This is a genomic window from Clostridium chromiireducens, assembly GCF_002029255.1.
GTDB classification, from domain to species: Bacteria; Bacillota; Clostridia; order Clostridiales; family Clostridiaceae; genus Clostridium; species Clostridium chromiireducens.
The window spans coordinates 1-43,818 of the sequence record NZ_MZGT01000046.1 but is presented as its reverse complement, the minus strand read 5'-3'; the positions used below and the strand labels follow the sequence as shown (position 1 = coordinate 43,818).

Below are 43,818 nucleotides of genomic sequence, written 5' to 3'. Positions count from 1 at the left end.
GAGATGAGATATTGCAATATAAATATTAAATTATGTTTTTAGCTACGTCCCTAAGTTTATAAGTTATTATCTAATTTCATACAAAATTTTTTTGAAAGTTAGAGGTGTAAAGATAATGAAAAGAAAATTTAAAATTTGCTCTATGATGACCTTAATGCTCACTCTATTAAATTGTTCATTAGCATATGGAAAAACTGTAACTCCTGCTGTCCCTAACTATGAGGTAAAAATATATATGAATCCTTCCGTAGTATTAGATTCTGATAATAAATTAAAGCAAGAGGTACTGGACACCTTCAATATGCCAAGTACTGTTACAAAGATGTCAGTAGAATATTTAGATTCTAGCAATTTAGATTTTAATGATATTGGTTGGGATGTAAGACTTCGAAAAATGGAAGGTGATGCTGACTTTGAATTAACCTATAAAAAGAGATATTCTATAGCAAACGGAAACATAGATTCAGCACTTCAAACAGCTGCTTTAGATGGTTTTGATAAGAGTGAAGATGATTATGATGCTCAAGTTGATTGGGGTTATAATAAACAAACCCTTAGCTTTTCCAATGACAAAGATGTTAGCATATCAGGCTATTCTGGCATGGATTTACCTTCTAGTAAAGATTCTATAAAAGCTGCCGTAAAAAAAATCCCTGGCAAATTAAATAATAGTATATCTAATAATTATGGAACTACTATTTTACAAAATTCTCATATATATGGTCCTGTAGACGCCAAAAGATCTATAGGTAGTTGGAATGGAGAGAAATTTTATATTGAAGTTTGGAAGATTAAAGCAACTTCAGGAAGTGGTTACGACTATGTAGTAGAAGCTTCCTTTAAAACTGACGATAGAAGTTCTGCACAAGAAGGCCATGATCAATTGATAGAATTGTTTAATGAAAAAGGCTGGCTATTACCAGAAGATCAATTAAAAACCCAAATGATATTAGATAGATATTAAAATACTTATAAATATTTACTAATCTCCACATTGAAAGCAGATATATAATGTATGATAGAAAAAAGACAAAAGTAACAAGTTTATTCATCCTTGTTGCTTTTGTCTTTTTTTATAATTAATATACACCATTCCTTGTGGCGGTTCCTTCATGCCATTTTGAATCCATTTTCGAATTAAAGTCATATCAGCTGGAGCAATATAAAGACATTCTTCACCTGTCCACATATATGTTATATCATTTACCATTTTTTCATTCTTACATTATGACATCATTTTGATTTAGCAATTTTAATAAATCGTTATTTAGTTGTACAGTTTCGTTGTTTGCACTACTTGCATAATCCGGCAGCATCATATCCTTTACCATTTTAGTTCGTAGCCACATCATAAAGAAAAAATCCAGAATGAAATTTGGACATTTAAGCACAATTTTAAATGCAGATGGATTAATAGCAACTCCAGCTTTTTGTATTGCACTTAAATATGCTTTTAAAGTGATTGTTATTTTGTGTGCCGTTTTTCTGATTCTAGCTGTTTCCTCATCAATTATCTTATTTTCAAAATATAAACTACCCAACAGTGCAATATCCGATACTGAATGTGTTATTAGAAATGATTTCATATCCTTATTAATTGTATAAGGAAGTTTTGCTGTTTTAAATAGTTTTGTGAGTTTTTTTACACGTTCTGTCTCTAAACCATTAATTTCTCCAAACATAGTAGCAAATAAAACCTTTGGTGGAATTCGAGCATACAATATTCCATCTTTAATCTGTCCGCCAGCGCCGGGAAAACCTGGTAAAAGTCTATCTCCAACTATATCTAACCATGAAGAAAATCCAATTGAATTATTAGTCATTGTAACAATATTTTTACTTTGATTGTCTTTTAGTGCTAACAACGCTGATTCGGCTTGATCGTAACGAACTGTAACGAAAATAAAATCATATACATCATCATTTTCAAGGGTATCAATTACATTTACTTTTATAGATTTAACCACACCTTTATCATTATATTTTAGGCCATTTTCTTTCAATGTTTTAAATCTATTAGAACGTGCAAACATAGTAACGTCAATCCCTGCTTCAATGAATTTGATTGCGTATATGCTCCCTATGACGCCTGCACCAAAAATTAAAATTCTATTTTGTTTTACTGACATAAAAATCACTCCTATTTATTGTGATACTATTTTCTCTTGACTATGCAACAACGCGTTGTATAATAGAATTGTAAATGGTTATTACAGCTTTATCAACCATCAGATTTTTATTATTTGTTGGTTGATATTTTTGTTTACAAAAGGAGGATCAAATGAAAAAGCAACCCGAAATTACAGAAAAAACAAGGCAGGCGTTTATAGATGCTTTTTGTGAGTTATATAATCAAAAGCCCATTGAAAAAATCTCGGTTCAAGATATTGCCAATAAAGCAGGCTATAACCGTAGCACATTTTATCAACACTTCGCTGATATTTACGAATTATTAGACTCTGTTGAAAGTGATTTATTGAGCTACATAAAAGAGGAATTGACAAATATGAAAACATCTACGGCTTCCATTCAAAGTGCACTTAATTGTATAGAAAATAGCAAGCTTATATCAGTTCTCAAGGCTCTCTTGGGTGACTATGGAAGTGTTCATTTTTTAGAGCGTTTGAAAAGAGAAATTCCCTTTGATGGATTGGAGTTGAACTTTCAAGAATATGATTTCTTAAAGCCATACTTGATTGAGTTTTATATATCAACATCCCTTTCCTTATTTCGCCTTTGGATCAAGCAAGAAAAGGATTTATCCTCAGAAGAATTTTTCAAGTTAGTAGATACCCTATATAAAAATGGGATAACGCCTTATTCTAAAAAATAATGGGCATATTCCTGCAAGCTACCAAAACGCACAAATTTTACTGCTCATATGTTTCCGCTAACTACTGAACTAAAAAATCAGCAACACTTCTTACCAGTGGATATGTCTACATAAAAAAACGGCAAGGTCAGTTTTTTAACCAACCTTGCCGCTTTACTATATTCTTAGAAATATAGTAAGCCTTTCAATTAGTACTCCTTTGTTCATAAATCAGTTCATGAATATGCTATACTCTTCTATTTTTCAGACATTTAATAATTAATTGCTCAGCATTTGATATTATATTAGAGTTACGCATTACTTGTACAAAAAATACCGCAAATTCATCTGAATAATACGGTATTTCAATAAAGACTAAATTATGTTAATGCTCCCTTTTTAACAATAGTCCCATGCTTATCTTCACTGTGTTTATATATCCAAGCAAACGCCCTTTTGTTCTTTCGTTATTGTACAATTTATCGGTTATCATAATGAAAGGGAGTATCAATAAAAATCTTTCGATACTGCTTCTGTTGCTTTATTAATAAAAGCAGCAATTTTACTTGGACTTTCCTTCATACCACTATTGACCCACTTTTCTATTACGGCTATAGTGCCATATGCGGTAAATGTGTACCAATTATCAAATAGTTTTTGATCAATATATTTTTCTTCCTTCTTCCATTTCTCAATATTTAGTTCGTGGCTGATATAAATAATACGTTTCAATAATTCTTTATCCCCGTTCTCTGAAAATAATACTCCACATATATTGCTATTTGCTTTTATATACTTGCAAATTTCATATGATAGTTTTTCATAAGTTTCAAGGTTCAAAGTACGTTCCGCAACCTGTCTGATTTCTTCATATAACTCACCTTCAATATTTGAAAGAAGTTCAAACTGATTCCCATAATGTGAATAAAAAGTATTGCGATTGATATCTGCTTTTTTGCATATATCTGTCACTGTAACTTTGCTGATAGGACGCTCTTTCATAAGTTCCAGTAAACTGTTTTTTATAATCATTTTTGTATATTTCACCCGGCGGTCTGCTTTTTCGTATGCCATAATACCGTTGCCAAAACCTTATAAAACTTTATAAAGCTTGTTTAATTCCCTGTTCAATGTGTCCGATTTTGTAATTCTAAAAGAATATACTACTTTCATTGAAGTAATCTAATCTGCTTTTCAAGTTTTATACTGTTGCTAGTTTTGACAACTTTCCTCCCTTCTTTATTTAACTCATATTTTCTTGATAGTTTACGCTGCAACCTACGTAATCCTTTTTCTAATTTCTTAACTAATCGTGTTTTATTTATATTTTTAAAAGTCATTCCATTATAGCATATAGCTAGTTCTTTAATTCCGACATCTATGCCTATTGATTCAGTGGTTAATTCCATTACTAGTGGTTCTTTTTCTACACCTACAGATGCATACCAATACCTTACCATCAAAACTCACTCTTGGATTCGTATAGAATGCCTATAATTCTTAATCTTCTTCATTTTAAGTATTAACTATAATCTCAGTAATAATTCCACATTTACTACATGGATTTTCTATAATTTCAAATCCCAAAAATATTTTTTTGCCTTAATCTTAAATGATGATTGAGTTGTTCCTATTTTCCCGCCATAAATAATTCAGTTAACGAACAACACTAATCTGATTTGTAATATATCGAACATAATGTTAGCGAACTGCCTGTTGATTAAGTAGCACTGTGTACTTATAATATATTTAACATACAACATATTTGAACGTTCAAATAAATTATAATTTTAAATGGAGGTAACACAATGGGAAATATAACTATAGTACCTGTATGGATTATTCAAGATATTTTAGTTTTAATCATCGCCGCATTAATGGTCTTCTATATAATTGAAAACGAAGAACGTCCAAAGATTGTATTAATGCAATTCCTATGTTTTGTCTTTTTCTACGCCGCAGTCTTTGAAAATGTTGCGGTATCTATGGGACTTATGGGAAATGAAGGTTTTTACGCCTATGGGCACAGTATCCTAATGATATTCAATATACCATTAACTGTTCCTATTATCGAGTTTCTTATCGTTTATTCAACTTTACGTGTTTTGAAGACGATCAATATACCGGCATGGACTAAACCCTTCATTACTGGACTTAGTGCTATGATTTTTGACTTTTCACTGGATCCAGTCGCAGTAAAACAGATTTTTCAAACTTCGGAAGGAATCATTGGCCGGTGGAGTTATTTCCCGATCCCTGGTGAACCTGTCATATATGGGGAACCTGTCATGAATTTTACAGGATGGATCTATATAGCCGGATACTGGACCGCATTTATTTTAATCGGTGAATGGTGGCATAAAAAGAAAGGCTATAGTAAACTAATTGGCTACATATATCCGTTTTTGGCTTCCATTCTTTCTGTAGTTTGTTTGGTTTCACCTTTATCCAATTTCTTTAATTATATGGCACCATTTTTCCCAAGAACTTCTAATATGCAATGGGTAATGTTGATTGCACTTACTATAATTTCAGTGGGAATTTTAGTGTTAACCTTAACCAAGTTCTGGGATCGTAAGGTCATTAGTTCTATGGATTACAAAAACGATTTTCTTATCATGTTTACATTCCTGGGTTTTCCACTGGTTAATACCATATTTTGCATTATAGGTGGATACACGCAGGTACTATGGCTTGTTGTTCTGGCACAGGTGTTATTATTGCTATGCTGGAGTGGAATTCATATTTTGAGTAAAAAAGCTATTCTCAAGAAATGAAGTACCCTAGCAGGTTAGATAAATATTTGCACAATAGAGTTTTATATTGTCTTATTCTATTGAGCCATTAATTAGCAACCAATGAAAATCTCGGATGTCATCTATAAACAGGGCAAAAAAATCGGGCTGAAAAACGCATTTTTCAGTCCCGATTTTTTCTCATTTCATGTTCCGTGTATTATAATCCGAAAACGAACCCTGTCATAGCCATAAAGCCTAGATTGCATACCTTCTGTAATTTCATTGTTATCTAATGCCACCATAGGGCTCCCATGTCCGGCAAAAACGACCGACATAATTTTATCGTTCATCTTTAACATCTCGTATTAATGTCATATAAATGCAAATCTCATATAAAACAAGAATTTACAGATATTTTTTTCCTTCGACCCATGCATTTCCGGCTTTCTCACCTAATGAAAAATAGCTGTTGCTGAACGAATCAAAAAATAACATTCCTGTTTTCTTGGCATCAATTCTGCCGGTTTTATCTAACACTGACTCATCTGCCGCTACATTGACAATCCTGGCAAGTACAGTAGTGAAATTATTTGTTCTTACAACCTCTATGAGTTCACATTCTATGACTAGTGGACTGCCTTCGATGATAGGGGCATTGACGCGTTCACTCTTTACAGCCTTCAATCCTGTTTTTTCAAATTTATCAGGAACTCTATGGCCGCTTACAATTCCAAAGTAATCCACTTCCTTTATCAAATTCTTATTAACCAGTGCAACAGTAAATGCGCGTCTCTTTTTAATGTTTTCATGCGTCTTACTACGTGGACCAATACATAATGCAAGATCACCTGCATTCGTCCTTGTACACTCATGCAAATTCATCACGTTGACTGTTCCATCATCATTATAAGTGCCAACCATTAAAACCGGCGCTGGATAACCATATGAAAAAACGTTTGGACCTAAATTTTTCATCATAATAAACAGCCTCCTCTTAGTTCTTCTCTTTCAACTGAAGTCCGTCGCGGTAAGCATCACCAATCTTCTCACCAACCGACAGATATGCCTTATTCATCCAATCGAAAGTGATCGGATGGAATTTTTCAAATGATACCTTGCCATCTTCTCCAAGAATCCGTTCATCCAGACTTACATTGACGATTTCGCCTACCAGTCTCCAAGTTTCCTCATCATAGCTCTTCACTCTGCACTCAACGGCAAAAGGAAGCTCATCGATAATCGGTGCATCTACGAATTCGGACTTTGTTGTATGGAATCCGGACTTCTCAAACTTATCTTCCACTTTATTTCCTGTTGTTATACCAAGGTAATCACAGGCAACTTCATTTTCCACATCCGCCATACTTACAACAAAGGAACCTCTGGCAAAAATTCCCTTTAACGTGTTTCTCTGGGATGCTACGGTAATAGTAATTTCTGTCTCATTCGTGATTCCGCCCCATACTGCTAACATGGCGGTCGGCTTTTCAGCCTCATCATAAGAAGAAATCATCAAAACCGGCATCGGTGTGATGTATGGCTTTGCTCCGATATTTTTTCTAGACATATTTATCCTCCTTAAATTATTTAATAAATCACAGTTATTCCATGCATTATGCTCTTAACGATATGATTTCTTATAGATTTCAAGATAATCTTCATCCGTAAGCGGTAACGGGGCTGCGGTAATGTCGCCGCCGAGCACCTCGTGTATTCTCTTCGGATACTTTGTGAGCTCTTCTTCCTTAATTCCTGCATCACTCATGCGGAGATCTTTACATCCGACTGCTTCGATCAGTTCATCCAATGCTCTGATAAAATCTTTTCCGGATGTCACGATCAGTGCTTTCTTTCCTGGAAGCACTTCTGTATGCAGTTCCTGAAGTTTTCCCGCTCCAAATAATACTTTTGTCGGCATATAAAAGTCAAAATTATACATATGTTCTATTCCTTTCAATTTTAACTTTCTTGCTACTACTCCATCATATAGATTTTCACCTTCCAAATCAGCGCTAAATATTAACTTGAATTATGGCGTATTTTAACCTACAATTAGATATAAGAATGTCTGATTTACCAAAAACGTTGCAATGCTTGAAAGAATTGCTCAGAAATCTGAAGAAAGGAACGTTGTTATGCCTTGGAATTGCGATACCGAAATCGATCACGCATTAGAAAAACTCGGTCAGGACTTTCCGCACCTGAATTGGGACTTTAGCCCGGATCCGTCCTCAGGAAATAACGAACTAATTTCGCATTGGTTGGGAGAGAAATCCGAGGAAGTTATGGTGTGTGCATTTAAAGGGAAAAAAATTGAGGAGCGTTTTCACCGCCAAGACTTTTTTTTCATTCATTTTGCTTACCACGGAGATTATGATGCATTAAGCGCCAACTATAACAATCGGATCACGGTAAAAGAAGGAGACTGCTATATCGGTCAGCCCTATAGCGGCTATGCTGTTAAGCGTGATTCTGATCACGAATGTATTATTCTCGGAATACTGATTCGTAAAGAAACCTTTTTCCGGGAATACCTTAGTGCGCTCTCAGCGGATAGCTCCATGCTTAATTTTTTTCTGGAACCACAGAAAAACAAATATGCAGAAGAGTTCGTTCATCTGGAAATTCCAGCTTCTTCGCCAATCTGGCAGCTGCTGAATGTCATGATTCTTGAATATGCTCATAAAACAGAGGACTCACAGAAAATTTTAAAACCTATGGTCATGTCCCTTGCAATGTATCTTTCCTATGAGTACAAGCGTCAGCATCTACCTACTGGCACGACATTAATTGACCGGATTATGGAATATATCGAATCACACTCCGATTCTGTAACATTGAATGACATTGCATCCCATTTCGGATATCACCCCGTTTATATTTCCCGTCTTTTGCCGGAAAAGACAGGGAAGACCTTTTCTGCTCTGCTAGCTGAATCACGTATGCGAAGAGCAAAGCTATTATTGGATCATACGGATCTTTCCATTGAAAAAATTGCTGATATGCTCGGATACAGCAATAGCAGCAATTTCTATAAGGCCTTTAAACAGTATTATGGTACTTCCCCTCGTCAGCTTTAATGGTCAATGTTACGGCTTCAACGTGAAATGCATCAATAACGTTATTAAACCCTTTTTCAGCCTTAACACTGATTAGTTCATTAGCAAATTCGCTTCGCTCATAAAAGCCCCCGGGGGTTTTTGTGAAGGAAGAATGACTGAACTTGATATTGAACGAATATAGCACTAAATAAAATATATTAATATTTTATTATTTTATAAAAGTAAATATAAATTTCTTATCTTAAAAAGGCTCCATATATGCACTCTTAATCAACGAAAGCTTATAAGATCTTGTTGATTAAGAGTAATATCTTTTAATTATACTAACATACCGCCAGATGCTTCAATACGTTGGCCGGTAACCCATCCCATTTCATCTGTACATAGACTAGCCACAACACCTCCAATATCAGAAGCTTCTCCAATTCTTCCTAATGCAGCATAAGAACCAATTGTATCTTTCAACTCTGGATTTTTAATATAAGTATCTCCACTAAATTCAGTGTTAACAGGTCCAGGGGCTATAGTATTTGCTCTTATACCTCTAGCTCCTAATTCTTTAGCCAAATATCTAGTAAAGACTTCTACTGCACCTTTTGCAGCAGCATAAAGTCCAGAACCTGGGAATGTAAAACGGGTCAATCCTGTTGAAGTATTTACAATTGCACCCTTGTCAGCAATAAGAGGAATTAGTTTCTGTGTTAAAAAGAAAACTCCTTTAAAATGTACATTAACTATTTTATCAAACTCTTCTTCTGTAACTTCTAAAATACGAGTATGGTTTGAAATTCCAGCATTATTAATTAAAAAATCAAAGTGCTCTCTATTCCATTTATCCTTTAAAACATCTGATAACTTAGATGCAAAGGAATCAAATGTAGATACCTCGCTCACATCAAGCTGAATAGCTGCAGCTTTAGCACCATTAGCTTCAATTTCTTTTACAACCTCATCTGCCTTTTCTTTTTGATTATTGTAAGTGATAATTACATCTATTCCCTTTTTAGATAATGATATTGCAGAATTTCTACCAATTCCACGACTTCCACCTGTAACTAATGCAATTTTGCTATTTTTATTCATAAAAATTTCTCCTTTAAATATTTATTAACCATTTCGAAATTAATATCTCATTATTTATACTGCTACTTATATTTCAAAGCTAGTATTAACTTAGTCATCAATTTTAATGTTAATCCAAGAATATATAAGTTACTTGAAAATTAATTTCTTATGATTTATACTCATGTTAATACCTAGGGGTATCTCTAGGTCAAGCTTTTTTTAAAACAAATTTCCTAAAATGAAACAAATTTAAATAAATTTTAAAGGGGATTTTAAAATTGACTTATACTATAAAAGATATATCAAAGATGTTTGGCGTTTCTATATATACAATTCGTTTCTATGACAAAGAGGGGCTTCTACCATTTGTTTTGAGAAATAAATCAGGAAACAGAGTTTTTACTGAATCAGACGTAAGTCTGTTTGGAACAATTTGTTGTTTAAAAAATACTGGCATGCAACTTAAAGATATTAAAAAATATATTGATTTCTGCATGTTAGGTGCTAGTACTATAGATGAGCGAAAAAATTACTTTTGGCACATCAAGAAGTAATTTTAAACCAAATAAATGAACTTAATGAAAATATGAACCTCATTCGTTCAAAAATAGAAAAGTATACATCTCCTGACGCAGTTCAAATTATTAACGAAGAAAGAAAAAAAATTCATGAGGAAAAATGTGAAAATAATTTGTTATAATTAATTGTTATATATTAATTTCATTACTTATGATGCGGTATTTTCACCTATGAAAGCAGCCTTAGGCAAGTCATATATATAAATGCATAAGGCTGTAAATCTCATTTATTTATTATACGGTTCGCCGTAGCGGGCATAAAACTGCAATCGCTTTAAATAATCTTCTCTCCACCAATCCAAACTTGTTTAATATTTTTTATGTCATTAATATTTACAGTCGGATCACCTTCTATTAAAAGAAGATCTGCTCTATAGCCTGCCTTAATAATTCCTCTATCATTCATGCCAAAGTATTTTGCAGGAATACTTGTTGCACTTTGTAATGCTTGAATAGGAGTAAAACCAGCATCAACCATTAGTTCAAGTTCATTAATAAGTGAAACCCCATAAGGTGCAGAATATGGAGTTGTTGGATCGTCAGTATTAGAATCACTTCCAGCTATAATTGTCACATCAGCTTTATAAAGTTTTGCAACTGCTTCCTTAACATAATCATAATTCAATGGCGCGTTAGGATTAAACTTTTTAATTGATTCAACAATTCCTTTCATTGTTACCATAGTAGGAACTGACACAGTGCCGTTTTTTTTCATCAACTGAATAACCTCTTCTGTTAAAGGTTCAGCAAAGGGAATATGTGTTACCACATCCACTCCCCCTTCTATTGCAGCTTTAAAAGCATTAGAAGAAGTTACATGTGCAATGATTTTTTTATCATAAGTGTGAGCCTTGGCGACAATAGCAGCAAGAATCTCCGGTGGAAATAGCGTATCTTTAACACCTACACCTTGGCCCTCTATCATAACTTTAATGTAATCTGCACCATATGATATCTGTTCCTTCACAAAGCGCTCTGCATCATCTGCACTTGTTACAAGGGCAGAATCAGGATAATCCATTTTAGCTGGAACTTGGCTTCCTGGAGCGAAACCTGGACTATAACTGCTTCGTATATCAGGTAAACCAGGTAAATTTTTTAGACTATGAACTACTTCCGGTGAACGTGTCCCCATATCCATCATAGTTGTAACACCATATCTTGAAGCTTCCTCTAGGTTCTTAATTTGATATAAATGAATGTGGGCATCTATGAGCCCTGGAAGCAAAGTGCATCCATTTCCATCAATTTCAATATCTCCTTCTGTCTTATCAGTAATATATCCGTTTTCGATTGCTACTTTATCCTCATCTATACACTCAATACCATTAAAAATTTTTATGTTTTTTAATAAAATAGTAGACATTTTTATTACCTCCTATGAAATAGCAATATTTTTAAGGCTAAAGACTATCAATTTTAACGATTTTATTAATACTGGATAATCACCTGCAGTATAGTATTTTTCATTAACGTATTATACTCAAGCACAATACGCTTCAAATAGCTGCCTTGCCTTACATTTCTGATTATAATATAATGTAAGAACCCATACAATGTACTCAAATTCGAATTTCATTTCATATTAAAGCTAAAAATTGTACTAAAGCACAACTGAAATATTAGGAGGTTTCCATGAAAAAAAACTTCGATATAAATGATCTAAATGAAATAGATATAAAGCTTGCACTTTACATGCAGGATCTTTTTGATGGATTTTGTTCTAACAGAGGACTTCAATATCTGATAGATAAGGCAAGGGAAAAGTTTGCAAGACCATTGATATTAATCGATACAAGCGGAAAGCTCTTGGCAGCTTCTTATGATGCGGAAAATGTTTTTCAATTTGTTCAAAGTGAAAATAAAAATCTTTACCTAACAGAAGACACTTTATCACAAATATGTTCAGATAAAACAAATGATAATATTGAAAAAGAGAACAATTCAAAACGAAACCTAATATCCTCTATAAAAATTGACACCATAGAGATTGGGAAATTTGTTGTTTACGAAAACAGCATCCCCTTTCAAGATATTGATTTTATGCTAATAGACAAGGTTAGCCCACTCATATGTGCTCAATTACAAAAGAACATCTTTTTAAATTTGGATAACAACAATCTCCCTAATTACTTATTAGCTGACCTTATAGAAGGCAAGCAGATTGATGAGTCTATTATAAAAAATAAACAACACTATTTAAAATGGGCTAGGACAGAATATCTTTACATTATGGTTATTGGAAGTAACAGACAAGAAGCTTTTGATAGTAAGATTCCTTCCATTTTTAGAATTTTGAAATCTTACATTCCTGTTGGACAGTGTATTATTTATGCTCCTGGAATTGTAGCTTTCCTTGATCAATTGCTATTTGATAAACTTTTTAATTCCCCCAATAGCGAATTTAATGACTTCTTGAGCAAAAATAATCTATATGCAGGAATCAGCCAAAAGTACACTCTTTTGAATGATTCAAAAAAACACTATTTGAATGCTGTTACAGCAATGGAGATAGGATTAAAAAGAAACATGCATTGCTCCTTTTTTGAGGATTGTACCTTGCATATTATCTATGAATTGATTTCAAATAAATATGATCAGATGGATTTTTGCCATCCAGCTGTCGCAATGCTTATGGTTTATGACAAAGAGAACGGAACAAATTTCCTTGAAACATTGAAACAGTATATCTTTTATTCTTCTTCTCCAGGAGAAGCTGCAAAAATATTAAATATTCATCGAAATACTTTATTCTACCGTATCAACAAAATAAAAGATATGGCTGGTATAACCTTAGAACATGGTGATGAAATATGCAAAATCTTTCTATCTATTAGACTATTAGAGATAAAAGTAGAAACACCCTGATCATAATATTGAAGATATAATCAAAGAAAAAAGTGCTTCATCCAGCAAAGATTAGCACTTTTTTCTTTGATTTATTATTTATAACATAGATCTAATCCAATAGCCCTAAAACAAAATAAATGTTCTAAGGAATACACCACATGCCACAATGTGCAGAATAGTCTCCGTTTGGAGCAACAACTAATATGCGTAAATCAGGGGCAAAATATGGTTTGTCAAACCCTTCTCTATTTTTAGCGCTTTCCATCTCGGCTTCAGTGCGTTCACGTTTATTCTCGAACCCTTTCCAAATCGCATCAAAATATTTATCAGCGTCAAAGCTTTTATTGGCAAAGCTCATAATTATATACCCTTTTGGGAGAGTATAAACGTTGTTATTGATATCTATTCGTGATGTTGGAATCTTTTCCATAGAACTTCCTCCGAATTTCTTCGTTATCGTAGTTACTCCCACCAATGTTTTATTTCTGCGATGCTAACATCCCATACTTTAGCATTTCCGGTAACTATAATTTTAACGTCTTTTATTTCCGAATCAAAAAACGTCTTTAATTTCAACATATGGTTATCTTTGTCTTCATTAGTGAACTGAACAAACTCTTCCCCATTGATCATAATCGTAACGGAACCTTTATATTCCTCTCCGTCGGGAATACCATAATCAGCATAGAGCCATAGATTTTTCTTTCCTAAATTAAATAAATATTCCTTACTTATTCCATCATTGCTGCTAAACAAATTAAATTCGGGCTGTACTTTTTCCCCTTGCACGGTAAAAGTTGAAAAATTTTTAGTTATTGGTATGCTTGTATTTGCTTCGTTTAATGCTTGAATAGGTCCTATTCTTTTATTCACATTTACACCATAATCAATTGTTTCAGAAACACCCATAACTCCAACGATTAGCATAATCATAGATGCTACTGATGCAACGAGTTTTTTAAAGTTAAGCTTAGAAGAAAATCCTACTCTATATCCCACAAATCCTATCATCGCGCCTAATGTATTGGATATTACGTCCATAATATCAAACGTACCCATGAAAGTTAAAGATTGCAACACTTCTAAAAATAAAATAGCTGATATAAATAATGCTATAAACTTTCTAAAACGCACACAATACAACAATGGAATTACTATTCCAAAAGGGATAAAAGCAGCGATGTTTCCAAAATCGTATAACCATGACATGGTTAGTTCTGGAAACCTTAATGGAAGTCCTTCTGGGACAAGAATAAACGTATACTGATTATATACGCTTCTACCTTCTATTCTATTAAACCCCAAGAACATGAAATACAATATTAAAATTGTATATACAATGGTTCCTACAAAAATATATATACGTAATTTATCGTTAATAACCTTGGAACTATCAGTTAACACTTCATTGCCCTTTGGAATTTCTTCTTGTCCATTTTTCATACTTTAAATCTCCTTTCAAAGAATATCACAGATTTAATGGCCATACTCTCTACTTAATCCATTATACTATCATCAGACTACACCTTCAATAAATCTGCGATTTTCAGGAAACCCTTTGAAATTAAGGCTTACACCCGTATAATCAATACTACGCACTCCACATGAGCTGTATTATGCAAAAATGCACAAAAACCTCATTTATTTATGATACGGTGAACCGTATCAGTAGCAAATGATAGCTCTTTTTCCTCTCTCATATATATAACAAGTTCTTTTTTGAAAATTAACTATTCATCATTTCTTTACTCAGATCTATAAAAGCTCTTAATGCTCTTGAACCCCATTTATCCCTATGATATACCATTTGCGTAGCCAAATAAAAAGAATCTTCCCACCAATTAAGTTCTATTAATTCCTTTCGTTTCAGCTCCTCCGCAGCAGCAATCTTTGGAAGCAACGTTATTCCAAGTCCGCTCATTGTCAATTGTTTGATTGATTGGATACTGCCCATTTCCATTATTGATTTCGGAGTTACCCCAGCATCATTGAGACTTTGTTCAAAAAGATTTCGGTAACCACAGCCTTTTTCTGAAACAATTATGTTGCAGTCAGCAATATCTTCAGGATAAACATGTTTCTTGGAAGTAAGTGGATGTCCTGGGGTTGCTAATAAAACTAAAGGTTCAGGAAATTCCAATTCTGTAATTAACTCAGAAGCATTGATTTTCTGACCAATAATAAAAGCAACATCAATCTGATTTTCTCTTATCAATGTTTTACATTTGTTATTGCCTTCCATTTTTAAAATAATTTCAATTTCCGGATAACGCTCATGAAGTTCTTTTAATATAGGAGGCAGTCTTACAGCACAAAGCGATTCATTAGCCCCTATTGTCAAAGTTCCCTTTACTACATCTGATGTAATTAAAGTACTTTTTGCTTCATCACAAAGTTTAATTATTTTTTTAGCATAAACAAGAAACTTTTCCCCTTCTGAAGTCAAAGATATATTTTTCCCTAATCTTTCAAACAAATTAACACCTAATTCTTTTTCTAACTGTTGTATCTGAGCAGTGATAGCAGATTGCGAATACCCTAGCTCAAATGCTGCTTTTGTAAAATTACTCAGCTTAGCTATAGTAATAAATGCATTTAATTGACGAAACTCCATTTGTATATACCTCCAAATCAATCATTTATTTTGATTGATTCAATTTAAACTATTGATTTCACTAATTGTTAGTAGCATGATATCATATTGATACTATCTTTTCAAATTTAATCATTAAGGAGGTCAGCTATGTTCAATTTATCTGCACTTTTATCTTATGTTCTTATTTCAACTTTTACGCCTGGTCCAAATAATATTATGTCTATGACAAATGGTACTAACTTTGGATATAAAAAAACATTGAAATTTGTTCTAGGTGCTACATCTGGTATGGCTGTGATCATGTTATTGTGTGGTTATCTTAACTTATTTTTATTTAAACTTCTTCCCAACATAAAGTTGTCTATGGAAGTATTTAGTTCAGCATACATAATATATTTAGCTATCAAGATACTCAAAAGTAATTCTAACCCAAATGCAATTAATGATTACAGCATCAACACATTTAAATCTGGAATGCTTATGCAATTCATGAATCCTAAAACAATACTTTATGGTATAACGGTAACTTCAATTTTTATAATACCCTACTATAAATCGAGCATAATATTATATTTATTTGCTGTATTCCTCGCATTGGTAGGATTTATATCGATGTCCTGCTGGACTCTTTTTGGTGCATTATTTCAAAAAATTCTTAGCCGTCATAGAAAGTTATTCAATATTGTTATGGCATCTCTCCTAATATATTGTGCATTATCAGTTCCCGATTTTAAACTTCTAATTCATTGATAATTTTTGTACCATGAACACAACGAAAGGAATGATGTTTAACATGAATATTAAATTTTCAAAAAGAAGTGATACAATTGAAGCTTCTGAAATAAGGGAGCTATTAAAATTAATAGGAAACAATAATATTATTTCATTCGGAGGCGGACTTCCTTCAGAAGAAACATTTCCGGTAGAGGAAATGAAGGTTATTTGTAATGAAATACTTTCAGACTATGGTGGAAAAAGTATGCAATATTCGACCTCTGAAGGATATGATAAGCTTAGGAAAATCATTATTGAAATTATGAGAGAAAGAGGAATCAATACAGACATAGATAATATACTGATTATTTCAGGCTCTCAGCAAGGCTTGGATTTAACTGCAAAGGCATTTATTGATGAAGGTGATACTATACTCTGCGAAAGCCCTACCTATCTTTCTGCAATTAATGCTTTTAAACCTTTTTATCCAAAGTTTGAAGAGATTTTTATAGATAATGAAGGTTTAGACCCGGAAGTCTTAGAAGAAAAACTTAAAAAAAGTAAAAATGTTAAGTTTCTCTATACTATACCAGATTTTCAAAATCCAACAGGAGTTACATTAAATTTTGAACGACGAAAATCAATAATTGAGCTTGCAAACAAATATAATATTTTAATAGTTGAAGATAGTCCCTACAGTGAGTTGAATTTTACTGGGCAGCATCTTCCTCCATTAAAAAGTCTTGATACTGAAGAACGAGTTATTTATCTCAGTACCTTTTCCAAAATTGTTTGTCCAGGCTTCAGAATTGGATGGATTTGTGCTTCCAAAGAAATTATAAAAAAATTTGTCTTGTTTAGACAAGGTTCAGATCTTCATACAAATATATTTTCTCAAATGCAGATAACAAAGTTTTTTGAAAAATATGATGTTAAAGCACATATAGAAAAAAATATAGCAATTTATAAAAATAGGAGGGATGCTATGCTTAATGCAATTAAAGCTGACTTTCCTAAAGAAGTTAAATATACCGAACCTAAGGGAGGCTTTTTTCTCTGGGTTACACTTCCAACTTATATGGACAGCAAGGAATTATTAAAATGTGCATTGAAAAATGGTATAGCTTTTATTTCAGGAGAAGCATTTTTCCCAAATGGTGGTCATAAAAATACCTTACGTTTGAACTACACAAATATTAGTGAAGAGAAAATAAGAGAAGGAATTAAAATATTATCAGATGTTATTAAAGAAAATATGCTAAAGAACAATTAATATGAAAATAATAAAAATGTAATAAAAAATATATCTTAGATCCCAGCATAAAAACATGTCAATCTGTACAAATGTAAATCTTAAGTTTCTTAATATTACCATTAGTATTGAGATATTTATCATAAGTATTGTTCTTGAAAAAAGAAGAAGGAGAACCTCATTCATTTTGACTTGGTTCTCTTCTATTAATTAGATACATTATTAAGTTATCTTTGATAATTGTAACCATCTATTATCACCAAAGGATACGCCTTATATACCACTTTGAAATTCACCATTTTCAAAACTTTTTCGCAAAGCTCTTATATCTTTAAGTGGCGGCTGTCCGAAGAACCGCTTATATTCCCTGGTAAATTGAGATGAGCTTTCATAACCAACTTCCATGGCAGCAGTAGTAACATCAATAGAATCACTAAACATGAGTCGTCTTGCTTCATGAAGTCGCAGCTCTTTCTGATATTGTAACGGACCAATGGCAGTTACAGCTTTAAACTTATGGTGCAGTCCTGATACACTCATATTATTTGATTTTGCTAGTTCTTCCACGGTAAAAGAACGTTTATAATTTTCCTTGATCCATTCTATTGCTTTACCTATTCCATCTGCCTGTTGTTCGGCTAGAACCTGTTGCAAAAACAAGTATCCGTACTCTCCACTCAATAGGTGATAAATCATTTCTCGCTTAATAAGCTGCGATAAAAAATAAGTATCCTTAGATTTATTTATTAGCTTCAAAAGTCTAATAAATAAATCTAATAGTTCCTCATCTGATTTTCCTACAAATGCTCCTAAATAAAGATTCTTATTTTTTATGTTAAATTCAATTTGAGCATCCAGCATTACAGAAGCAATTTCACTTGTCGTAAAATCAATACGCAAACTAATACATGGCAACTCTCTTGATGCACCTATCACTTGTACGGATACAGGCATATCAATAATAGACGCTGCAAAATCACCTGCATTAAAATGTATAGTCTCATCTCCGAAATGAAACTCCTTTCTTCCTTGAAGAATAATACTAAATGCAGGATTCATAACTCCAGGAGTTATAGGAATTTCATGACTGTGTCTGGTAACCGAAAAAAATGGGATTATTGTTTGGGTATTTCCATCAGTTTGAGCTATTCTCTCTGTCATTTCAATTATAGTATACAATGCCTTCTGTTTAGTAAAGTTGCTTTCCTCAACTAATACTTCATTATTTAATTTATCTTTTTGTTCTAACATTTGTTTTTCACCCAGCCTTTATACTTAAAACATTTGCTGATAATTTCCACATATTACTTCATTTATCTAACTCAATGATAATATTCCTTAAAACTATAGTAAATATTATATCAAAAATCAATTTGTTTTTTCATCAATTCATTTAATTAATACTTTGCAGAATTAGGCAAATTTTAAACATTATCGTTATATTATATTTTTATTTTTAATGTGATAATATGGTTAGTCAAGCTTGATGTCTAAACTATTAAATTTTAACAAAAGAGAGGTATAGAGAAATGAAACAAAGAACTTGGTTTATAACTGGTATTAACAGTGGCTTCGGACGACATATGACTGAACAACTCCTTGAGAGGGGCGATAAAGTTGCTGGTACTGTACGCAATATGAATTCAGTAGAAGACCTTAAGGAAAAATACGGTGCTCTTCTTAGAGTGTTTCATCTTGACGTTACAGACACCAACGTAATTTATGAGGTTGTCGATCAAACCTTCAACGAACTTGGAAAAATTGATGTTATTGTAAGCAACGCTGGTTATGGGCTTATTGGTGCAGCAGAAGAATTAACTATTGAGCAAATTACTCATCAGATTAACACAAATCTCCTTGGATCTATCCATTTGATTAGAGCTTCATTACCACATCTACGTGCTCAAGGAGAAGGGCATATTATTCAACTCTCATCATCAGCAGGCCAAACTGCATTCTCTGGAGGATCACTATACCATGCAACTAAATGGGGAATTGAAGGATTCTGCGAAGCCGTAAGACAAGAAATCGCTCCTTTTAACATCAGCCTTACAATAGTTGAGCCAAGCGGAGCACGTACGAATTTTACACATCATAGTGTAGTATTGGGTCAAAAGTTAGAGGCTTACTCGATTTCTCAAGCACATAATGCCAGACGCGGTTTTGAAGATACTTCGATAGTTCCTATTGGTGATCCTGCTAGAATGGTGAAAATCATGATTGACACTGCCGACCAAAAACCAGCACCAATAAGAATTGCTCTTGGCAGCGGAGCTTATAATACGATACATCAATCACTTTCAAATCGTCTTGAAGAACTTGAAGCACAAAAAGAACTTGCCTTTTCTACTGATTTCCCTGCTAATAAATAAAAAGTAGAAGGCAGAATAGCCATTTAAAGTGTCGAATTTGTTAGATACAAAATTAAGCATATATTTTTTAAAGCTTAGTAGAAACAAATAATCTGCTATCAATTTGTTTAGTTGATAGCAGATAATTTCATAAATTGATTAAGTATTAATTCTAATGCCTTAACGTGATTTTTTTAGTTATCTTATAAACCAATCTCTACATGGTGAAAGCTAATGGCGTCTTCCTATATCGACATAAACAAATTTGCAAAACCTATCCCTTAACGCAAATATTCCTATTTCTGCGTAAAAGTTAGACTAGCATAAATCAAAATCCTCTCAAACCATTGAACAATACTTCTACTTCAATACGGTTCATCTTACAATACTTTAAAAAAATCTACATCACTTATGATAAGATTCACCGTTAATTATTCTAAACCTCTTATAACATTTCCTATCTATAATTAAATAGATTTGAATCAGTCTAGATTAGTGATTACAAATTTCTCCCTATCAATATGCCTAAATGTTCTGCCAAAACCTCAGGAGAAAAAGGCATTCCATTTATAAACCACCATTCTATCAATCCTACTATAGCTTGCCCAAAAAATTGCTTGACAGCATCTTTCCTTAACCCTGAATTTACTCCTTCTGAACATTTACTTCATCCTCTAATTTATAAGTAACCAACTCAATGAAGTGATTTCTAAAATAAGGGGCCCTTTTACTTGCTAACATCGTCGAAAAGAATAAATAGTTATTTTCAAAATATTTGCACCAAATAAGTAAGGAACAAAAGCAATTTCTGGATGTGTGGGGTGTTATTCTTGCATCAAAACAGGCAGATGCTTTATGAATGACCCAGTAAATGAATTTTTAGAAAAGGTAGCTTGTGCAGATGGGTTTATTTTTGGTTCGCAAGTACATTTTGCTTCTGCTTCAGGTATGCTAACATCATTTATGGACAGGGTATTCTCTACCAATTTTTCAAATGACATTTTATCTTATAAACCTGCTGCAGCAATTTCAAGTTCCCGTCGTGGTGGTAATACTGCTACATTTGATCAAATCAATAAATATTTTACAATAAGCAATATGCCTGTCGTGTCATCTCAGTATTGGAATATGCTAAATTACATACTCTTTTGGAACACAAACATTCCATCCCCTCCATCACCAATAAAATCTTCGGATGTACCTGGTGCTGGATTATATTCATTTTGAAATTCCACTATATGAAACCTGCATTTATTTACATAAAAATGAATATTTCTTTTTTCAAAATATGGAGTGCAAGTTTCCCATACCTTTGTATCACAATGCAATTTTTCAATTTGACTCCAAATTGCATAACCAATGCCTTTTGTTTGAGTGCCATATTTCACATAGAGCAAATCAAGATGATTATATTGCGTTAAGCTATCAATGACTACAACAGCACCACCAATCATTTGACCATCAACAACTGCTTTGTATGCAATAGCGCCTTTTTCATTCAAGGAACAGTCGATATCCTTTTCAGGAAGAACAATGCCTTCCGTTTTGCCATAGACATCTTCAAACCCTTTTTGAAAGGCCTCCTGCATATCTTTCTTATATTGCATTAAGTCTTCATCATTGATTTTTGCAAGCGAGAATTCCATTATTACACCCCTTTTTAAAATATTTACTATTTACAGCAAATGAAATTTCTTCAAGTTCTGTCAAATATGTAAGTTCTTCTTCCTTGGTCTGTTTTAATATAATATTCATTTCATACCTCCTAAAAATAAAAATACTCGGCTATTACATATACGTAATAGCCGAGCTCACTCGACATCTTATCTGACAGGCGGCCTGCAAGCAGTGCGCTTACTATCCCCTACACTACGGTGTACTGTCCTCCGATGATACTTTTTACTTTTTTATTAGAATACCATTTGTCTTTGACGATGTCAATGGTATCTTTACCGTCCACTCAACCTACTTATTTTTTAATTCTTTTTCTACACCTCGTCATGTTCTCGTGAACGGATTTTGGCGTTTTAGGTTGAGTAGCCAAGATAGACTACTTCTTCTTAAAATATAATAAGTATAAACCTCCTTAATCTTCTAAAATAGCTTATCCTTATTATATTTCAATATTTAATTACATTACTATGGCAATATGGGTAAACATATAAATCTTCATCAGGTATAACTTCACCATCACAACTATCACCAAACTCCTCAATAACAGCAATAGATTTAATTTTTACCTATACCTCGTTCTTGTTCTCTCTTCAACACTAACTCAGATAAATCAATATAAAAATCCACTTCTTCTTTTGTTTTTGCTTTTTTAAATAGTTCCATAAAATCTGTATATGAGTATTTTAAAAACTGCTCATATAAACTATTTTGTTCATTTATCTTTTCCATAGAACTTCCTCCGATAAATAATCCTTTTACTATATTATTACCTAATAAATTGCTAATACGAAATCACTCTCGTCCCGCATTTTAGGCGCATATTCTTAAGAATATATATTCTACTATGGCAATATTCTGAAGAATAAATATGGTACAGAATATTAGAATGCACTATTCATAATTTCTGACTATTATATATTTTATCCCTCTGCCACTACTACTTTTGTTTCTTCTTGTTTACCTTGTTTTAATAATAGTGTTGGAATGATTACAATAACGGTAATTATCGAAATTACAAACATAGTATCATTGAGAGCTTGGAGCTGTGCCTGAAGTGCAACCTCTCCAAACATCTTGTTTAAAGCAATTCCTTGAGCATTGCCTGCTGACATCCCAGTTTTAATAAACATCCCTTGAAACATTTCATATAGTTTCATACTATTTTTATTAAAAGATGTGACTTGTGAAGCTAAGTTAGAGTAATCAAGCACATTTCTATGCTGCATAACGCTTGTTATAATAGTAACACCTATGGAAGTCCCTACTTGTTTTACTGTATTAGTCAAAGCAGATGCATTTGACATTGCTGCCTTTGGTAATCCACTAAACCCTATTGTTTGAACTGGTGCCATAAGAAATCCGACACCAAAGCCTCTAATCATTAATAGGATCGTAATCGTCATATTGGGTGTATCCAACGTAATTTTTGACATACTATAGCTGTTAATGCCAATTAAAATCAATGCAAATACAGCAAATAATCTAACATCAAATTTATTACCAATTTTCCCATACAAAACCATAGATATGGCTGTCGCTATTGCTTCTGGAAATAAAATCAACCCTGTATTCATTGAATCAAGTCCTCTTATTTGTTGAAGGAATATTGGCATCAGAAACACACCACCATAAAGAGCTAGCATTGCAACATTCATGATAATATTACTCATGCAAAAGGTATAATTCTTTAGTAGTTTTAAATCAAGCATAGGTTCTTCAATGAGCAATTCATTCACAACAAATATTACAAGACTATAGCACCCAACAATCATAAGCACGATATTTTTTATATCGCTCCAGTCTAAATCACTTTTTCCAAGTACATAAAGAACGCAGGACATTCCGATACTTGACGTTAGAAATCCAATAATATCAAATTTCTTTGAAGACTTATGTTCTGATTTTTTGAATATGAGTATAGCCATCATTGTAGCAACTATTCCAACTGGAAGATTTATAAAGAAAAGAAATCTCCAATTGAAATTTTGAATAATATATCCACCTAAACTTGGCCCTAAAGCTGGGGCTGCCATTACACACATTCCCATTACTCCTATTGCCATTCCAAGTTCACTTTTATCAAAAGTAGTCATTAATATTGCCATACCAAGAGATATTATAGAGGCTCCTCCAATTCCTTGAATTACTCTTGCAATTATCATTATAGTTTCATTCCACGAAATTCCACACAATAGTGAACCTAAGGTAAATAAAATTAACGCAGTAATAAATACGTTTTTAGTGCCAAATTTATCTCCAAAATAACTTGTTGATGGAATTACAACTCCTAAGGTCAGGGTATATGCACTAACAACCCATTGGATTTGATCTATAGATGCGTTAAAGGTCTGCATCATTTTAGTAATAGAGATATTAATAATGCTGGTATCTAGATTTACCATAAAGATTGCCATAATTACAACACTCATAATAAGCCATTTAGTTGAAGATTCTTTTTTATTTTCCATACTCCCACCTACTTTATATGTATCTTTATATCTGCATTTGTTCCAGGTAGAAGCTTTGTATCATTTTCCTCAAGTTTAATTTTCACAGGTACCTTTTGAACAACCTTAGTGAAAGTTCCACCTGAAGAAGATGGGAGAAGTGAAAATGCTGAATTTGAAGCCTTTCCTATATTTTCAACTTTGCCTTGAAATACTTTCCCTTCAAATTGATCAATTTTTATATCTACATTTTGCCCTTCTTTTAATTTTTCCACCTTAGTTTCTTCTATATTTGCAGTTATGTAAATTTTTTCTTGGTCAACCATTACTGCAATTGTAGATCCAGCTGGAATATATTGTCCCTCCTCAGCTTCCTTTTTAATAATTAACCCATTAATTGGCGCTCTAAGTAAGGAAGAATTAACATTTTCATCAGCTATTCCATTTTCATCCATGTGCCCTACTATTTGATCTTTAACTAAAGTTTCTCCCTCTTTTACATTACATTCAAGAAGACTTCCTGAAATTTTTGGAGTTATATCTATAAAATCTCCAGCTACCAGTGCATCTTCAGTTGAGACAAAATATTCATTTTCATACCAATAATATACTCCAACTCCGCCAAGAGTTATTAACATAGCTATGATTATACAAAAAATTATTATTTTACGTTTTCCTTGCATTCTTATCATCCTTTCCTAACTTCTTACGCCAACTTCGGCAAACATACCAGGTTTCAATTGTGAATTTGAATTTACTAAAGTTATTTTTACTAAAATATTATTGCTCTGAGAATTTAATTCTGAATTTATTACTGATATAGTTCCTTCAAATTCTGAATCCTTTATTCCTGAAACTTTAACAGTTACAGCTTGTCCTTCTTTCAAATCTTTTATAATGCTTGTTGGAGCATATGCATTCACGCATAAAGTATCAGGATTAGATATTGAAATAAGAGTGCTGCCAGGTGATGCTATTTCACCTTTATTTATATTTTTAACGGTAACTTTCCCTGAAATAGGAGCTGTAATAGTTCCATTCCTTAATACTATTTGAGCTGTTTTTAATGCTTCTTCAGCTTGCTGTACTTGTGCCTTGTAAACATCTATACTTGTTTCTGTAGCACCATTTTTTAGCATTTCTAATTGTTCCTCTGCTGATTTTTGTCCTGACTCTGCTGAAGTAAGCTGCTGCTGTGCTGTTTCAAGCTGCACCTCTGTAGCTGCCCCTACATCAGTTAAGGCTTTTGTACGATCATAATTCTTTTTAGCAATATCATAAGTTGCTTTAGCGCTGTCCAAAGCTGCTTGTGCTTGTGCTATTTGTTCAGGACGTGTACTGTTCATGGCATTAGTTAAATTGGCATTTGCAGTATTTACTGCTGCTTGTGCTTGGTCTACCTGAGCTTGCAAGTCCTGAGTATCTAATTTAATTACGGTATCACCTTGATTTACAACTGCCCCTACATTAACTGGTATATCCGAAACTCTCGCAGAGATTTTCGAAGCTACATTGACTTGATTATCTGTCGCAAGTTTTCCAGCCATGAGATATACGGATTTTTGTTCATTAATCTCTTCTGCTTGAACAGCATTTTCATTTCTATTATCCTTTGCAGCGCATCCTGAAAATAAAGATGTTCCTATAATCGCTGGCAATACAATTAACATAATAAATTTTTTCATAATCACTTACTCCTTTAACAAATTAATTATAAGTGTAAAAAGTACTTCTTATTTTCCATCAGAAAATCAACGCATATTTTATAAGTAAAATCTATTGCAATAAAAACACTTTCACTAAATTTGTTCACAATATATTTGTCTAATATTTTGAATATATGCATAATAATGGTAATGTTCAAAGTCAAAATGGCCCTTAATATCTTTATTCCTGTTGTTTTACTTGTACTGTTTATTTCAAAAATCCAAAGATTTTTCCTTCCTTGACGCTATATTCCAAGCTAGTTCCAGTATGAAATTTCCTTAAAATTATGACAGGCTTTCTGATATAATCGTATTTATTCTATGAATGCAACTTCTATAAGAAATAACAAGGGAATCTTAATTATAAGTCCCTGTTATTCTTACTTATTGAATTATTTATGTACTTTATATATTGGAAGCAAAATATTATCAATAATATCCTCGCTACTCGTCTCATTAGGCCTTCCATACAATACAATTTCATTGATAATTAGTAAAGTAGGCAAATTTAGAGCCCTTTCAGAAATAGTATCTATTGAAAGTGAAATCTCTTTACGATGATTTGCTCGCGTTATAATAGTTTCCATTAATTTTCGGATACCATTTTCGTGATTAACAACACTAAATAGATCGTAAGATGTAGTATCGGAAAACTTATCTGAAATCACCTCTCGTAGATCCTCAGGTCTGATAATTTCAAAAATTGGATCTAAAACCTTAAATAGAGCAATTAAATCTTCTTTTAGTGAACCATGATCACTGATTTCTAATTCTATTGGTGGTGCTTTTCGCTCTACAGCAGCAAGAATAAGGTGACATTTTTGTGGCCATCGACGATAAATAGCATTTTTGTTGGTTTTTGCAGCACGGGCTACATCATCCATAGTCAATTTGCTATATCCTATTTGATCAAGCAATAACCAAGCCTGATCTAAAATCGCATTTTCAAGTATAACGCCACGGCGCCGATTAACATTGTCATTCATGATACAACCTCCTATTTTTGGTCTACATAATTCCACCATAATATAGTACCATAAACACCAATAAATAAAATAACAAAAATCGTCAATTTACTAATCCAATTAATAAGATCAGGATTGTTTAAGTATATTCCTGAAATTGTCCACGGGATATAACGCCCTAGAGGCTGTGATCCAAAAATAGCAGCTACAATTACAGCTCCAAAAGAAGTACTAACGGGAGCTAATATTCCTCGTGTCATGCTGGCGATAAGAGGGAATAGAAAACTAAGACCAGAATTATAAAGCGTTGCTATCCCTAACCTTTTTAAAAGAGTTCCAGTCAAAAGCACATCAAAATTTTTCAAATCTAAGCAAGAACCTATAGCAAATGTCGCACCAATTGCTAATACCGTTATACCTAAAAAACATAATCCTAAAGCAAAAAATTTTGCACATACTAAACTAGTACGAGAGATTGGCAATGATAAAAGATCTTTAAAAGTTTGATCCTGATACTCTCTACCAAATACCCAGCTGCTTAAAATACCAAAGCCCATTAATCCAATAACAGTAGAATACATAAAAAAAGTATTTTTCAAAAATTCTCCCCACGTCTTATCCTGCATATGGATAAGTAACAAAAAGCTATAAAAAGCTAAAATGTAAATTGGTATATGACCTAGTCTTATTTTATAAAACTCAATTTTAGTCATTGACCATATCTGTTTCATAATGATTTGCCCTCCTTAATTGTTCTAAGAAAGAATTCTTCTAAGCTTTCATTTACAGGTTGAAAAATCATGGGATTCAATTTCTGATTTTCTAACTGCTGTAATAAAGCAGAATATTGGTTAATAGATATATCTGAAACAAGTACTTCCTCTTCACTTACCGATGTGAATTGCAAGCTTTTTGTAGCAAGGTAATGTGCGAGATTCTTTATGGATCCCTCCGTCTTTATGTACAGCTTGGATTCTCTGCAGGTTTCAAATTCTGAAAAATTTAATTCTCGTAGCAGGCATCCATGTGCTAATATCCCAATTCGACTTACCAGCTTTTCCATCTCATCTAATAGATGGCTTGAAATAAAAATAGTTGTCCCATTTTTAGCCATTTCTAATAGAGAATTACGAACAACTACAAGCCCCTCCGGATCTAATCCGTTTGTTGGTTCGTCTAACAAAAGAATCTTTGGTTTATGAATAAGTGCCTTTGCTAATCCAATTTTTTGATTGTTTCCTAAGGAAAGATCTTTTACCTTAATCTGACGATAATTATCTAGCAATAGCTGCTGTGAAATGTCATCAATTCGTTTCTTAATTTCTGAATCAGGTATTAGTCTTTGCTTTGCATATAATATAAGATTTTCTTCTACAGTAAAGTTTGGATAAGCATGTGGTGTTTCAATTAAGTAACCAACCTGATTCCAAAATTCAGAAGACAGCTTCGAAATTGATTTTCCAGAGTAATAAATTTCGCCAGATGTAGGATTAATCATTTTAAGCAACATCCTCATTGTAGTTGTTTTTCCTGCACCGTTTAAGCCTAAAAAACCATATATTTCACCTTCATTAGCAGTCAGATTAATATCATAAACACTATTTTTTGAGCCGTAACTCTTTGTTAAATTCTTCGTTTGTATTATTGACAAAACGCAAACACCTCCAATGTTATACTTCATTTAAGGTACTGCAGTACCTTAAATGAAGTATAACATTGGAAAATATAAAACGCAATACTAAATATTTATATTTTTTTATTTATTCTTCTCATTATGTGAACACATAGCCAATGAAGGCTGAAAGCAATAACTCCTATAATAAAATAAACCTAAACATAAATATATACTATTATAGTATTTATCCATGTTTAGGTTTCAATTTACTGTTCATTTTAAATCAATGTACATTAACATAATTAATATGCTCATTAATATTATTTTTGTGTAAAGATACCCCTCCTTAAAATACGGGAGGGGCTATAAAAGATTTGTATATGATTTATATTTAAATATCACTAACTTCCAGTGCTTGTCTTGCCATTTGCTCATATTCATCTACACCAGATATCAGGGCAAATTCAGCAATTGCAACTGGGTATGCAGCGACCAATTCAATGATATGCTCTTTCATCTTAGGCCAATAGTATCCCCCTACTTCTTTATAGGCCTTAATAAGGGATTCAAGACCTTCCTCACCAAAGGCTTTATAATGAAACACAAAATCATTGGATACATCTGCAATCTTTGCTTCAGTCCAATCAATTAAACCAGTCACATTTGCAGCTTTATTTATTAAAGTGTGTCCTGCATGTATATCCCCATGAATAAAACCTGTTTTTTTCGGCCAAAGCTCATCATTCTTTAACCATGTCTGCCATCTATTCCACAGCGACTCTCCTACTCCAAATTTGGCCTTCACAGCATCCATACGATCTTGCATTGACTGTCTTACCTCTTCTGCTGTGTGAAGCACTAGTCCGGCTTCTACTACCTTATCCCTTGGGATACCATGCAGCTCTGCCAGTACCTTTCCAAGTGTCTCATGAAAACAGGCTGGTACATTATTAATATCAATTTCCCAGATATAGTTTCCTATAGCATGATCAATTGTCCCTGCTGGTATACCCTCTAATTTTTTATATGCAATTAATTCCTCTGTATAGACAGACCAGTTTGGTGCTTGAAAGTTAGTGCAATATTGATTCACCAAATCTAATGCCTGCTTTTCATCCTTAGTTCTTGGCATTACATCTTCACGTCTAGGCATCCGAAGTACCCATTCACTACCTTGTTGATCCAGAGCAAATACTGCCAGAAAATCAAGCCCAGATTCATTGAATACTAAAGTATCTTCCTTAAGATTCAACCCGTGTTTTGTTGCAATTTCAATAACTTCTCTTTTTGTTTTACTCATTCTTGCCACATCCTAATTATTATTATTTTCTTGCTAATAAACTTCTTTTATACTGTACATCTATCTATTCTAATCTCTTATATATCCTGAACTTTTAACATGGAAACTAAAATTATTATAGAAGCTAGTATTATTAGTACAGTGGTGAACACCATGGTACTATACAAGGCCCATCTGAATTTAAAGATTAGTTTGTAAGTTCATTTGCTACAGCATTGAAAATGATTTCTTGAACATTGGGATATATATCCTCCCCTATATCTTTTTTATGAATAATCATTGCTAAAGCTCCACGGATAACACCTGCAATAACTTCGATATCCTCATTTATTAATTTTTTTAACTCTTTATTCTTCTTTATAAATTCCATTAGTGGGACAATGCTTCTTAGTCTCTTGGTAGCCGAATATTCTGGATCTATCTTTCTAGACACCATGTTATATTCTTCCAAATTCGTTATTAATCTTTGTGTTAATATATAAGATTCCAACGCAGAAGACATTTCAAGTAGATAAACCTTTATTGCTTCACGTATTTTTTTCTCTCTTTCCACCTTGGGCCAGACTCGCCTTTCAATTTCTTCTCCCTCGAAAGCTAATAACTCAAGGTAAAGCATTTCCTTTGATTCAAAAAAAACATAGAAGCTGCTTTTTGCTATAGACACTGAAGAAGTTATCTCTTCAATAGATGTATTTTTCAACCCCTTAGCAATGAAACACTGATGCGCAGCATGCATCATATCCATTCTAATTCGTTCTTTTTCTGTTTCTGTAAATTTCGGCACTGTATTTTTCACCTCTAATTAATATTTATAATTAAAACATAAAAACAAATTAAATATTTGTTTTTATTCTAGTATAGTCTAATTATGATGTCAATCAAAAATCTTATTACAAAATCTCCTTTACTATAAAAGCAAATATGCAAAAACCAAACATTAACACAAATACCCTATTTCTGTGTAAAAGAAATCCCCCAAACTCTTAAGTCTGGGGGAACACAAAACACACTTTAATATTAACTCGAAAACCTTCAAAGCCTTTGATATCAGCCTGTTTTTTCTCCATCCTAATAACTGTCTCCACATGTTTTGATAGAAAAATGATACTAATACGCATTAGTATTGCTTTTGCGTAAAGATGTACCCTTAAAATCAAGGTGTCTTGGAATTCTGCTAGTTCATACTATTATGCAAAATGTTATTAATATAATAAATCTATCGCTGCGGGCGAGTACTATACTTAATATAAAGATAGGTTATAATTTCTTATAACTCCTCATTGCAAAGATATAAGCAACAACTATTATTGCTATGCACCAAGCCAAAGCAGTCCATATATCATTTCCTACTGGTTGATTTGCTAATAAATTACGTATAGCTTCCACGATAGGAGTTACAGGTTGATTTTCTGCAAAAGCACGTACTACAGAAGGCATCGTATTTGTTGGTACAAAGGCAGAACTGATAAATGGTAAGAAGATGATTGGGTAAGAGAATGCCCCTGCGCCATCTGGTGTTTTAGCAGCAAGTCCCGCAATTACAGCAATCCAAGTCAAAGCAAGTGTAAATATCCCAAGAATTCCAAATACAGCTAGCCACTCTAAGATTCCTGCTGAAGAACGGAAGCCCATTAATAATGCAACAAGTATAATCACTACTACAGAAATTCCATTAGAAATTAATGAGGTTAATACATGTCCCCATAATACTGTAGAACGAGCGATAGGCATAGAATGGAAACGTTCAAAGATACCACGCTCTTTATCTATAAACAAACGATAAGCTACATATGCAATACCACTACCAATAGCCATTAACATTATACCTGGTAATAGATAATTAACATAATTTTCTGTACCAGTTTGGATTGCACCACCAAATATATAAACGAATAATAACATCATCGCAATTGGTGTGATACAAACTGTAATAATTGTATCCATGCTTCTAAAAATATGACGCATAGAACGTCCAAACATAACACCCATATCTTTGAAAAAATATTTATTTGTAGATTCCATTTATTTCTCCTCCCTTTTACCAATGATTGTTAGGAATATTTCTTCTAATGTAGGTTGTTTTTCAACATATTCAACTTTTGCAGGTGGTAGTAATTTCTTCAATCCTTCTAGCGTATCTAGAGCAATGATTTTTCCTCCATGAAGAATAGCGATTTTATCTGCAAGTTGCTCTGCTTCCTCTAAATATTGAGTCGTTAAGAATACTGTAGTTCCTGAAGATGTTAACTCTTTTACAATTTTCCAAACTTCTAAACGTGCTTCTGGATCAAGACCTGTTGTTGGCTCATCCAGGAAAATAATCTTTGGATTTCCAACAAGACTCATTGCTATATCAATTCTTCTTTTCATACCTCCAGAGTAAGTACCCACTCTGCGGTCTGCAGCCTCTGACATGCCAAAACGACTAATTAACTCATCTGCTACTTGATTTGGTTTTTTAAGATGTCTAAGTTTTGCTATCATTTGAATATTTTCACGTCCAGTCAAAATTTCATCAATAGCAGCAAATTGGCCAGTAAGACTGATAGAACCTCTAATGTCTCCTGGATTTTTTTCAACATCAAAACCATTGATTATAACACTTCCAGTATCTGCTTTAAGTAAAGTTGCCATGATTCTAATCATCGTTGTTTTTCCTGCTCCATTGGAGCCTAGTAGTGCAAAAATACCGCCCTCCTCTACTTCAAAATTTACTCCTTTTAGTACTTCTACATCTTTATAAGCTTTCTTTACACCTTTAATTTGTATGATATTTTTTTTCACTTTCTTTTCCTCCTATACAATATAGTAACCTTACTCAAATCTGCACTAATCCTTTTAATGCAGATTGAGGAATTATCATAAAAAAGAGCCGATAACTGCGATTTTACTCACGGTTATCGGCTCTGCGTCTTAGCGTCTGGCTCTTTGATAACTGATATATTCAGTTGTTTTGCATTTATTATAGTTTCCTGTTTACACTTTGGACAAAATAGTGGGAAGTTTTCAAGCACCGTATCGACGCCTATCTTGTCTCGTGTTTTGTTGCCACAGACTGGACATAATATCCAATCGTATTTACACACTCTACCTTCCCTTACTTCAATTGCTTTTTTCATCCCGATATCTCCCTTTTACTTTGTTTTAATCGTAACCTTTTTTATAGCCTCGTTAACTTTCTTGTCAACAGATTCTTGATAGATGTCCGCGTAAGTTTTTGAATCTTTAATTAAATCGTCGCAGAAAGCAGCTACGTCACTGCCCGTCACTTCAAGCACGCCTTTTCCCAAGAATGCGCCCTCTTCAAAAAGATCTATAATCCCAGAAAGTAAACCTATCCCGTTGGTTAGCTCAACAGGGCCAACCTTAAAGAGATATTTTTGAATCTCTTTATAAACAATCTGATAATCTTTCGGTAGTGCTTTGACACGCGCCACGTGTGCTCGCCACTCTTTTTTGCCTTCGATGATTTCTTGTATTCTCATTTTAACCTCCTATTTACCTAATTTTTTAGCAATATTATTGTTTAGTTGTTCACGCCATTTGTCGCGATAAGACTTTGCACCTTCTTCTCCTACCAGTGCTGCGCAGAAACCTTTGATATCGTCACCCAAAACCTCTTGTACACTCTGACCGTCCGCAGCCGTTTCTTCGAGCATACCAAGCACACCATCAAGAATTGGCATGAGATTGCGACCGGTGAAATCTGAGTGCTGCCAAAGATTGGCTTTAATTTTTTCCCATGCCTCTTGATACTCAGCTGTCAGCTTTTGGGCTCGCATTTCAAAAATTTTCATTTCTTTAGTCATGTCGCTTCCAGTAACCTTTTCCCAAAAATTCATTATTTCTTCTCCTTTAACTCATTAATTTTTGATGATACGAATTCCCATCTTTCCCAGAACCTCCTCAGCTCCTCACGCCCTGCATCGTTGAGCTTGAAGAACTTTCGCGGTGGTCCCATATCGGATGGTTTTTTTTCTGTGTCCACGAGTTTATTCTTCTCAAGCCGCACCAAGATGGTATAAACTGTTCCATCAACAACATCTGAAAATCCGATGGCATTCAGCCTCTTCGTAATCTCGTAACCATATATTTCCTCATGGCTGATGATTTCAAGAACACAGCCTTCTAGTACACCTTTTAGCATTTCCGTAATATTTTCCAGACAAATCACCTCTTCACTATCTAGTAATACAGGTATTTAGTATTACTTACTACCACTATATAGTATCACGCAGTAGTACTGATGTCAATATGATATGTTTATTATTAAAATTTTTGATTATCCTTTGACACACTTATCCAATGGTATTATATTCATATATAACACTAGTTAACAAGAATACTATAAGTGAAATGAGGATGTCATGAAATCAACTTTGGACAGTAATCGTCTCATTTATCTGCAAATCAAAGAGGCCATTTAGGAGGATATTCTCAATGGACAGCTGGTACCTGAAGAACATATGCCTTCAAATAGGGTACACGCCGAGATACGTGTAAAAACCAGTAACTTGATGTAAAAAAATAACATTAAGTTACTGGTTCTATTATTTCTTCAATATCTATTTTACTAATTGGTTGAGGAATTTCATTTAAATCAATAACATATTCACTAAATCTTTTAATATGACTTGTCATATATGGACTTAAATTTTTTATATCTTCTCTTAAAATTAAATTACCATCTTCATTTAATCTTTTTAATGCATTGGTTATATCTATTACATTATGTAAGATAATTGCATTAGACAATAAATTATTATATTTTATAATATTAATTTGTTCTTCAGTATTATTTTCACACATAATTCCGTCTCCACCAAAGAAAAACCATTTAGAAAAGCCATTATATCTCAATATGTTCGTATTTTAAGTTTTTACTTTCTTTATAAAAATTAAGATCTTTCCAATTGCGTATTCTTGGCATTAGTTTTATTCCTAAAAGATATGTGAGAGCAAATAGTGTTGCAGATTGCCCTTGAGTGTCAGCGTGTACTGTATCTGGTTGGATATCTGATTTATTTTTTAAGAAAGCATCAATTATGTATATAGCTTTCCAAACCCCACAAGGAATAAAATGACTAAACGAAAATTCATCTCTACACAATAATCTTCAATTAATTGTTTACATCCTTCTAATGAAAGTAATTGATTTCTATGATCTGAATCTTCTGTACAAATATCTCCAGTTTTAAATTCAGATGCAATATGTGAAAATACACACATTTCAAAATAACGTCTAGAATAGACTTCTTTTCCATCAAATTTACATTTAATAATTTTTTGCCATTTATCACCAGCAAAAGATATATCAACATATGGCTCAATAAATTCTGATTTTTAAATTACTAAATACATATTCAAATATATCGTTATTAATTGCAGCTCTTTTACTGTTAATTACCCTTTTAAGTGTACTAAAAGCAGGCAATTCACAATTGTTTTTGATTAAAATTTCAATTACTGCATTAAAAACGTCCGCCGGATGTTCCATAATAGGATCGAATTCTATAACTGTTTTTAATACTAAATTAGTTATAAATTCCTTATCATCTATTATATTTAAGTATCTTTTTATAATTAATTTGTATTTTTGAATAGTTTTTTCTGATACATTTATCTCATTATTATCACATATATTAGTGCTTACTTTTATATGTTCAATTATCCTATTAGGTATACTCTTATAACTTGGAAAATAGTTAAGTACTTTAAATGTTTTTAACATTACAATAAAAACAGCTATATTAGGTAGTCCTTTTGCATATTTATATGCAATTGAAATATCTTCATGATGTGGAGTATACAATTTTATTAGTTCATTTTTACTTATAATTCTACTAAATCTTGGATATATCGTACGTTCAATTAAAGCTATTAGCATCCTTCCTGATTTTCAATATTATTGTGAAAAAAATTAAATATATTCAATGTTTGTTTATGATATAAAAACTATAAAGCGTTGATACCTTATAGTTTTTTTGATTTCTATACGTTTCTTTCTATTTATAAGAATTAGTTGATTAACGCCAAGTTACTTTCAATTGAGACCGATCTACTAGTCGTTTATAACTGTATTTAGGATAACCAACTATAATCCCGCCAGTGACTATTAACTCTTCTGGAATATCCAATACTTTAAGTAAAGGCTGATAACCAGACCTAGCACACGCCTCGACAAGGCCTGCATAGCACGTTCCTAATTCAAGACTTGATGCAAACAATTCGGCATACGCAAGAGAAAAATGGGTGTTATCACGTCCACGCGAAAAACTTTTTTCGGCCAGTGCTAGGATAAAGCACGGTGCATTCCGCAAAATAACATCTAGCCCTGTTTTATGATAGTGTTCCACTAAATCTGTAAAATAAGCTGCCGATGATTCCCCTTGTGAGATTGCTTCATCCATCCAGGCTATCGTAGCTTCTGTAATAGCCTGTAGTGTATTCTTATTATCTATAACCAAATACTGCACACCCTGGGTATTATTACCCGTAGGGGCTAATCTTGCAATATCTAGTAGCTTTAGGATTTTGTTTTTTGGAACTGCATCTTCTTTATACACCCGTATAGAGCGTCTGCCCCGAAGAAAACGTTCCGCCATCTCAGCGCTCAAAACTGGAGTCTTATCTAATAAAACTTGACCTTTAAGCGACGCGTGAACATGATCTAATGCCGATTGGGGACAGACAGCAACACATTGACCACAAGCGATACAGGTAAGTCCGGCATCGATAGGAATCCTTTCCTCAGTCATTCCAATATAATTCTTTGGACAAACTTCAGCACAAACGCCGCAGCCAATACATTTTTCCTTATTCACATTAAGCAAACTCATTCAAATTCATCCTTTCTTTTATAAAAACTATATTACTGTAAAATTAGCTATATACCACATTCTGTATGCCGTAATTTGTTTTTATAATCACATCATTTTACAAGAGCATATTTAATTGTCGAGTGGTTTTGAATAGTTGAATACTTCTTTTGACCAAGTACGTGACCACTCCCCAAATGGTCGCAACAACTCCATGAGTTCTTTTCCACGCGTAGTTAATTGGTACCCATCATTAGTACGCTCTACAATATCGACTTCTCTAAGCTCCTTGATACGGGTGTTTAATATTGTAGGAGAGATTGACTCGCACCGTTTCTGAAGTTCTCTGAAGGTAGAAGAGCCCTCCTGCAAATTCCAAATGATACCCATCGCCCAATTCTTACCTAAAATATCAAAGAGAGCCATAATTGGAACGCCAGATTTGGATCCTCTAACTGGTTTACCTGGACATGGAACTGACATAGTAATTCCTCCTTAAGAAATATCTTTCAATATAAATTTTTTGAAATGCTTCTCACTCGTTATAGAAAAGCGATGAACTTAAGTATTTTTATCTTATTTGTTAGCTGATTTTTCAAGCAATGTCTGACCACCGATACCAATACTATCAGGATCATATTCTTCAATAAAAACAGTAAAAGCGCTTGCTGGAGAATTGGTAACTTCAACAGCTGCAGAAGTTAATTTCTCAATCAATTCCTTTTTCTTTTCTGGCTGAGTTTTTTTCATTTTCATCGTAATTACTGGCATAACTGCACCTCTTTCTAATATGTATATTTAATATGCGAGCTACAAAAAAAGTAGCTTGCTACTGATATTGTAGCATGATACTTTTTCTGTAGCAACATTTTTTGAAATTTTATTAAATTAATACCTCAAGTGAAGGATTAAAATATGCTAACCCCAAAAAAGTGATAGTACTAAATTCGGACCGGAAGATTTCTTTAACATGGGTAATACCATTAAGAGTATCCTGTACTGAAAAGCAATGGCTGAATTGAATAGAAAAGTATACCTTTTAGGATAACTGTTTTCATAATTGGTATATAATATCTTATATGAGTGTTTTACATGAATCTTGGTCACATCCTATAATGTATAAAAACGTATACCTTTTAGGATAACTATTTTTTCATTTAATTTACGTTTATTAAAGTATACAAAATTATTTATAAACGTTTAATAAATAATATATACTTTTTAAAATAACTTTGTATAATAATCTTAAAAATACTTTGGAGGATAAAGCACAAATGAGAATTTATGGATATTGTAGAGTTAGCACTAAAGAACAAAATTTAGATAGACAATTAATAGAACTTGAAAAGTATGTTGATAATAGATTTATTTTTACAGAAAAACAAAGTGGTAAAGATTTTGATAAACCGCAATACTAACTACTTAGAAAAGTTGCACAAGTCGGAGATATTATATATATTAAATCATTAGATCGTTTAGGAAGGAATAAGCAGCAAATTAAGCAAGAGCTCGAATACTTTAAAAATGAAGGGGTTAGACTTAAAATATTAGACATTCCAACAACTATGATGGATATACAGCAAGGTCAAGAGTGGCTATTGGATATGATTAATAATTTATTAATTGAAGTTTTAGCTACAATGGCAGAACAGGAAAGGTTAAAAATAAAATTACGACAAGCTGAAGGTATTGTAGCCGCAAAAGAAAAAGGAAAACATTTAGGAAAACCAAATATTAATTTTCCTCCAAACTGGCTAGAAATATATACAATAACTGCAGTAAAAGCCATGGAAGAGTTAAACTTAAAGAAAAATACTTTCTATAAATTAGTCAAGCAGCATGAGGGGTTTAGATGATTATAATTAAAATTGTAAAATATATACATCAAGTTACCTCTTTTTACATGTATCTCGGCGTGTACCCTTTGTCTGTCGGTGGCCGCGCTGCAAATACTTGCAATGAAAAATAAAGAAAATATAAAAGTAAACTTAACACTATTTAAATATTAAAAAATATAAAGCTGGAACACAAATCTCAAGAAATATTGATAAATCTGTTATTGTTACAAATACTTCAGTTGCATTTTTCTGTTTCCGAAAGATATGTTGAAGTAATGCTAATAGATAATATAATCCTCCAATCATTATAGCTGCAATTCTAAATTTTTCATTAAAAAGTGATACTATTCCACAGATCCCTATACAAATATTAGCAAAGCCTAATTCTCTAACAATTGGATATGCTTTTTCATCATATGAGCCAAATATATCATTTGCAGTAAACCTAGGTTGAAGAGCTTGTTTTAAACCACATGTGAATAATCTTAATCCAATTCCCCAAAAAACAACCCATTTTATAATAGTTTCAACTATTAACTTGTCCCCTCTAATCATCAAATTTATTATTATGCTAATTGTAGGTAAAATATAAAAAAATAAAATAACAGATACTTCAAACATTCCTATTTTTCTTTTCATATTATTATCCTTTCTTATGCTTTAGCAATATACAATATTGTACGATTACTGGTTTTTTTCACTTCATCAATTTTAAACCCATTATCTTCTAACATTCTAATAAATTCATGTTTACCATAGCTTTTAAAATCACCGCTATCCGAAAAATGAAATGATAAATTAAGAATCGCTCTAAAAGGTTGTATTGCATAGCCTTCTCCAATCAATAACCTTCCTCCACTTTTAAGAACTCGTTTCATTTCCTTTAATACTTCTTCTGGATGTGGGTAATGGTGAAAGGATGCATTACAAATTAATACATCAAAGAAATTATCTTTATATGGCATATGTTCTGCATCTGAAACTTTTATTTCTGCACTATCTTCCATCCTTTTACTACATTCTCTTACCATGTTTTCGGACAAATCAATTCCAAATAGCTCCCTTTTTCCATTTACTAATTTACAAAGAATATTTCCTGTGCCACAACCAACATCAAGTAATTTACCTTCTACATTTTTATCTAACTCATCTAATAAAGGCTCATACATTACCTTTACAAATCTGCCGTCAAACGAACTGTCATACTCTCCTGCAGTACTGTTAAAATGTTTAATTGATTTTTCTTTTTCTTCTTTCATGATTTATTCCTCCTTTTAATTCCTATATTGAATGAATTTCATTCATTTTATTTGCAATATTTAGTCCCCATATGGGGACTTTTATGTAATTTCTAATATTTATTACTTTTTACGTTTTATATCTTCCTATTAAATCTAATAGAAATTCGCTAATTCTTTTAGTTCTTATCTTATCATTTATACTTGTATCAAGTAATATTCCTAACTGTCCATATACACAAAAAGAGGCTAACATTGCTGAATCAGGAACTTTTAATTTTCCATTAAAAATTTCCTTTTCTATTTCTTCCTGAATATATGGAGTAACTTTTCTGCAAATATTTATAGACATACGATCATGTAAAGGTCTAGCATTTTCTCTATGAAAAACCTTATAGTATGAATCCTCTCTTTTCTCCAAATCATAAAAATTCCACTTACTTGAAATTTTATCTTCGATAGACATATGTGGAGATTTTATAACCTTTATTATTTCATCAGCTATATTACTCGCATATTCATCAATTGCACTTTCAAATATTTCTTCCTTTGATTTAAAGTATCTATAACACAAGCCTTGGGATATTCCTAAAAACTTAGAAATATCTGAAATAGATGTTCTATCATACCCTTTTTCACTAAAAAGCTTCATAGCGCCATCTAATATTTCCTGTCGTCTTTCATCAATTGGTTTAATTGTTCTCAAGCAAATCACCTTCCATATTTAGGATTATAAATGAATATTATTCATTTGTCAATGAACGATATTCATTTATATATTTTCCCAAAATATTACGGATTTCTGCAATGGATTTATTTCTGCCATCGCCTTATGTATTGTGAAAAATCTCTATTAAAATCTTTCTATGAACGATAATTTATGTAGTTTTCTAAAAGGTTATTAATTATAGTTGTTAATTGGAATATTAGCAACTAGCACTGGTGATTTGCCTTCTTCTATATCATTGGTAATTAATTTAACTTCTACTTGTGAATTATTTATCCGAACATACTTAGCAATAATATTCATTATTTCACTTTTTATTGTTTCTAAAAAATTATCATCTAAGCAAGCTCTATCATGAATTAATATAACTTTTAGTCTCTTATTTGCTAAATCTTTTGAAGATACTTTATTATTAATATTTTTCATCGAATATACCTCCTACCTATAAGCAAACAATTTCTTAATTACATCAGTAAATCCACTATCATTTTCCTTATAAAATTCAAAAGAAACTTCTTTTCCTGTTATTCTTATAGCTATTTCTTTAAAAGCTCTTCCCACCTTAGAATCTTCATTTAATGTGATGGGTTTTCCTCTATTTGTAGATATCGTTATTGCTTTATCACTTGGAACTATACCTATAAGCTCTATTTCTAAGCTATCAACTATATCTTCTACATCTAGCATATCTCCATTTTTAACCATTTCATAATCAATCCTATTAACTATAACATGACTCTTAATTCCTTTATTTTTAAGCATCCCAAGAACTCTATCAGCATCTCTTATTGAAGTAACTTCTGGATTTACTACAACTATTGCTCTATCTGCTGCGATTGCAGCATTTTCAAAACCTTGTTCAATTCCTGCGGGACTATCTATTAATATATAATCAAAATCGCACCTAAGTTCATTAATTAATTTAAGCATTTGTTCAGGTTTCATATCATTTTTATTTTTTGTTTGTGCTGTTGAAAGCAAATATAGGTTTTCATATTTTTTATCTTTTATTAATGCTTGTTTTAAACTACACTTCCTTTCTATTACATCAAAAAGATTATAAACAATTCGATTTTCAAGCCCCATAAGTATATCTAAATTTCTAAGTCCAGTGTCACCATCAACTAATGCAACTTTTTTGCCAATCTCCGCAAGTGCGGTACCAATATTAGCTGTATTAGTAGTTTTTCCGACTCCACCTTTACCTGATGTTATTACAATAACCTCACCCATAATATTTAACCTCCTAAAAGAATCAACCTCTCAAAAGAATTCCTAATACCTTAAGCTATTTTTAAAACTAGTCTTCTATAAATGGAGCGCCTTGTCCATTATGAAATATAAAACCAATTTTAAAAAATTTGTAAATTACATTAGCTTGACGAATTGATAACCTGCTAACAATTTTATTAACCATAAAAATACATCTCCTTATATAAAATTAAATATCTGCTTTTTTCTTTCTATAATTAATTCTTTAATTAACTTAATAATTATTAAATCTTTTTTTCAAATTCTATAACTAAATTCAATCTGTTTGGCAAATAAATCTCCCCCTTATTTATTTATGATAGATCATTACTAAAAATATATCATAAATAAGCGTATATACACTATCGATGTAAAAACTAAGGCTTAAAATGTAAAAACATGCGAAAAAACATAGGGCTGTCGCACTAAATAATTAGTTCACAGCTCATTTTTATGCAAAAAAAGCATACATGATGTATATTACTCATATATGCCTATCTTTTTATACTTCTTTCAGTAAATAATTAAAGTACTTTTCCTTTATTAATGTCATATTAGAACTCGTTATAGGTATAATTATGTTATTGCACATAAAAGCACAATTATTTTCTATCTTTAAAATATAATCCATATTTACAACAAAGCTCTTATGACACCTAAGAAATCTTTCATCCTTAAGACTTTGAAAAAAATCTTCAAGCTTTGAATAAAAACTAATGACCTCACTTGATTTCAAATATATATTCACGATTCTTGCTTTACTTTCTGCATATAAAATATCTTTATATGAAATTCTATAGTTTCCTTTTTTATTCATAATAACAAAGTGTTTATTTTCTTTAGTTAAACTTTCTATAGCTATTTTGATAGCATTAGTTAGTTTTTCTTCATTTATTGGCTTTAAAATATAATGAAGAGCGCTTACATCATAACTATCTACAGCATGCTCTTTTGAAGAAGTTATAAATATAATCTTACATTCTTTATCAAAGTCCCTTATTCTCCTTGCAATATCAATCCCATTAGAAAATTTCATATAAACATCTAAAAATATTATGTCAAAGTTCTGTTTAGATGAATTTATGTGTTCAAGAAGATCTTGTCCTTCACTAAAGGAGCTTATTTTAAAAGGTATATCTAATTCTTTAATATTATTTGATACATAAGAAGAGATTGTCTCAAGTTCTTCTATAATATCATCACAAATTGCTATATTTATCATATCTATCCTCACCTTATTTGCCTTAGTTATAATTCATAATAATATCTACTTCAAATTCCTTATCATCATGCTTAATATTTAAATAACCATTATATTTTTCAGTTACATTTCTAATATTGGATAAACCAATGCCATGTCCTTCTCCATTTTTACTTGTTTTTATAACCTTGCCGTCTTTTATGACTTGTCCATTAAAGCTATTTTTAATCTTAACTATTAATTGAAATCCCTTAATTTCAGCATTTATATTAATGTACTTTTTGCTTTTATCCTTAATATTGTTACATGCTTCAATAGCATTTTCAATACAATTACCTATAACAATAGATAAGTCAATATTATCTATATTAATATTTTCTGGTATATTTAGATTAACCTTAAACTCAATATTGTTCTTCATTGCAATACTAATATAATGTTTTAAAATCGAATCTACAGTAAAATTATTACATAGTTTTACCACATTTTCGAATATTTCATTCTCAGTAAATTTCTCCATGTATTCTGCGGCTTCTATATAGTTTTTCGTATCCATCATTGATTTCATTACTAAAGCATGATGCCTTATATCATGTTTAAATGCATAATAATTTTCAATAGATTTATGTAGATTTTTGTAATTTTGTTTTTGTAATTCTACTTGAGTATCTATAATTTTAACTTTATATTCTAGTTCCATATTTTTGTTTATAGACCAAATAGCAATGAAAACTACTATATATGATACTATAATGATAATTACATTTAATATACTATTAAAACCCGAATATAACTCCACACGATCATTATAAAAGTCATAATAATTACTTAAAAACAAAAAAATTGCAATAGTGTAAAAAGATATTATACCTATTAGGTTATTAGATATTGATTTTAACATTTTTTTATATGGATTTCGGAAATACAAATATATTATAGGAAGTAACGCTGATTGAATAAAAATTCTTAATAATATTAGGTACAATGAATAGATATTATAATCCTCAATATAATTTATAC

General features: G+C 32.2%; 51 protein-coding genes and 5 pseudogenes. 11 read left to right on the top strand and 45 right to left on the bottom strand.

Annotated features, from left to right (window positions below; all coding sequences use genetic code 11):
- The first annotated feature begins 115 nt into the window (after window positions 1-115).
- Window positions 116-964, top strand: coding sequence for a hypothetical protein (locus CLCHR_RS16390; RefSeq protein WP_139376253.1), 849 nt, complete (start codon window positions 116-118; stop codon window positions 962-964).
- 84 nt (window positions 965-1,048) lie between these two features.
- Here the strand turns inward: CLCHR_RS16390 and CLCHR_RS24880 are convergent, their stop codons facing one another.
- A complete protein-coding gene (locus CLCHR_RS24880) occupies window positions 1,049-1,210 on the bottom strand; it encodes a TetR-like C-terminal domain-containing protein (RefSeq protein ID WP_169896826.1) in 162 nt (53 codons plus the stop codon).
- A 10-nt stretch (window positions 1,211-1,220) separates the two neighbouring features.
- Complete coding sequence (locus tag CLCHR_RS16385; RefSeq protein ID WP_079440897.1) at window positions 1,221-2,129, bottom strand: ketopantoate reductase family protein; 909 nt, start codon at window positions 2,127-2,129, stop codon at window positions 1,221-1,223.
- 152 nt (window positions 2,130-2,281) lie between these two features.
- Here CLCHR_RS16385 and CLCHR_RS16380 point away from each other — a divergent pair, with 152 nt between their 5' ends.
- A complete protein-coding gene (locus CLCHR_RS16380; RefSeq protein ID WP_079440896.1) occupies window positions 2,282-2,833 on the top strand; it encodes a TetR/AcrR family transcriptional regulator in 552 nt (183 codons plus the stop codon).
- A gap of 486 nt (window positions 2,834-3,319) precedes the next feature.
- Here CLCHR_RS16380 and CLCHR_RS16375 read toward each other — a convergent pair whose 3' ends face one another.
- Both CLCHR_RS16375 and CLCHR_RS16370 read right to left on the bottom strand, forming a co-directional pair.
- Window positions 3,320-3,886, bottom strand: a complete 567-nt coding sequence (locus CLCHR_RS16375; protein ID WP_242966124.1) for a TetR/AcrR family transcriptional regulator — start codon at window positions 3,884-3,886, stop codon at window positions 3,320-3,322.
- A gap of 101 nt (window positions 3,887-3,987) precedes the next feature.
- A pseudogene (locus CLCHR_RS16370) lies at window positions 3,988-4,297 on the bottom strand (transposase); the annotation flags it as partial.
- Between the two features lie 323 nt (window positions 4,298-4,620).
- Here CLCHR_RS16370 and CLCHR_RS16365 point away from each other — a divergent pair.
- On the top strand, window positions 4,621-5,589 hold the full coding sequence (locus CLCHR_RS16365) for a carotenoid biosynthesis protein (RefSeq protein ID WP_079440894.1): 969 nt from the start codon (window positions 4,621-4,623) through the stop codon (window positions 5,587-5,589).
- Window positions 5,590-5,753: 164 nt separating this feature from the next.
- Here the strand turns inward: CLCHR_RS16365 and CLCHR_RS25480 are convergent, their stop codons facing one another.
- The 4 genes from CLCHR_RS25480 to CLCHR_RS16350 form a co-directional block, all read right to left on the bottom strand.
- A complete protein-coding gene (locus CLCHR_RS25480; protein ID WP_278337010.1) occupies window positions 5,754-5,885 on the bottom strand; it encodes a hypothetical protein in 132 nt (43 codons plus the stop codon).
- Between the two features lie 70 nt (window positions 5,886-5,955).
- Window positions 5,956-6,528 (bottom strand): flavin reductase family protein, encoded by a 573-nt coding sequence (locus CLCHR_RS16360; RefSeq protein ID WP_079440893.1) that lies wholly within the window; start codon window positions 6,526-6,528, stop codon window positions 5,956-5,958.
- A gap of 16 nt (window positions 6,529-6,544) precedes the next feature.
- Window positions 6,545-7,117 carry a flavin reductase family protein gene (locus CLCHR_RS16355; RefSeq protein ID WP_079440892.1) on the bottom strand — a complete coding sequence of 191 codons (573 nt, stop codon included), beginning with the start codon at window positions 7,115-7,117 and terminating at the stop codon, window positions 6,545-6,547.
- A 54-nt stretch (window positions 7,118-7,171) separates the two neighbouring features.
- Window positions 7,172-7,507, bottom strand: a complete 336-nt coding sequence (locus CLCHR_RS16350) for a hypothetical protein (RefSeq protein ID WP_242966122.1) — start codon at window positions 7,505-7,507, stop codon at window positions 7,172-7,174.
- Between the two features lie 133 nt (window positions 7,508-7,640).
- Here CLCHR_RS16350 and CLCHR_RS16345 point away from each other — a divergent pair, with 133 nt between their 5' ends.
- Complete coding sequence (locus CLCHR_RS16345; RefSeq protein WP_242966120.1) at window positions 7,641-8,630, top strand: helix-turn-helix transcriptional regulator; 990 nt, start codon at window positions 7,641-7,643, stop codon at window positions 8,628-8,630.
- A 300-nt stretch (window positions 8,631-8,930) separates the two neighbouring features.
- Here CLCHR_RS16345 and CLCHR_RS16340 read toward each other — a convergent pair whose 3' ends face one another.
- Entirely contained in the window at window positions 8,931-9,695 is a 765-nt protein-coding gene (locus CLCHR_RS16340) for an SDR family oxidoreductase (protein ID WP_079440890.1), read from the bottom strand.
- Between the two features lie 260 nt (window positions 9,696-9,955).
- Between CLCHR_RS16340 and CLCHR_RS16335 the strand changes: the two are divergent.
- Window positions 9,956-10,377 (top strand): annotated as a pseudogene (locus tag CLCHR_RS16335) (MerR family transcriptional regulator).
- 152 nt (window positions 10,378-10,529) lie between these two features.
- Here the strand turns inward: CLCHR_RS16335 and CLCHR_RS16330 are convergent.
- A complete protein-coding gene (locus CLCHR_RS16330; protein WP_079440889.1) occupies window positions 10,530-11,621 on the bottom strand; it encodes an amidohydrolase family protein in 1,092 nt (363 codons plus the stop codon).
- A gap of 269 nt (window positions 11,622-11,890) precedes the next feature.
- On the opposite strand from CLCHR_RS16330, the gene CLCHR_RS16325 reads away from it, so the two are divergent.
- Window positions 11,891-13,123: a PucR family transcriptional regulator gene (locus CLCHR_RS16325; RefSeq protein WP_079440888.1), complete on the top strand. Its 1,233-nt coding sequence runs from the start codon at window positions 11,891-11,893 to the stop codon at window positions 13,121-13,123.
- A 124-nt stretch (window positions 13,124-13,247) separates the two neighbouring features.
- On the opposite strand, the gene CLCHR_RS16320 is transcribed toward CLCHR_RS16325, so the two are convergent.
- The 3 genes from CLCHR_RS16320 to CLCHR_RS16310 form a co-directional block, all read right to left on the bottom strand.
- Entirely contained in the window at window positions 13,248-13,535 is a 288-nt protein-coding gene (locus CLCHR_RS16320) for a hypothetical protein (RefSeq protein ID WP_079440887.1), read from the bottom strand.
- A 32-nt stretch (window positions 13,536-13,567) separates the two neighbouring features.
- Window positions 13,568-14,548: a VanZ family protein gene (locus CLCHR_RS16315; RefSeq protein WP_079440886.1), complete on the bottom strand. Its 981-nt coding sequence runs from the start codon at window positions 14,546-14,548 to the stop codon at window positions 13,568-13,570.
- A gap of 283 nt (window positions 14,549-14,831) precedes the next feature.
- A complete protein-coding gene (locus CLCHR_RS16310) occupies window positions 14,832-15,719 on the bottom strand; it encodes a LysR family transcriptional regulator (protein ID WP_079440885.1) in 888 nt (295 codons plus the stop codon).
- 129 nt (window positions 15,720-15,848) lie between these two features.
- Between CLCHR_RS16310 and CLCHR_RS16305 the strand changes: the two genes are divergently transcribed.
- Window positions 15,849-16,451: a LysE family transporter gene (locus CLCHR_RS16305; protein ID WP_079440883.1), complete on the top strand. Its 603-nt coding sequence runs from the start codon at window positions 15,849-15,851 to the stop codon at window positions 16,449-16,451.
- A gap of 13 nt (window positions 16,452-16,464) precedes the next feature.
- Window positions 16,465-17,688, top strand: coding sequence for an aminotransferase-like domain-containing protein (locus CLCHR_RS16300; RefSeq protein WP_423236645.1), 1,224 nt, complete (start codon window positions 16,465-16,467; stop codon window positions 17,686-17,688).
- 252 nt (window positions 17,689-17,940) lie between these two features.
- Here the strand turns inward: CLCHR_RS16300 and CLCHR_RS16295 are convergent, their stop codons facing one another.
- Window positions 17,941-18,918: an AraC family transcriptional regulator gene (locus CLCHR_RS16295; protein WP_079440881.1), complete on the bottom strand. Its 978-nt coding sequence runs from the start codon at window positions 18,916-18,918 to the stop codon at window positions 17,941-17,943.
- Window positions 18,919-19,196: 278 nt separating this feature from the next.
- Here CLCHR_RS16295 and CLCHR_RS16290 point away from each other — a divergent pair, with 278 nt between their 5' ends.
- Entirely contained in the window at window positions 19,197-20,039 is an 843-nt protein-coding gene (locus tag CLCHR_RS16290; RefSeq protein WP_079440880.1) for an SDR family oxidoreductase, read from the top strand.
- 478 nt (window positions 20,040-20,517) lie between these two features.
- Here the strand turns inward: CLCHR_RS16290 and CLCHR_RS25685 are convergent, their stop codons facing one another.
- A complete protein-coding gene (locus CLCHR_RS25685) occupies window positions 20,518-20,607 on the bottom strand; it encodes a TetR-like C-terminal domain-containing protein (protein ID WP_423236644.1) in 90 nt (29 codons plus the stop codon).
- A gap of 203 nt (window positions 20,608-20,810) precedes the next feature.
- On the opposite strand from CLCHR_RS25685, the pseudogene CLCHR_RS16285 reads away from it, so the two are divergent.
- Window positions 20,811-21,155: pseudogene (locus CLCHR_RS16285) on the top strand (flavodoxin family protein); the annotation flags it as partial.
- Here CLCHR_RS16285 and CLCHR_RS16280 read toward each other — a convergent pair.
- The 23 genes and pseudogenes from CLCHR_RS16280 to dmpI all read right to left on the bottom strand — a co-directional run bounded on the left by CLCHR_RS16280 (window position 21,155) and on the right by dmpI (window position 37,314).
- The gene (locus tag CLCHR_RS16280) at window positions 21,155-21,664 is read right to left on the bottom strand and encodes a GNAT family N-acetyltransferase (protein ID WP_079440879.1); all 510 of its coding nucleotides are present in this window, start codon (window positions 21,662-21,664) and stop codon (window positions 21,155-21,157) included. The pseudogene CLCHR_RS16285 and the gene CLCHR_RS16280 sit on opposite strands and share 1 nt — an antisense overlap.
- Complete coding sequence (locus tag CLCHR_RS24870; RefSeq protein WP_169896825.1) at window positions 21,636-21,773, bottom strand: hypothetical protein; 138 nt, start codon at window positions 21,771-21,773, stop codon at window positions 21,636-21,638. The genes CLCHR_RS16280 and CLCHR_RS24870 overlap by 29 nt, the downstream gene beginning before the upstream one ends.
- A gap of 474 nt (window positions 21,774-22,247) precedes the next feature.
- On the bottom strand, window positions 22,248-22,421 hold the full coding sequence (locus tag CLCHR_RS24865; protein WP_169896824.1) for a hypothetical protein: 174 nt from the start codon (window positions 22,419-22,421) through the stop codon (window positions 22,248-22,250).
- A gap of 191 nt (window positions 22,422-22,612) precedes the next feature.
- Window positions 22,613-24,160 (bottom strand): DHA2 family efflux MFS transporter permease subunit, encoded by a 1,548-nt coding sequence (locus tag CLCHR_RS16275; protein WP_079440878.1) that lies wholly within the window; start codon window positions 24,158-24,160, stop codon window positions 22,613-22,615.
- Window positions 24,161-24,168: 8 nt separating this feature from the next.
- Window positions 24,169-24,822, bottom strand: coding sequence for an HlyD family secretion protein (locus tag CLCHR_RS16270; RefSeq protein WP_079440877.1), 654 nt, complete (start codon window positions 24,820-24,822; stop codon window positions 24,169-24,171).
- Between the two features lie 15 nt (window positions 24,823-24,837).
- Entirely contained in the window at window positions 24,838-25,824 is a 987-nt protein-coding gene (locus CLCHR_RS16265; protein WP_079440876.1) for an HlyD family secretion protein, read from the bottom strand.
- A gap of 413 nt (window positions 25,825-26,237) precedes the next feature.
- Entirely contained in the window at window positions 26,238-26,831 is a 594-nt protein-coding gene (locus CLCHR_RS16260) for a TetR/AcrR family transcriptional regulator (protein ID WP_079440875.1), read from the bottom strand.
- Between the two features lie 11 nt (window positions 26,832-26,842).
- The gene (locus CLCHR_RS16255) at window positions 26,843-27,541 is read right to left on the bottom strand and encodes an ABC transporter permease (RefSeq protein WP_079440874.1); all 699 of its coding nucleotides are present in this window, start codon (window positions 27,539-27,541) and stop codon (window positions 26,843-26,845) included.
- Entirely contained in the window at window positions 27,538-28,461 is a 924-nt protein-coding gene (locus tag CLCHR_RS16250) for an ABC transporter ATP-binding protein (protein ID WP_079440873.1), read from the bottom strand. The genes CLCHR_RS16255 and CLCHR_RS16250 overlap by 4 nt, the downstream gene beginning before the upstream one ends.
- A gap of 355 nt (window positions 28,462-28,816) precedes the next feature.
- Entirely contained in the window at window positions 28,817-29,725 is a 909-nt protein-coding gene (locus CLCHR_RS16245) for a macrolide 2'-phosphotransferase (protein WP_079440872.1), read from the bottom strand.
- Between the two features lie 187 nt (window positions 29,726-29,912).
- Window positions 29,913-30,509, bottom strand: coding sequence for a TetR/AcrR family transcriptional regulator (locus tag CLCHR_RS16240; RefSeq protein ID WP_079440871.1), 597 nt, complete (start codon window positions 30,507-30,509; stop codon window positions 29,913-29,915).
- A 473-nt stretch (window positions 30,510-30,982) separates the two neighbouring features.
- Window positions 30,983-31,747 (bottom strand): ABC transporter permease, encoded by a 765-nt coding sequence (locus tag CLCHR_RS16235; protein WP_079440870.1) that lies wholly within the window; start codon window positions 31,745-31,747, stop codon window positions 30,983-30,985.
- The gene (locus tag CLCHR_RS16230) at window positions 31,748-32,509 is read right to left on the bottom strand and encodes an ABC transporter ATP-binding protein (protein ID WP_079440869.1); all 762 of its coding nucleotides are present in this window, start codon (window positions 32,507-32,509) and stop codon (window positions 31,748-31,750) included.
- Window positions 32,510-32,622: 113 nt separating this feature from the next.
- Window positions 32,623-32,844, bottom strand: coding sequence for a cysteine-rich KTR domain-containing protein (locus CLCHR_RS16225; protein WP_079440868.1), 222 nt, complete (start codon window positions 32,842-32,844; stop codon window positions 32,623-32,625).
- 15 nt (window positions 32,845-32,859) lie between these two features.
- Window positions 32,860-33,210 carry a DUF1048 domain-containing protein gene (locus tag CLCHR_RS16220; RefSeq protein ID WP_079440867.1) on the bottom strand — a complete coding sequence of 117 codons (351 nt, stop codon included), beginning with the start codon at window positions 33,208-33,210 and terminating at the stop codon, window positions 32,860-32,862.
- A 9-nt stretch (window positions 33,211-33,219) separates the two neighbouring features.
- Window positions 33,220-33,567 carry a DUF1048 domain-containing protein gene (locus CLCHR_RS16215; protein WP_079440866.1) on the bottom strand — a complete coding sequence of 116 codons (348 nt, stop codon included), beginning with the start codon at window positions 33,565-33,567 and terminating at the stop codon, window positions 33,220-33,222.
- Window positions 33,567-33,890, bottom strand: a complete 324-nt coding sequence (locus CLCHR_RS16210) for a PadR family transcriptional regulator (protein ID WP_079440898.1) — start codon at window positions 33,888-33,890, stop codon at window positions 33,567-33,569. Before CLCHR_RS16210 ends, CLCHR_RS16215 begins: the two co-directional genes overlap by 1 nt.
- Window positions 33,891-34,258: 368 nt before the next feature.
- A pseudogene (locus CLCHR_RS25725) lies at window positions 34,259-34,814 on the bottom strand (Tn3 family transposase); the annotation flags it as partial.
- Window positions 34,769-34,954: a hypothetical protein gene (locus tag CLCHR_RS24860; protein WP_169896821.1), complete on the bottom strand. Its 186-nt coding sequence runs from the start codon at window positions 34,952-34,954 to the stop codon at window positions 34,769-34,771. The gene CLCHR_RS24860 and the pseudogene CLCHR_RS25725, both read right to left, overlap by 46 nt.
- A 97-nt stretch (window positions 34,955-35,051) precedes the next feature.
- Window positions 35,052-35,612, bottom strand: coding sequence for a DUF4158 domain-containing protein (locus tag CLCHR_RS24495; RefSeq protein WP_139376250.1), 561 nt, complete (start codon window positions 35,610-35,612; stop codon window positions 35,052-35,054).
- Window positions 35,613-35,751: 139 nt separating this feature from the next.
- On the bottom strand, window positions 35,752-36,564 hold the full coding sequence (locus CLCHR_RS16200; RefSeq protein WP_079440865.1) for a nitroreductase family protein: 813 nt from the start codon (window positions 36,562-36,564) through the stop codon (window positions 35,752-35,754).
- Between the two features lie 111 nt (window positions 36,565-36,675).
- Entirely contained in the window at window positions 36,676-37,026 is a 351-nt protein-coding gene (locus CLCHR_RS16195; RefSeq protein ID WP_041897937.1) for a winged helix-turn-helix transcriptional regulator, read from the bottom strand.
- Window positions 37,027-37,119: 93 nt separating this feature from the next.
- Window positions 37,120-37,314, bottom strand: a complete 195-nt coding sequence (gene dmpI / locus CLCHR_RS16190; RefSeq protein ID WP_041897938.1) for a 4-oxalocrotonate tautomerase DmpI — start codon at window positions 37,312-37,314, stop codon at window positions 37,120-37,122.
- A 503-nt stretch (window positions 37,315-37,817) separates the two neighbouring features.
- On the opposite strand from dmpI, the pseudogene CLCHR_RS16185 reads away from it, so the two are divergent.
- A pseudogene (locus CLCHR_RS16185) lies at window positions 37,818-38,399 on the top strand (recombinase family protein).
- A gap of 138 nt (window positions 38,400-38,537) precedes the next feature.
- On the opposite strand, the gene CLCHR_RS16180 reads toward CLCHR_RS16185, so the two are convergent.
- The 7 genes from CLCHR_RS16180 to CLCHR_RS16150 form a co-directional block, all read right to left on the bottom strand.
- The gene (locus tag CLCHR_RS16180) at window positions 38,538-39,020 is read right to left on the bottom strand and encodes a DUF6790 family protein (RefSeq protein WP_079440864.1); all 483 of its coding nucleotides are present in this window, start codon (window positions 39,018-39,020) and stop codon (window positions 38,538-38,540) included.
- 14 nt (window positions 39,021-39,034) lie between these two features.
- A complete protein-coding gene (locus CLCHR_RS16175; protein WP_079440863.1) occupies window positions 39,035-39,640 on the bottom strand; it encodes a class I SAM-dependent methyltransferase in 606 nt (201 codons plus the stop codon).
- Between the two features lie 109 nt (window positions 39,641-39,749).
- Window positions 39,750-40,325 carry a TetR/AcrR family transcriptional regulator gene (locus CLCHR_RS16170; RefSeq protein ID WP_079440862.1) on the bottom strand — a complete coding sequence of 192 codons (576 nt, stop codon included), beginning with the start codon at window positions 40,323-40,325 and terminating at the stop codon, window positions 39,750-39,752.
- Window positions 40,326-40,520: 195 nt separating this feature from the next.
- Window positions 40,521-40,772: a cell division topological specificity factor MinE gene (gene minE, locus CLCHR_RS16165; protein ID WP_079440861.1), complete on the bottom strand. Its 252-nt coding sequence runs from the start codon at window positions 40,770-40,772 to the stop codon at window positions 40,521-40,523.
- Between the two features lie 12 nt (window positions 40,773-40,784).
- The gene (gene minD, locus CLCHR_RS16160; RefSeq protein WP_079440860.1) at window positions 40,785-41,579 is read right to left on the bottom strand and encodes a septum site-determining protein MinD; all 795 of its coding nucleotides are present in this window, start codon (window positions 41,577-41,579) and stop codon (window positions 40,785-40,787) included.
- Window positions 41,580-42,099: 520 nt separating this feature from the next.
- Complete coding sequence (locus CLCHR_RS16155) at window positions 42,100-42,819, bottom strand: LytR/AlgR family response regulator transcription factor (protein ID WP_079440859.1); 720 nt, start codon at window positions 42,817-42,819, stop codon at window positions 42,100-42,102.
- A gap of 22 nt (window positions 42,820-42,841) precedes the next feature.
- Window positions 42,842-43,498, bottom strand: a complete 657-nt coding sequence (locus tag CLCHR_RS16150; RefSeq protein ID WP_169896822.1) for a sensor histidine kinase — start codon at window positions 43,496-43,498, stop codon at window positions 42,842-42,844.
- Between the last annotated feature and the right edge of the window lie 320 nt (window positions 43,499-43,818).

Excerpts from the sequence above, each read along its gene's own strand:
- CLCHR_RS16390 (WP_139376253.1), top strand. The coding sequence starts at position 116 with ATGAAAAGAAAATTTAAAATTTGCTCTATGATGACCTTAATGCTCACT.
- CLCHR_RS24880 (WP_169896826.1), bottom strand. The coding sequence starts at position 1,210 with ATGGTAAATGATATAACATATATGTGGACAGGTGAAGAATGTCTTTAT.
- CLCHR_RS16385 (WP_079440897.1), bottom strand. The coding sequence starts at position 2,129 with ATGTCAGTAAAACAAAATAGAATTTTAATTTTTGGTGCAGGCGTCATA.
- CLCHR_RS16380 (WP_079440896.1), top strand. The coding sequence starts at position 2,282 with ATGAAAAAGCAACCCGAAATTACAGAAAAAACAAGGCAGGCGTTTATA.
- CLCHR_RS16375 (WP_242966124.1), bottom strand. The coding sequence starts at position 3,886 with ATGGCATACGAAAAAGCAGACCGCCGGGTGAAATATACAAAAATGATT.
- CLCHR_RS16365 (WP_079440894.1), top strand. The coding sequence starts at position 4,621 with ATGGGAAATATAACTATAGTACCTGTATGGATTATTCAAGATATTTTA.
- CLCHR_RS25480 (WP_278337010.1), bottom strand. The coding sequence starts at position 5,885 with ATGTCGGTCGTTTTTGCCGGACATGGGAGCCCTATGGTGGCATTAGAT.
- CLCHR_RS16360 (WP_079440893.1), bottom strand. The coding sequence starts at position 6,528 with ATGATGAAAAATTTAGGTCCAAACGTTTTTTCATATGGTTATCCAGCG.
- CLCHR_RS16355 (WP_079440892.1), bottom strand. The coding sequence starts at position 7,117 with ATGTCTAGAAAAAATATCGGAGCAAAGCCATACATCACACCGATGCCG.
- CLCHR_RS16345 (WP_242966120.1), top strand. The coding sequence starts at position 7,641 with ATGCTTGAAAGAATTGCTCAGAAATCTGAAGAAAGGAACGTTGTTATG.
- CLCHR_RS16340 (WP_079440890.1), bottom strand. The coding sequence starts at position 9,695 with ATGAATAAAAATAGCAAAATTGCATTAGTTACAGGTGGAAGTCGTGGA.
- CLCHR_RS16330 (WP_079440889.1), bottom strand. The coding sequence starts at position 11,621 with ATGTCTACTATTTTATTAAAAAACATAAAAATTTTTAATGGTATTGAG.
- CLCHR_RS16325 (WP_079440888.1), top strand. The coding sequence starts at position 11,891 with ATGAAAAAAAACTTCGATATAAATGATCTAAATGAAATAGATATAAAG.
- CLCHR_RS16320 (WP_079440887.1), bottom strand. The coding sequence starts at position 13,535 with ATGGAAAAGATTCCAACATCACGAATAGATATCAATAACAACGTTTAT.
- CLCHR_RS16315 (WP_079440886.1), bottom strand. The coding sequence starts at position 14,548 with ATGAAAAATGGACAAGAAGAAATTCCAAAGGGCAATGAAGTGTTAACT.
- CLCHR_RS16310 (WP_079440885.1), bottom strand. The coding sequence starts at position 15,719 with ATGGAGTTTCGTCAATTAAATGCATTTATTACTATAGCTAAGCTGAGT.
- CLCHR_RS16305 (WP_079440883.1), top strand. The coding sequence starts at position 15,849 with ATGTTCAATTTATCTGCACTTTTATCTTATGTTCTTATTTCAACTTTT.
- CLCHR_RS16300 (WP_423236645.1), top strand. The coding sequence starts at position 16,465 with ATGAACACAACGAAAGGAATGATGTTTAACATGAATATTAAATTTTCA.
- CLCHR_RS16295 (WP_079440881.1), bottom strand. The coding sequence starts at position 18,918 with ATGTTAGAACAAAAAGATAAATTAAATAATGAAGTATTAGTTGAGGAA.
- CLCHR_RS16290 (WP_079440880.1), top strand. The coding sequence starts at position 19,197 with ATGAAACAAAGAACTTGGTTTATAACTGGTATTAACAGTGGCTTCGGA.
- CLCHR_RS16280 (WP_079440879.1), bottom strand. The coding sequence starts at position 21,664 with ATGGAATTCTCGCTTGCAAAAATCAATGATGAAGACTTAATGCAATAT.
- CLCHR_RS24870 (WP_169896825.1), bottom strand. The coding sequence starts at position 21,773 with ATGAATATTATATTAAAACAGACCAAGGAAGAAGAACTTACATATTTG.
- CLCHR_RS24865 (WP_169896824.1), bottom strand. The coding sequence starts at position 22,421 with ATGGAAAAGATAAATGAACAAAATAGTTTATATGAGCAGTTTTTAAAA.
- CLCHR_RS16275 (WP_079440878.1), bottom strand. The coding sequence starts at position 24,160 with ATGGAAAATAAAAAAGAATCTTCAACTAAATGGCTTATTATGAGTGTT.
- CLCHR_RS16270 (WP_079440877.1), bottom strand. The coding sequence starts at position 24,822 with ATGCAAGGAAAACGTAAAATAATAATTTTTTGTATAATCATAGCTATG.
- CLCHR_RS16265 (WP_079440876.1), bottom strand. The coding sequence starts at position 25,824 with ATGAAAAAATTTATTATGTTAATTGTATTGCCAGCGATTATAGGAACA.
- CLCHR_RS16260 (WP_079440875.1), bottom strand. The coding sequence starts at position 26,831 with ATGAATGACAATGTTAATCGGCGCCGTGGCGTTATACTTGAAAATGCG.
- CLCHR_RS16255 (WP_079440874.1), bottom strand. The coding sequence starts at position 27,541 with ATGAAACAGATATGGTCAATGACTAAAATTGAGTTTTATAAAATAAGA.
- CLCHR_RS16245 (WP_079440872.1), bottom strand. The coding sequence starts at position 29,725 with ATGAGTAAAACAAAAAGAGAAGTTATTGAAATTGCAACAAAACACGGG.
- CLCHR_RS16235 (WP_079440870.1), bottom strand. The coding sequence starts at position 31,747 with ATGGAATCTACAAATAAATATTTTTTCAAAGATATGGGTGTTATGTTT.
- CLCHR_RS16225 (WP_079440868.1), bottom strand. The coding sequence starts at position 32,844 with ATGAAAAAAGCAATTGAAGTAAGGGAAGGTAGAGTGTGTAAATACGAT.
- CLCHR_RS16220 (WP_079440867.1), bottom strand. The coding sequence starts at position 33,210 with ATGAGAATACAAGAAATCATCGAAGGCAAAAAAGAGTGGCGAGCACAC.
- CLCHR_RS16215 (WP_079440866.1), bottom strand. The coding sequence starts at position 33,567 with ATGAATTTTTGGGAAAAGGTTACTGGAAGCGACATGACTAAAGAAATG.
- CLCHR_RS24860 (WP_169896821.1), bottom strand. The coding sequence starts at position 34,954 with ATGTGTGTATTTTCACATATTGCATCTGAATTTAAAACTGGAGATATT.
- CLCHR_RS24495 (WP_139376250.1), bottom strand. The coding sequence starts at position 35,612 with ATGCTAATAGCTTTAATTGAACGTACGATATATCCAAGATTTAGTAGA.
- CLCHR_RS16200 (WP_079440865.1), bottom strand. The coding sequence starts at position 36,564 with ATGAGTTTGCTTAATGTGAATAAGGAAAAATGTATTGGCTGCGGCGTT.
- CLCHR_RS16195 (WP_041897937.1), bottom strand. The coding sequence starts at position 37,026 with ATGTCAGTTCCATGTCCAGGTAAACCAGTTAGAGGATCCAAATCTGGC.
- dmpI (WP_041897938.1), bottom strand. The coding sequence starts at position 37,314 with ATGCCAGTAATTACGATGAAAATGAAAAAAACTCAGCCAGAAAAGAAA.
- CLCHR_RS16180 (WP_079440864.1), bottom strand. The coding sequence starts at position 39,020 with ATGAAAAGAAAAATAGGAATGTTTGAAGTATCTGTTATTTTATTTTTT.
- CLCHR_RS16175 (WP_079440863.1), bottom strand. The coding sequence starts at position 39,640 with ATGAAAGAAGAAAAAGAAAAATCAATTAAACATTTTAACAGTACTGCA.
- minE (WP_079440861.1), bottom strand. The coding sequence starts at position 40,772 with ATGAAAAATATTAATAATAAAGTATCTTCAAAAGATTTAGCAAATAAG.
- minD (WP_079440860.1), bottom strand. The coding sequence starts at position 41,579 with ATGGGTGAGGTTATTGTAATAACATCAGGTAAAGGTGGAGTCGGAAAA.
- CLCHR_RS16155 (WP_079440859.1), bottom strand. The coding sequence starts at position 42,819 with ATGATAAATATAGCAATTTGTGATGATATTATAGAAGAACTTGAGACA.
- CLCHR_RS16150 (WP_169896822.1), bottom strand. The coding sequence starts at position 43,498 with ATGGAACTAGAATATAAAGTTAAAATTATAGATACTCAAGTAGAATTA.